This window comes from Bradyrhizobium sp. Ce-3 (assembly GCF_022835695.1).
Lineage (GTDB): Bacteria > Pseudomonadota > Alphaproteobacteria > Rhizobiales > Xanthobacteraceae > Bradyrhizobium.
On sequence record NZ_BQUV01000002.1, the window covers coordinates 721,599 to 776,388 of the forward strand.

General features: G+C 64.2%; 57 protein-coding genes (2 of these 57 only partly in view). 22 read left to right on the top strand and 35 right to left on the bottom strand.

Annotation, left to right across the window (positions count from 1 at the left end):
• The 5 genes from BRSPCE3_RS09815 to cysK form a co-directional block, all read right to left on the bottom strand.
• Positions 1-635, bottom strand: the 5' portion of a protein-coding gene (locus BRSPCE3_RS09815) for a GIN domain-containing protein (protein WP_244065584.1). It extends 283 nt beyond the left edge of the window; the window shows 635 of its 918 coding nt (coding positions 1-635); its start codon is at positions 633-635; its stop codon lies beyond the left edge, outside the window.
• A gap of 18 nt (positions 636-653) precedes the next feature.
• Positions 654-1,226: a DUF1700 domain-containing protein gene (locus BRSPCE3_RS09820; protein ID WP_244065585.1), complete on the bottom strand. Its 573-nt coding sequence runs from the start codon at positions 1,224-1,226 to the stop codon at positions 654-656.
• Entirely contained in the window at positions 1,227-1,550 is a 324-nt protein-coding gene (locus BRSPCE3_RS09825; protein ID WP_244065586.1) for a PadR family transcriptional regulator, read from the bottom strand.
• 308 nt (positions 1,551-1,858) lie between these two features.
• A complete protein-coding gene (locus BRSPCE3_RS09830) occupies positions 1,859-2,098 on the bottom strand; it encodes a BrnA antitoxin family protein (protein WP_244065587.1) in 240 nt (79 codons plus the stop codon).
• A 19-nt stretch (positions 2,099-2,117) separates the two neighbouring features.
• Positions 2,118-3,092: a cysteine synthase A gene (cysK, locus tag BRSPCE3_RS09835; protein ID WP_244065588.1), complete on the bottom strand. Its 975-nt coding sequence runs from the start codon at positions 3,090-3,092 to the stop codon at positions 2,118-2,120.
• Between the two features lie 232 nt (positions 3,093-3,324).
• Between cysK and BRSPCE3_RS09840 the strand changes: the two genes are divergently transcribed.
• Positions 3,325-3,546 (top strand): hypothetical protein, encoded by a 222-nt coding sequence (locus BRSPCE3_RS09840; RefSeq protein WP_244065589.1) that lies wholly within the window; start codon positions 3,325-3,327, stop codon positions 3,544-3,546.
• 10 nt (positions 3,547-3,556) lie between these two features.
• Here BRSPCE3_RS09840 and tgt read toward each other — a convergent pair whose 3' ends face one another.
• Complete coding sequence (tgt, locus tag BRSPCE3_RS09845) at positions 3,557-4,690, bottom strand: tRNA guanosine(34) transglycosylase Tgt (RefSeq protein ID WP_244065590.1); 1,134 nt, start codon at positions 4,688-4,690, stop codon at positions 3,557-3,559.
• A gap of 208 nt (positions 4,691-4,898) precedes the next feature.
• Here tgt and BRSPCE3_RS09850 point away from each other — a divergent pair, with 208 nt between their 5' ends.
• The 6 genes from BRSPCE3_RS09850 to BRSPCE3_RS09875 all read left to right on the top strand — a co-directional run bounded on the left by BRSPCE3_RS09850 (position 4,899) and on the right by BRSPCE3_RS09875 (position 12,500).
• Entirely contained in the window at positions 4,899-6,077 is a 1,179-nt protein-coding gene (locus BRSPCE3_RS09850) for a patatin-like phospholipase family protein (RefSeq protein ID WP_244065591.1), read from the top strand.
• A gap of 97 nt (positions 6,078-6,174) precedes the next feature.
• Positions 6,175-6,924, top strand: a complete 750-nt coding sequence (locus BRSPCE3_RS09855) for a TetR/AcrR family transcriptional regulator (RefSeq protein WP_244065592.1) — start codon at positions 6,175-6,177, stop codon at positions 6,922-6,924.
• Positions 6,925-7,188: 264 nt separating this feature from the next.
• The gene (locus BRSPCE3_RS09860) at positions 7,189-7,809 is read left to right on the top strand and encodes a PepSY domain-containing protein (RefSeq protein WP_244065593.1); all 621 of its coding nucleotides are present in this window, start codon (positions 7,189-7,191) and stop codon (positions 7,807-7,809) included.
• 222 nt (positions 7,810-8,031) lie between these two features.
• A complete protein-coding gene (locus BRSPCE3_RS09865; protein WP_244065594.1) occupies positions 8,032-9,069 on the top strand; it encodes an aspartate-semialdehyde dehydrogenase in 1,038 nt (345 codons plus the stop codon).
• A 371-nt stretch (positions 9,070-9,440) separates the two neighbouring features.
• Positions 9,441-10,802, top strand: coding sequence for a calcium-binding protein (locus BRSPCE3_RS09870; protein ID WP_244065595.1), 1,362 nt, complete (start codon positions 9,441-9,443; stop codon positions 10,800-10,802).
• A gap of 354 nt (positions 10,803-11,156) precedes the next feature.
• Positions 11,157-12,500, top strand: a complete 1,344-nt coding sequence (locus BRSPCE3_RS09875) for a calcium-binding protein (protein WP_244065596.1) — start codon at positions 11,157-11,159, stop codon at positions 12,498-12,500.
• An 87-nt stretch (positions 12,501-12,587) separates the two neighbouring features.
• Here BRSPCE3_RS09875 and queA read toward each other — a convergent pair whose 3' ends face one another.
• From queA to coaD, 5 genes are all read right to left on the bottom strand, one after another.
• On the bottom strand, positions 12,588-13,670 hold the full coding sequence (queA, locus tag BRSPCE3_RS09880; RefSeq protein WP_244065597.1) for a tRNA preQ1(34) S-adenosylmethionine ribosyltransferase-isomerase QueA: 1,083 nt from the start codon (positions 13,668-13,670) through the stop codon (positions 12,588-12,590).
• A 70-nt stretch (positions 13,671-13,740) separates the two neighbouring features.
• On the bottom strand, positions 13,741-14,205 hold the full coding sequence (locus BRSPCE3_RS09885; protein ID WP_244065598.1) for a peptidylprolyl isomerase: 465 nt from the start codon (positions 14,203-14,205) through the stop codon (positions 13,741-13,743).
• Positions 14,181-14,618 carry a TonB C-terminal domain-containing protein gene (locus tag BRSPCE3_RS09890; protein ID WP_244065599.1) on the bottom strand — a complete coding sequence of 146 codons (438 nt, stop codon included), beginning with the start codon at positions 14,616-14,618 and terminating at the stop codon, positions 14,181-14,183. The genes BRSPCE3_RS09885 and BRSPCE3_RS09890 overlap by 25 nt, the downstream gene beginning before the upstream one ends.
• A 6-nt stretch (positions 14,619-14,624) precedes the next feature.
• Positions 14,625-15,188, bottom strand: a complete 564-nt coding sequence (locus tag BRSPCE3_RS09895) for a peptidylprolyl isomerase (RefSeq protein WP_244065600.1) — start codon at positions 15,186-15,188, stop codon at positions 14,625-14,627.
• Positions 15,189-15,233: 45 nt separating this feature from the next.
• The gene (gene coaD, locus BRSPCE3_RS09900) at positions 15,234-15,731 is read right to left on the bottom strand and encodes a pantetheine-phosphate adenylyltransferase (protein WP_244065601.1); all 498 of its coding nucleotides are present in this window, start codon (positions 15,729-15,731) and stop codon (positions 15,234-15,236) included.
• A gap of 268 nt (positions 15,732-15,999) precedes the next feature.
• Here coaD and BRSPCE3_RS09905 point away from each other — a divergent pair, with 268 nt between their 5' ends.
• The 4 genes from BRSPCE3_RS09905 (at position 16,000) to BRSPCE3_RS36145 (ending at position 19,519) form a co-directional block, all read left to right on the top strand.
• Complete coding sequence (locus tag BRSPCE3_RS09905) at positions 16,000-16,257, top strand: hypothetical protein (RefSeq protein ID WP_244065602.1); 258 nt, start codon at positions 16,000-16,002, stop codon at positions 16,255-16,257.
• A 323-nt stretch (positions 16,258-16,580) separates the two neighbouring features.
• Complete coding sequence (locus tag BRSPCE3_RS09910) at positions 16,581-18,434, top strand: potassium transporter Kup (protein WP_244065840.1); 1,854 nt, start codon at positions 16,581-16,583, stop codon at positions 18,432-18,434.
• Positions 18,435-18,548: 114 nt separating this feature from the next.
• The gene (locus BRSPCE3_RS36140; protein ID WP_375709884.1) at positions 18,549-19,220 is read left to right on the top strand and encodes a phosphotransferase family protein; all 672 of its coding nucleotides are present in this window, start codon (positions 18,549-18,551) and stop codon (positions 19,218-19,220) included.
• Complete coding sequence (locus tag BRSPCE3_RS36145; RefSeq protein WP_375709885.1) at positions 19,211-19,519, top strand: phosphotransferase; 309 nt, start codon at positions 19,211-19,213, stop codon at positions 19,517-19,519. The genes BRSPCE3_RS36140 and BRSPCE3_RS36145 overlap by 10 nt, the downstream gene beginning before the upstream one ends.
• A 108-nt stretch (positions 19,520-19,627) precedes the next feature.
• Here the strand turns inward: BRSPCE3_RS36145 and gyrA are convergent, their stop codons facing one another.
• The 4 genes from gyrA to BRSPCE3_RS09935 all read right to left on the bottom strand — a co-directional run bounded on the left by gyrA (position 19,628) and on the right by BRSPCE3_RS09935 (position 23,965).
• On the bottom strand, positions 19,628-22,357 hold the full coding sequence (gene gyrA, locus BRSPCE3_RS09920) for a DNA gyrase subunit A (protein WP_244065603.1): 2,730 nt from the start codon (positions 22,355-22,357) through the stop codon (positions 19,628-19,630).
• A 213-nt stretch (positions 22,358-22,570) separates the two neighbouring features.
• Positions 22,571-22,969, bottom strand: coding sequence for a DUF2306 domain-containing protein (locus BRSPCE3_RS09925; protein WP_244065604.1), 399 nt, complete (start codon positions 22,967-22,969; stop codon positions 22,571-22,573).
• 252 nt (positions 22,970-23,221) lie between these two features.
• Positions 23,222-23,716, bottom strand: a complete 495-nt coding sequence (locus BRSPCE3_RS09930) for a single-stranded DNA-binding protein (protein WP_097672149.1) — start codon at positions 23,714-23,716, stop codon at positions 23,222-23,224.
• Positions 23,717-23,779: 63 nt separating this feature from the next.
• Complete coding sequence (locus BRSPCE3_RS09935; protein WP_244065605.1) at positions 23,780-23,965, bottom strand: hypothetical protein; 186 nt, start codon at positions 23,963-23,965, stop codon at positions 23,780-23,782.
• Positions 23,966-24,166: 201 nt separating this feature from the next.
• Here BRSPCE3_RS09935 and BRSPCE3_RS09940 point away from each other — a divergent pair, with 201 nt between their 5' ends.
• The 4 genes from BRSPCE3_RS09940 (at position 24,167) to uvrA (ending at position 30,132) form a co-directional block, all read left to right on the top strand.
• Positions 24,167-24,910, top strand: coding sequence for an outer membrane protein (locus BRSPCE3_RS09940; RefSeq protein ID WP_244065606.1), 744 nt, complete (start codon positions 24,167-24,169; stop codon positions 24,908-24,910).
• A 246-nt stretch (positions 24,911-25,156) separates the two neighbouring features.
• Positions 25,157-25,912, top strand: a complete 756-nt coding sequence (locus tag BRSPCE3_RS09945; protein WP_244065607.1) for an outer membrane protein — start codon at positions 25,157-25,159, stop codon at positions 25,910-25,912.
• Positions 25,913-26,175: 263 nt separating this feature from the next.
• Positions 26,176-26,805: an outer membrane protein gene (locus BRSPCE3_RS09950; protein WP_375709886.1), complete on the top strand. Its 630-nt coding sequence runs from the start codon at positions 26,176-26,178 to the stop codon at positions 26,803-26,805.
• Between the two features lie 348 nt (positions 26,806-27,153).
• Positions 27,154-30,132 carry an excinuclease ABC subunit UvrA gene (uvrA, locus tag BRSPCE3_RS09955; RefSeq protein ID WP_244065608.1) on the top strand — a complete coding sequence of 993 codons (2,979 nt, stop codon included), beginning with the start codon at positions 27,154-27,156 and terminating at the stop codon, positions 30,130-30,132.
• Positions 30,133-30,135: 3 nt separating this feature from the next.
• Here uvrA and BRSPCE3_RS09960 read toward each other — a convergent pair whose 3' ends face one another.
• From BRSPCE3_RS09960 to BRSPCE3_RS10015, 12 genes are all read right to left on the bottom strand, one after another.
• A complete protein-coding gene (locus BRSPCE3_RS09960) occupies positions 30,136-30,918 on the bottom strand; it encodes a hypothetical protein (RefSeq protein WP_244065609.1) in 783 nt (260 codons plus the stop codon).
• Between the two features lie 6 nt (positions 30,919-30,924).
• Positions 30,925-31,521, bottom strand: a complete 597-nt coding sequence (locus BRSPCE3_RS09965; protein WP_244065610.1) for a hypothetical protein — start codon at positions 31,519-31,521, stop codon at positions 30,925-30,927.
• Positions 31,522-31,747: 226 nt separating this feature from the next.
• Positions 31,748-32,116: a glyoxalase/bleomycin resistance/extradiol dioxygenase family protein gene (locus tag BRSPCE3_RS09970; RefSeq protein ID WP_244065611.1), complete on the bottom strand. Its 369-nt coding sequence runs from the start codon at positions 32,114-32,116 to the stop codon at positions 31,748-31,750.
• Positions 32,117-32,234: 118 nt separating this feature from the next.
• A complete protein-coding gene (locus BRSPCE3_RS09975; RefSeq protein WP_244065612.1) occupies positions 32,235-32,567 on the bottom strand; it encodes a PRC-barrel domain-containing protein in 333 nt (110 codons plus the stop codon).
• Between the two features lie 103 nt (positions 32,568-32,670).
• A complete protein-coding gene (locus BRSPCE3_RS09980) occupies positions 32,671-33,528 on the bottom strand; it encodes an NmrA family NAD(P)-binding protein (RefSeq protein WP_244065613.1) in 858 nt (285 codons plus the stop codon).
• Between the two features lie 65 nt (positions 33,529-33,593).
• On the bottom strand, positions 33,594-34,283 hold the full coding sequence (locus BRSPCE3_RS09985) for an SDR family NAD(P)-dependent oxidoreductase (protein WP_244065614.1): 690 nt from the start codon (positions 34,281-34,283) through the stop codon (positions 33,594-33,596).
• 98 nt (positions 34,284-34,381) lie between these two features.
• Positions 34,382-35,305: a LysR family transcriptional regulator gene (locus BRSPCE3_RS09990; protein ID WP_244065615.1), complete on the bottom strand. Its 924-nt coding sequence runs from the start codon at positions 35,303-35,305 to the stop codon at positions 34,382-34,384.
• Between the two features lie 225 nt (positions 35,306-35,530).
• Positions 35,531-36,469 carry a cytochrome D1 domain-containing protein gene (locus BRSPCE3_RS09995; protein WP_244065842.1) on the bottom strand — a complete coding sequence of 313 codons (939 nt, stop codon included), beginning with the start codon at positions 36,467-36,469 and terminating at the stop codon, positions 35,531-35,533.
• 5 nt (positions 36,470-36,474) lie between these two features.
• A complete protein-coding gene (locus tag BRSPCE3_RS10000; protein ID WP_244065616.1) occupies positions 36,475-37,014 on the bottom strand; it encodes an SRPBCC family protein in 540 nt (179 codons plus the stop codon).
• A 155-nt stretch (positions 37,015-37,169) separates the two neighbouring features.
• On the bottom strand, positions 37,170-39,536 hold the full coding sequence (locus BRSPCE3_RS10005) for a PAN domain-containing protein (RefSeq protein ID WP_244065617.1): 2,367 nt from the start codon (positions 39,534-39,536) through the stop codon (positions 37,170-37,172).
• A 107-nt stretch (positions 39,537-39,643) separates the two neighbouring features.
• Entirely contained in the window at positions 39,644-40,090 is a 447-nt protein-coding gene (locus BRSPCE3_RS10010) for a hypothetical protein (protein ID WP_244065618.1), read from the bottom strand.
• A 113-nt stretch (positions 40,091-40,203) separates the two neighbouring features.
• Entirely contained in the window at positions 40,204-40,968 is a 765-nt protein-coding gene (locus BRSPCE3_RS10015) for an AAA family ATPase (protein ID WP_244065619.1), read from the bottom strand.
• 73 nt (positions 40,969-41,041) lie between these two features.
• Between BRSPCE3_RS10015 and BRSPCE3_RS10020 the strand changes: the two genes are divergently transcribed.
• Positions 41,042-41,365, top strand: a complete 324-nt coding sequence (locus BRSPCE3_RS10020; RefSeq protein WP_244065620.1) for a hypothetical protein — start codon at positions 41,042-41,044, stop codon at positions 41,363-41,365.
• A 290-nt stretch (positions 41,366-41,655) separates the two neighbouring features.
• Here the strand turns inward: BRSPCE3_RS10020 and BRSPCE3_RS10025 are convergent, their stop codons facing one another.
• From BRSPCE3_RS10025 to BRSPCE3_RS10040, 4 genes are all read right to left on the bottom strand, one after another.
• Complete coding sequence (locus BRSPCE3_RS10025) at positions 41,656-42,531, bottom strand: PCC domain-containing protein (protein WP_244065621.1); 876 nt, start codon at positions 42,529-42,531, stop codon at positions 41,656-41,658.
• Positions 42,532-42,535: 4 nt separating this feature from the next.
• Positions 42,536-44,176 (bottom strand): acyl-CoA synthetase, encoded by a 1,641-nt coding sequence (locus tag BRSPCE3_RS10030; RefSeq protein ID WP_244065622.1) that lies wholly within the window; start codon positions 44,174-44,176, stop codon positions 42,536-42,538.
• Between the two features lie 211 nt (positions 44,177-44,387).
• Positions 44,388-44,789 carry an SPW repeat protein gene (locus tag BRSPCE3_RS10035; protein ID WP_244065623.1) on the bottom strand — a complete coding sequence of 134 codons (402 nt, stop codon included), beginning with the start codon at positions 44,787-44,789 and terminating at the stop codon, positions 44,388-44,390.
• Positions 44,790-44,971: 182 nt separating this feature from the next.
• A complete protein-coding gene (locus tag BRSPCE3_RS10040) occupies positions 44,972-45,910 on the bottom strand; it encodes a tetratricopeptide repeat protein (RefSeq protein ID WP_244065624.1) in 939 nt (312 codons plus the stop codon).
• 100 nt (positions 45,911-46,010) lie between these two features.
• On the opposite strand from BRSPCE3_RS10040, the gene BRSPCE3_RS10045 reads away from it, so the two are divergent.
• A complete protein-coding gene (locus BRSPCE3_RS10045) occupies positions 46,011-46,283 on the top strand; it encodes a GNAT family N-acetyltransferase (protein ID WP_244065625.1) in 273 nt (90 codons plus the stop codon).
• 11 nt (positions 46,284-46,294) lie between these two features.
• Here BRSPCE3_RS10045 and BRSPCE3_RS10050 read toward each other — a convergent pair whose 3' ends face one another.
• Positions 46,295-47,086 carry a fumarylacetoacetate hydrolase family protein gene (locus tag BRSPCE3_RS10050; protein ID WP_244065626.1) on the bottom strand — a complete coding sequence of 264 codons (792 nt, stop codon included), beginning with the start codon at positions 47,084-47,086 and terminating at the stop codon, positions 46,295-46,297.
• A gap of 103 nt (positions 47,087-47,189) precedes the next feature.
• The gene (locus BRSPCE3_RS10055) at positions 47,190-47,603 is read right to left on the bottom strand and encodes a DUF3597 domain-containing protein (RefSeq protein WP_244065627.1); all 414 of its coding nucleotides are present in this window, start codon (positions 47,601-47,603) and stop codon (positions 47,190-47,192) included.
• Positions 47,604-47,891: 288 nt separating this feature from the next.
• Here BRSPCE3_RS10055 and BRSPCE3_RS10060 point away from each other — a divergent pair, with 288 nt between their 5' ends.
• The gene (locus BRSPCE3_RS10060; RefSeq protein ID WP_244065628.1) at positions 47,892-48,803 is read left to right on the top strand and encodes a DUF2189 domain-containing protein; all 912 of its coding nucleotides are present in this window, start codon (positions 47,892-47,894) and stop codon (positions 48,801-48,803) included.
• 230 nt (positions 48,804-49,033) lie between these two features.
• Complete coding sequence (locus tag BRSPCE3_RS10065; protein ID WP_244065629.1) at positions 49,034-49,849, top strand: lytic transglycosylase domain-containing protein; 816 nt, start codon at positions 49,034-49,036, stop codon at positions 49,847-49,849.
• Positions 49,850-49,909: 60 nt separating this feature from the next.
• On the opposite strand, the gene BRSPCE3_RS10070 is transcribed toward BRSPCE3_RS10065, so the two are convergent.
• The gene (locus BRSPCE3_RS10070; protein WP_244065630.1) at positions 49,910-50,524 is read right to left on the bottom strand and encodes a DUF3574 domain-containing protein; all 615 of its coding nucleotides are present in this window, start codon (positions 50,522-50,524) and stop codon (positions 49,910-49,912) included.
• A 306-nt stretch (positions 50,525-50,830) separates the two neighbouring features.
• Between BRSPCE3_RS10070 and BRSPCE3_RS10075 the strand changes: the two genes are divergently transcribed.
• Positions 50,831-51,943 carry an AraC family transcriptional regulator gene (locus tag BRSPCE3_RS10075; protein ID WP_244065631.1) on the top strand — a complete coding sequence of 371 codons (1,113 nt, stop codon included), beginning with the start codon at positions 50,831-50,833 and terminating at the stop codon, positions 51,941-51,943.
• Between the two features lie 229 nt (positions 51,944-52,172).
• Here BRSPCE3_RS10075 and BRSPCE3_RS10080 read toward each other — a convergent pair whose 3' ends face one another.
• Complete coding sequence (locus BRSPCE3_RS10080) at positions 52,173-52,586, bottom strand: hypothetical protein (RefSeq protein WP_375709887.1); 414 nt, start codon at positions 52,584-52,586, stop codon at positions 52,173-52,175.
• A 605-nt stretch (positions 52,587-53,191) separates the two neighbouring features.
• Between BRSPCE3_RS10080 and BRSPCE3_RS10085 the strand changes: the two genes are divergently transcribed.
• Together BRSPCE3_RS10085 and trmFO are read left to right on the top strand one after the other, a co-directional pair.
• Positions 53,192-53,344: a DUF1127 domain-containing protein gene (locus tag BRSPCE3_RS10085; RefSeq protein WP_016846063.1), complete on the top strand. Its 153-nt coding sequence runs from the start codon at positions 53,192-53,194 to the stop codon at positions 53,342-53,344.
• A gap of 109 nt (positions 53,345-53,453) precedes the next feature.
• On the top strand, positions 53,454-54,790 hold the 5' portion of the coding sequence (gene trmFO, locus BRSPCE3_RS10090; protein WP_244065632.1) for a methylenetetrahydrofolate--tRNA-(uracil(54)-C(5))-methyltransferase (FADH(2)-oxidizing) TrmFO. The gene runs 97 nt beyond the window's last position; only the first 1,337 of its 1,434 coding nucleotides appear in the window; its start codon is at positions 53,454-53,456; its stop codon lies off the right edge, out of view.

Sequence of the window (54,790 nt, forward strand, 5' to 3'; positions counted from 1 at the left end):
GGCTTGATATCAGCAAGCTTGATATCTGTGCTGCCCGACGTGTTCACGCTGGTCCTTTGCATGACCAGCCGACCGAGGTCGGCTCGTCCGGAGCCGGCGGCACCGAGCGATACCTCCTTGGCTTCGCCGCTTGCCGTCACATCGCCGCTGCCGTGCATGGTGATGTGCAGTGTGTCCTGCTTGATGTCGGAGAGGCTGAGCTCGCCCGAGCCGTTCAACGTCCACGCCGTGACCGCGGGGCCGGACAGCCGGACGGCGAGATCGCTTGCCGGAAAGCAGTCAACCAGGCGGTCCCACTCCACCGTGTCCCATTCGAGCGTGCCGTCGTGCAGGCGCACATGGCCGACCAGGTCGGCATCGCCGCTGACGCTGGCTTGTGGCTTGGGTCCGGGCTGATAATGCACCTGCGCCGGAATCTTGATCTTGACGGCATCGCTGCCCGCCCAGTCGAGATCGACAGTGCGGCGCTCGCCCGCGCCGGTCGTTTTCGCCGATGCGCAGCTTCGCATCGTGCCGGCCCATGATCGGTAGTCGCCGTTCATCCAATCCGTTGCCGAAGTCAGAACCGTGATGACCGCGCACGCCGCCGCAATGCTCAGCGACACCACTGCGATCCCTAAAAGACGCCTGCGCATGACGCATCTCCTGCCTTGTTAAGTCGGGTCCTGTTCTGGCTTGAGCAGCCGGTAGTGCAGCCGGGCATAATTCCCGAGCATCTTCACAGCGCCGTCGAGCGCCAGCAGCAGCAGCGCACCGCCTCCGACGCTGCCGGTGATCAACCCGATACCGGCCACCGCGCGCAGCAGCATCGCGGCGATCGAGGCAAAGTGCCCGACCTTCACGAGGCTCAGCAGCAATCCGATCCCGACGATGCCGAGCGCGACGAGAACGAGGCCGATCACCAGCATGACAAGGGTCACGGCGAACATCAGTGGCAGCAGGAACAGAATGTCGACGGTGGCCAATCCCCCGAGCGCGAGCAGAGCGGCGGCGGAGTTGCCCAGACTGCGATGGTTTTCCCAGTGACGCAGCCCGGTTTCGGCGCGCAGCTCGCGGGCCAATCGCCTTGGGTCACCGAGCGCTGCTGCCACATCGGCCTCGCTTCGCCCGGAGGCCTCGGCTTCGTCGAAATAGGACATGTAGTCGGCGAGGATGTCGTCGATCTCCCGCACCGGAAGTCCGGCGAGCCCGTCCCTGAGAATGGTCAAGAAGGCGACGCGGTTCATTCAGCGTTCTCCCAGCAGCTGGTTGACGGCATCCGTGAATGTCCGCCACTCGCGCTTCTGCGCTGCGAAGGCAGCGCGGCCGGCCGGGGTGAGCCGGTAATATTTGCGCGGCGGACCGCTGTTCGACTCGGCAAGGCGCGTCTCGACCAGCCCGTCGTCCTGCATGCGCCGCATGAGGGGATAGATCGTTCCCTCTCCCATGCCGACGCCGGCCGCAAGCGCGCTGGCGATCTCGTAGGCATAGCTTTCACCGCGCGCCAACAGCGCCAGCACGCACAATTCGAGCGCGCCTTTCTTGAGCTGGACTTGGTTCTGTTCGGGCATGGCAAGCCGCGCGGTCGGACCGTTCAGAGAGAATATATTACAAGGTACCTTTCATTGCAAGGTACATGTTTATGAAAGGTAGGTCACGGCGATCGCAAGCACCGCGTCTGAAGGTGGCGAGCGTCCGGATTTAGCCCATTGTGCTATTTTATCGTCGCTGCAAACCGCGAACGCGATCGATACACAGCAGGCTTCGGCATGCGTCCCGGCGGATTTTCCACGCGGGACATCGATGGATGCCGGCAAAGGCTTTTACTTTGAACGAGCGTCCCGGGAGTCTCCCCGGGGGCTCCCTCCTCCTGGAAGCGTTACTTCCCGGCGGCCTTGCGCAGCGCCGCGTTGATGCGATCCTGCCAGCCGGGACCGCCCGCCTGGAAATATTCCAGCACGTCCTGATCGATCCGCAGCGTGATCTGCTCGCGGACGCCGGGGACGGCGACCGTCTTCGGCGCTGCCTCCGCGACCTTGGTGGTGGCGCGCTTGAACGCCGCCTCGGCTTCGCTGCGGGCATCGTTCAGGGTTCGCGGTCGCCTCGGCTGATCGGCCATGTCATCGATTCCTGTGTCTTCAAATTCCTTCAAACAACGCCGTCGACAAATAGCGCTCCGAGAACGACGGCACAATCGCCAGGATGGTCTTGCCCGCAGCTTCCGGCCGCTTGCCGATCTGCAAGGCGGCCGCGATCGCCGCGCCTGACGAAATGCCGCCGGGAATTCCTTCGGTGCGCGCCAGCGCGCGCGACGTCTCGATCGCGGTCGCGCTGTTCACCTTGACGATCTCGTCGATCACGGAGCGGTCGAGGATGTCAGGGATGAAGCCTGCGCCGATGCCCTGGATCTTGTGCGGCGTGTGCTGGCCGCCCGACAGCACGGGGCTCTCTTCCGGCTCCACTGCGACAACTCGCAACGACGGCTTGCGCGGCTTCAGCACCTGGCCGACGCCGGTGATGGTGCCGCCGGTGCCGACGCCGGCGACGAAATAGTCGATGTTGCCGCCGGTGTCGTTCCAGATCTCCTCCGCCGTGGTGCGGCGATGGATTTCCGGATTGGCGAGGTTCTTGAACTGCTGCGGCATGACCGCGTTGGGCGTCGTGCGCACCAGTTCTTCCGCGGTCGCAATCGAGCCCTTCATGCCCTGCGCCGCCGGGGTCAGCACGATCTCGGCGCCGAGGAAGGCCAGCATCCGCCGCCGCTCGATCGACATAGATTCCGGCATCACGAGCTTGAGCCGATAGCCGCGCGACGCCGCGACATAGGCGAGCGCAATGCCGGTGTTGCCCGAGGTCGGCTCGATCAGCACGGTGTCGGCGTTGATGATCCCGGCCTTCTCCATCGCCACGATCATCGCGGCGCCGATGCGGTCCTTCACGCTGGCCGCCGGATTGAAGTATTCCAGCTTGGCCAGGATCGTCGCGTTGACGCCGCTCGCCTGCGGCAGTCGGCGCAGCCGCACGATCGGCGTGGAGCCGATCGCGTCGACGATGGAGTCAAAGACGCGTCCGCGTCCGGGTTGCACTGCACTCGTTGTCGACGGCGCGTCCATCAAGCGGCTCCTTGCTGCGGGATGTGCTGGAAATATGGGGTCTTCTCTCATTAGAAGCAGCGCATCATAACGCGCAAGTGAGAAACCGGCGCGGCGCGAATTCGTTGCATCGCAAAATCAGAACCCGCACAAATAACGTAAAAGCTACGCATTTGTGTTGCGACAAGGTCAAACAAATGGGTCTATATAGACTTTCGTCAGGTGCAGCTCAGAACGCAAAGGGAGGCGCACAATGCCGGCACTTGCTGAAGTTCTGTCGACCGCAGCGTCCAGGCCCGATCCGCGCGGCAGCGATCTGCCGACCTGTCCAGTGTGTGCGGACTCCATGGTGGCGGCCGAAGCCTCCGCGTATCTGTTCGACAATCTGATCAGCTATCTCTGGACCTGCGACAATTGCGGTTACGGGTTCGTGACCAAGCACTCGGTGAAACCAATCCCGATCGTGTGCAACTGATCACCCAGGCTCACCTCGGAGCTATGTCCCCGCGCGCCCAACCGGCGCGCGTTTTCGTTCTGAAATCCTCGAACCTGCCGTTGGCGACCGCATCGCGGATGCCCCGCATCAGCTCCTGGTAATAGGCGACGTTGATTTCGGACAGCAGCATTGCCCCAAGTGTCTCGCCGGCACGCACCAGGTGATGCAGATAGGCGCGCGAATAGTCGCGTGCGGCCGGCCACGAACTCTCTTCATCGAGTGGACGCGGATCGTCGATGTGCCGGGCGTTGCGCAAATTGATCTGCCCGAACCGGGTGAACGCCATGCCGTGGCGGCCGTTCCGTGTCGGCATCACACAGTCGAACATGTCGACGCCACGCGCCACCGCCTCCAGAATGTCCTCCGGCGTGCCGACGCCCATCAGATAGCGCGGCCGATCGGACGGCAGCGACGGCGCGGTCTCCTCGATCATCGACAGCATCACGGCCTGCGGCTCGCCGACCGCCAGCCCGCCGATCGCGTAACCGTGAAAGCCGATCTCGGTCAGCCCGCGCGCGCTGACGTGCCGGAGCTCGGGGACATCGCCGCCCTGCACGATGCCGAACAGCATGTAGCCGTCCCGCGCCGCCTCGAAGGCGCGCTTGGAGCGCTCGGCCCAGCGCAGCGAGAGCTGCATCGCGCGCTCGATGTCGGCGCGCTCGGCCGGCAGCCGCACGCATTCGTCCATCTGCATTGCGATGTCGGAGCCGAGCAGAAGCTGCACCTCGATCGAGCGCTCCGGCGACAGCTCGACCTTGGCGCCGTCGATATGCGAACGGAAGGTCACGGCCTTCTCGGTCACCCTGCGCAGCTCCGAGAGCGACATCACCTGGAAGCCGCCGGAGTCGGTCAGCATCGGGCCGCCCCAGCCGGTGAAGCGCTGCAGGCCGCCGAGCCCGGCAATGCGCTCGGCGCCCGGCCGCAGCATCAGGTGATAGGTGTTGCCGAGCACGATATCGGCGCCGGCATCGCGTACCTCGCGCCAATGCATGCCTTTCATCGCGCCCGCGGTACCGACCGGCATGAACGCGGGCGTCCGCACGACGCCGTGCGGCGTGGTCAGGCGCCCGGTGCGGGCAGCGCCGTCGGTTGCCAGCAGCTCGAAATGATTGGGAACGGTCATGCGGCTGCTTATTGCGTGTCACTGAAGCCCAATCAACCCGTCGCATAACGGCGCACACGCGGCATCGTGAACGCCGGTGACCGGACCAAGGCTTGCCCTGGAACCGGCCTTCCGTTAAACAAAACGAAACCGTATCGTTTTATGTCAGGAATAAGGCGACGGACCCTGCCGCCGCGACCTCAATCCGCGCGAAACCCGACTGAGCGAGATGTTTTCACCCCACAGCGCCCGGCCTGACGGCGTCCGCCATCGGACGACAGCCGCGCGCGCAATCCGGCCAGTCGCCCTGCTGTGTGCCCTCGCCTTCGCGCTGGCGGCCTGCAGCTCGCTGCCGCGGACGCCCTACACGGCCGCCGACGCCGCCAATTCGCGGGTGCTCGATCTCGATGGGCTGCGCCGCTATGCCGACGAGCCGGCGTCGAAATTCCGCCTGGAGAAGGATACCGTCGCCCCGATCAAGACCTATCTCGCCCTCTCCGGCGGCGGCGCCGACGGCGCCTATGGCGTGGGCGTTCTCAATGGCTGGACCGCGGCCGGCAATCGCCCGAGCTTTTCGGTGGTCTCCGGCGTCAGCACCGGCGGCCTCATTGCGCCCTTCGCGTTCCTCGGCTCGCGCTACGACGACACTCTGAAGGAGGTCTATACCTCAGGCATCGCCGAGAGCCTGCTGCAGGACCCGAGCCTGATGCGGGTGCTGTTCGGCTCCGGCCTGTTCGGCAACAAGCGGCTGCGCGAACTGGTGGCGCGTTACGTCGGCCCGGAGATCATGAGCGAGGTGGCGCGCGAAAACGCCAAGGGCCGCAAGCTGCTGATCGTCACCACCGATCTCGACACCCAGCGCACGGTGATCTGGGACATGGGGCGGATCGCCGCGGTCGGCACACCGGAAGCGCTGCAGCTGTTTCGCGACGTGATGGCGGCCTCCGCCTCGATCCCGCTGGTGTTTCCGCCGATCATGATCGACGCCGAGGGCCAGGGCCGCCGCTTCCAGGAGATGCATGTCGACGGCGGCGTGACGGCGCCGGTGCTGACGCTGCCCGACGCGCTGCTGTTCCGCGAGCGCGGCTGGCCCGCCAACAGCCGCATGAACATCTACATCCTCGTCAACAAGAAGCTCGAAGGCAATTTCGAGCTGGTGTCGAACTCGACGATCGACGTCGCCTCGCGCAGCATTTCCGCGATCACCCAGGCGCAGACCCGCTCCGTGATCCTCTCGACCTATGATTTCGCCCGCCGCAACCGGCTGGGCTTCCATCTGTCCTACATCGAACGAGATTATCCAGCGCCGGAGACCCAGGGCTTCGACACCGGTTACATGCGCGCGCTCTACCGGTACGGCTACGAGAAGGCCGCCGCGGGGCAGGCCTGGACCGCGACGCCGCCCTGAGCGGCCCCCGCCTCCGGTACCGCCGAATGGACGAATCCGCAGCGGGCGGGTTATAGACCGGACGAACCCGTCCGACGCACAACGAGATGAATGGGCAATGGGATTGACGGCAACCAAGGCCAAGGCGGCCAAGCAGCCGGCCAAGCGCGGCGTGACCAAGTCACGCGGCGGCCGGCCGACCCGGGACGCTGCGATCGAGCGCGACCAGCGGCTGATCGAGGTCGCCACCCGCCTGTTCCTCGAGCGCGGCTTCGACGCGACGTCGATCGACGCGGTGGCCGAGGCCGCCCGGGTCAGCAAGCCCACCGTCTACGCACAGTATGGCGACAAGCGCGGCCTGTTCGCCGCGGTGCTCCGGCGTGAGATTGCCCGCTGGCTCGCCCCGCTCGCCGCCGCGGCGGCGGAAGCGCAGGCCGGCGGCAGCTGCGATGGTTCAGTCGAGGAACGGCTGATCGAGCTCGGGCGTCAGCTCCTGGTGCTGAACTGCAGCGCCGACTCCATTGCCTTCAGCCGGATCCTGACCGCGCAGGCGATCAATTTCCCCGAGGTCGCCAAGCTTGCCGTCGACGAAGGCTGGTCGAAAGCGGTGTCGACGACGGCGGATTTCTTCGATCATCTGGCCGACAACGGCGCCCTCGACCTCGAGGACACCACGATCGCGGCCGAGACCTTCCTCAACATGGTGGTCGGCCATACCCATCGGATGGCGACATTCGGGATTCCGATCGACATGAAGACCGCCGAGACCCGGATGGAGGTCTCGATCCGGCTGTTTCTCGCCGGCGCCGTCGGGCCGCAGGATCGCCTTCGTGATGCTGCAAAGACGCGCCGCCGGCCGGCCCGCTGACGCCTTTTTTTAGGATCGTTTCGTTGTCTTACACGTTGCCGTGATGAGTCTTGAAAAAACAGAACGAAACCGTATTGTTTAGTTGCAAAGAGGCGCGGAACCCGGATCAGCCCCCCAAGGGGTTTGGCGCCACCTTGTAACTTCGATCGTCACGACGGAGCTGCCGCCATCGCTCCGCCTGAACGTTCGGCGGCCGACCTCTGACTTACGAAGGTCGGCCGCATTTTCTCCGCTGGGCGGCGGTTCGACGCGACGGATGCGACCATGACGACGGGACGATTACACGCACTGCGGCACTGGGCATTCGGAGCGCGATTGCTTGCGACCGCGCTGATCGCCCTGCCCTTCGCGACACCGGCCCATGCGATCACGAGCTCGGCAGCCGCGGCGCTCAACCCGCCGCAGGACAGCGACAGCGCGCTCGACATGCATACGGTTCGCCGTGAGCTCGACAGCTTCCAGGCCGCCCAGATCTCGCTGCGCAAGGCGATGGCGATTGCCGAGGCGCTGCATTCCGGCGCAATCACCGCCGACATCAGCTTCGACGGCGCGACGGAGCCCGCGGTCTATCGGGTCAAGACCATGCAGCAGGGCCGCATCTGGCAGCATGCCATCGACGCCTCGACCGGGGCAGTAATCGGTGGCGAGGCCCCCTCGCCGCTGGCAACCCTCGGCGCCGAGGACCGCGACAACCTCGCGGTGCTCAAGGCGCTCCGGCATCGCCTGGCCGACGCGGTGCGCGTCGCCGAGCACACGACCTCGGGAAAGGCCATCAGCGGCGGCTTGATGCGCGAAGGCGGCAAGCTCAGTTTCGTCATCGTCGTGCTGACCGGCAGCGATCTGAAAGAGGTGATCCTCGAGCCACCCGGCGTGCGCAGACGCTGACAGCGTAGCGGGTACTGCCAAAAGCCGTTGACGGACGCCGATCTCTGTCGCATAAGTCCGCACCATGATCACCGCGACCAAACGCACCAGCAAAACCACCAAGCCCTCTGGGGCCTCGGGAGGCGTGCGCGCGTAGTCGGTCGTACAGCATCATCTCTACCCGAAGCCCCGCCTGATGAAGGTCCGGGGCTTTTTTGTTGCCTGCGTCATGCTCAAATTCGAATGGAGGACAAAGTGAGTAACGATCCCGTCGTCGCGATTGTCGGCGTCACCGGCGCTGTCGGCGCTGAATTCATCGCCACCATGGACAAGCGCGGCTTCCGCGTCGGCAAGCTGAAGGCGCTGGCGAGCGCCCGCTCGGCCGGCAAGACCGTCAGCTTCCGCGGCAAGCCGGTGGTGATCGAGGAGCTGACCGAGCGCGCCTTCGAGGGCGTCGACATCGCGCTGTTCTCGGCCGGCAGCGGCATCTCGAAGAAGTTCGCGCCGCTTGCCGTGAAGTCCGGCGCCGTCGTGGTCGACAATTCCTCGGCGTTCCGGATGGACCCGAACGTGCCGCTGGTGATCCCCGAGATCAACGCCAACCGCATCCGCGATCACAAGGGCATCATCGCCAACCCGAACTGCGCCGCCATCACCGCACTGGTGCCGCTGTGGCCGATCCACCAGAAGAACCGCATCAAGCGCGTCATCATCTCGACCTACCAGGCCGCGAGCGGCGCGGGAGCCGCCGCGATGGAGGAGCTCGTCGAATCCACCCGCGCCAATCTCAACGGACAGGTCTTTACCCCGAAGGTGATGCCGCACCCCTACGCCTTCAACCTGTTCAACCACAACACGGCGATCGATCCGGAGACCGGTTACAACGACGAAGAGACCAAGGTCATCAAGGAGACCCACAAGATCTTCGAGGACGAGAAGATCGCGGTCGGCGTCACCTGCGTGCGGGTGCCGGTGCTGCGCGCGCATTGCGAGGCGATCACCTTCGAATGCGAGAAGCCGATCACCGAGGACCAGGTGCGCGCGATCATGGCGCAGGCGCCGGGCGTCAAGATCGTCGACGATCGCGTCAAGAACTACTTCCCGATGCCGATCGACGCCTCCGGCCAGGACGACGTGCTGGTCGGCCGCATCCGCAAGGACCTCAGCGACCCCTCAGGCCACTCGATCTCGATGTTCGTCGCGGCCGATCAACTGCTCAAGGGCGCCGCACTCAACGCGGTGCAGATCGCCGAGCTCTTGCCCGAACGCGCGATGGCGTAACGGAAGCTGGAATGCGGGGCCTGCCCCCACCAGAACTACATCGTTGACGCCGGCCGGGATTGATCCCGGCCGATGCGGGCCGCCCCGCCCTTCGAACAGCCGACACGGATAGGCGACCGTCACACCAACTTCAATTGACTCCACCAGGCGAGCTTGCTCGAATGGGCTTGCGTACGACCGGCCGGTGTTACCTGCTTCACACTTGCGGCGTGCGGGCGCTGCTAAATTTTTCGCCGGTGAATTGCCTGCCTGCTGCTGGCTTTGTCCTGCCCGACGTTCGGTCGGCCCATCCCAACTGAACTGTCGTTAATTGGACCGGATATTTTAAGAAGCCTCATTCGCGGACAAGGCATTGTTTCGGAGGTTTCAGGATGACGACATTTGTGGCCAATACCGAAGCCGTCAGCTTCCCAACCCTGTTTGCCGTGTTCCTCGAGACGAATGTGCTCGATCTAATCGGTGCGTTTACGAACGAAAGCGCATCCGGCTTCACTTACACGACAGATACTGGCTACACGATCACGGTGAGCGGAAGCGGTTTCAGCTATACGAACTACGTACTCGCCCAGATCCCCGCGTCAGGGACCGTTACCGGGCTCACAGTGGTCCACAACGGAGTGACCGATTTCACCGTAACGAATACTTCGGTCGCAATCGACTTCACCACTTGGTACACGATCACCACAAACTCGCTAGGAATACCGACGGGTGGATCCGTTCATATTCCTGGCCCCGCGCTGATCGATGCCTTCTTTGCAGGCAATGACCAGATCACGGGGTCTACCCTCAATGACTCGCTCTCAGGCGGCGCTGGCAATGACGTCATTCTCGGCGGCAGCGGAAACGACAGTATCGACGGCGGGAGCGGAAACGACTCCATCGACGGCGGGGCCGGAAACAATCTTCTTTACGGAGGCGATGGCAACGACTTGGTCAGTGGAGGATCAGGCAACGACGTGCTTGTCCTCGGAAACGGCAATGACACGGGCTACGCCGGAAATGGCAATAACTACATCTACGCCGGTGCCGGCGACGATGTGCTGGTTGGCGGAAGCGGGCTCGACGTCTTGCTCGGGGAAGATGGCAATGATTCCATCTACGGCGGCGCAGGCTTCAACTATCTATTCGGTGGATCCGGCAACGACGTTCTGGTCGGCGCAGGAGGCTCCGGTGCGAGCGACGTCAACGTCATGTTCGGCGGCGATGGCGCGGATTATCTCTACGGTGGGGCTGGCACCAATTACTTCTACGGCGGCGCCGGCGTCGACACCATGTATGGCGGATCGGGCCTGAATATCTTCGTCTCCTCGGGCGAGACCGACGGCAACGTCATCTACGGCGGTTCGGGCCAGAACTATGTCTACGGCTCCGACGGCGGAGATACGGTCACGGGCGGCAGCGGCGTCGATGTCTTCCTGATGGGCTCCGGGGCCGACGTTATCAACGGCGGCGGCGGCGTCGACTATGCCTGGGGCGGCGGCGGCTCGGACATTTTCGCGATCACCGATGCGGCTCCCGAGGTCATGGTGATCGAGGACTTCAATGCGGGTGGCGTCAACGACGTTCTGAATTTTGCTGGCACGTCACTGCATTCGTTTGCTGACGTGCAGGCAGTCTCGTTCTACTCGCCGGGCATCAACACGACGATCGTCACCGACGCGGCCGGCAATGCGGCCTGGCTGATCGGCGTCGCTCCCTCGCAACTCGATGCGAGCATGTTCACGTTTACGTAGGCCGTGGACTCATCGGCGGACGCACGGCGAGCGCAAGCGGCTTTTGAAGGGCAGTTGCGTGTTGCCGGATACCACGATCTGAACGGCCTTTGATGCAGCGATCCAGCCCGGGCGACCCAATGCCCTGGCTGGCAAGCCACGTATCGCCCGCGCTGTCTCCGCAGACCTGACCAGCTTCAACCGCTGCGTGCGCGATCGCTTTTCGTGCGCTGGTTGAGAAATGTAAGGTTGTGACAAAACCGAAACTAGACTGCAAATTGACAGTCAGTCGACTGGTATTCAAACTCAGCTCTCCTGGACTCGGACGAGATTCGAGTTCCTTTCCCAAAAGAGCATTGCATCGGGGTGTTCACGATGACGACGTTTACCGCCGCCAACCAAGCCATCAACTTCGCGACCCTGTTCTCCGTCTTCGTACCCGCGAACCAAAACGACTATGTTGCGGGTTTTTTGAACCAAACCGGTGGAGGATTCGTTTGGGCGAACGTGGGTACTCAATACGCAGCTTTTGTGTCCGGAAGCGGCTTCACCTACACGGATGTTAACAATTATGGCGTCTACTTTGCCGCAGCATCTGGCACTGTCACATCGATGCAGACATCGCACAACGGTGCGGTAGATTTTGATATATCGAATACATCAGTCGCGGTCGACTTCAGCTCTTGGTACACTATCAGCCCGACGCAAGCGGAGCCATACGCGACGACCGTTCATATTCCAAACGACGCGCTGCTATCTCTGTTTTTCTCGGGTGACGACAACATTACCGGTTCTACCCTGGGCGACACTCTCTCGGGCGGAGCCGGCAACGACACCATGGACGGCGGCGGCGGCGACGACATCGTCGACGGCGGCACCGGAAACAACCTGCTCTACGGCGGCGATGGCAACGACCTGGTCAGCGGCGGCGTGGGTAACGACGTGCTCGTGTTGGGCAACGGCAACGACACCGGCTACAGCGGCAACGGAAACAACTACATCTACGCCGGCGCGGGCAACGATCTGCTGGTTGGCGGCACCGGCCTCGACGTCCTGCTCGGGGAAGACGGCAATGATTCCATCTATGGCGGCGCCGGCTTCAACTATCTGTTTGGCGGATCGGGCAACGACATTCTGATCGGCTCGGGAGGCACCTCTGCCAGCGACGTCAACGTGATGTTTGGTGGCGACGGCGCGGATTATCTCTACGGCGGACAAGGCACCAACTACTTCTATGGCGGTGCCGGCGTCGACACCATGTATGGCGGATCCGGTCTGAATATCTTCATCTCCTCGGGCGAGACCGACGGCAACGTCATCTACGGCGGATCGGGCCAGAACTATGTCTACGGCTCCAACGCCGGAGATACGGTCACCGGCGGAAGCGGCGTCGATGTCTTCCTGATGGGCTTCGGCAACGACGTCATCAACGGTGGCGGCGGTGTCGACTATGTCTGGGGCAGCGGCGGCTCGGATACGTTCGTGATCACCGATGCCGCATCCGAGACCATGGTGATCGAGGACTTCAATACGGGTGGCGCCAAAGACCTGCTGAATTTTGCCGGAACGTCGCTGCACTCATTCGCGGATGTCCAGGCCGCCTCGTTCTACTCGGCGGGCATCAACACGACCATCATTACCGACGCGGCCGGCAACGCAGCCTGGCTGATCGGCGTGGCCCCCGCGCAGCTCGATGCGAGCATGTTCACGTTTACCTGAGCCGCCGAAGGGGCTGAGCCATCGGTCGGGCTCTTCCGCTCCAGGACACCACAGCAGTGATGGGCAGACGATGCCCATCCTGCAACTTTATTGGCCTGACTTCCCGCGAAACAGCAGGCACGCGTCGCCGTACGAATAGAACCGGTAGCCGTCCTTGATCGCGTGAGCGTAGGCGCGCTGCATGGTCTCAAGGCCGGAGAAGGCCGAGACCAGCATGAACAGCGTCGAGCGCGGCAGATGGAAGTTCGTCAGCAGGATATCGACGGCGCGGAAGCGATAGCCCGGCGTGATGAAGATCGAGGTTTCGGCCGCAAACGGCTGGATGGTGCCGTCGGCATTGGCGGCGCTTTCGAGCAGCCGCATCGAGGTGGTGCCGATCGCGACGATCCGGCCGCCCCTTGCGCGCGCTGCGTTCAACGCCGCCGCGGTCTTGGCGGTAATGCAGCCCCATTCGGCGTGCATCTTGTGTTCCGAGGTTTCGTCCACCTTCACCGGGAGGAACGTCCCCGCCCCGACATGTAGCGTCAGCCGGTGCAGCGCGACGCCGCGGCCCTTCAGCGTGGCCTCCAGCGCCGGCGTAAAATGCAGCCCGGCCGTCGGTGCTGCGACCGCGCCTTCATTGGCGGCGAACATGGTCTGGTAGTCGCTGACGTCCTTCTCGTCGGGCGTGCGCTTGGAGGCGATGTAAGGCGGCAGCGGCGTGGCGCCGACATCGGCGATGGCCTGGTCGAGCACCGGACCATGAAACGAGAATGACAGCGTCACCTCGCCCTCCTGGCCCTTGGCCTCGACCTCCGCGTCGAGGTTGCCGAGCAGGCAGACCTTGCCTTCGTTGCCGAAGCGGATGGTGTCGCCCGGCGCAAGCTTCTTCGCCGGCTTGACCAGCGCCTGCCAGCGCGAGCCGTCGAGCCGCTTGATCAGCGTCGCCTCGATCTTCGGCTCGGTCTCGCGCCCGATCCGCCGCCCCTTCAGCTGGGCCGCGATCACCTTGGTGTCGTTGACGACGATCTGGTCGCCCGGCTCCAGCCAGTGCGGCAGATCGGCAATCGTCGCATCGCGCAGCACGCCGTCCGGATGCACGACCAGCATCCGCGCGGAATCGCGCGGGCTCGCGGGGCGAAGCGCGATGCTCTCGGGCGGTAGTTCGAAATCGAAGAGATCGGTGCGCATGGCGCGATCGTTACTTCACGTTGTCATTCCGGGGCCACACCAGGCGTGTCCCCGGAATGACGGCAGTAGCTTACGCCGCGTCGACGGCCATGTGCGCCTTGACGATCTTGTCCGGATCCTTCACCGGCTCGCCGCGCTTGATCTTGTCGACGTTCTCCATGCCCTCGGTGACCTTGCCCCAGACCGTGTACTGGCCGTTGAGGAAGGAGGCGTCGTCGAAGCAGATGAAGAACTGGCTGTCGCCGGAATCCGGGTTGGCGGCGCGGGCCATCGAGGCGGTGCCGCGGACATGCGGCTCCTTGTTGAACTCGGCCTTCAGCTTCTTGCCGGAGCCGCCCATGCCGGTGCCCTGCGGGCAGCCGGTCTGCGCCATGAAACCGTCGATCACGCGGTGGAACACGATGCCGTCGTAGAAGCCTTCGCGCACCAGCTCCTTGATCCGCGCGACATGGCCGGGCGCGAGATCCGGGCGCATCTCGATCGTGACCGGGCCCTGGGTGGTTTCGAGGATCAGAGTATTTTCGGTAGCAGCCATGCTCGCTTCTCCTGGCTTCGGGGTGGATACTTCTTATTCCTGAACGGGATCGCGAATGGGCGGCCAGCCACTGCGCCGCCCAGGCTCTCAGTAAATGGCAACGGCGTGCAGCGTTGCAACGTCTCCATCACCGCGACCCGGTATGCGATCCGGTCATTGTCGGTCGCCTCCTGCGATTCATAGCTGATCCTGGGATGTCCGAGGATCGCGCCCTCGCGGTTGAAGCTGACGATGACGGTGATGTCGATCGGGCCGGCCTTGTCCGCCGGCGGCGGCCGCCAGCAGCGGTGGATGGCAAGAACAACGTCCCTGATCGTATTGAGTTGCTCCGGCTCGGCCTGCGCCGATCCGGTCAGCGCGAGGCCGATCAGCGGCGCGGCGAACCAGGCGAGTGGTCTGCTGCGCGCCGCCATCGCGGATCACTTGATGTCGGATGCGACCTGCACCTTCACCATCTTGTCGGGATCGGTGACGGCGCCGCCCGGCGAGCCCGCAGACGCCTTCTTCAGCTTGTCGACCACGTCCATGCCCGACACCACCTCGCCGATCACGGTGTACTGGCCGTTCAGGCTCGATCCGTCGGCGAACATGATGAAGAACTGCGAATTGGCGCTGTCGACGCTGTCGCCGCGCCGAGCCATGCCGACGATGCCGCGCTTGAACGGGACCTGCGAGAACTCCTGCTTCAGGTTCGGATATTTCGAGCCGCCGGTGCCGTTGAAGTTCTGGCCGTCGCCGGTCTGCGCCATGAAGCCGTCCATCACGCGATGGAACGGCACGTTGTTGTAGAAGCCCTCGCGCGCCAGCTGCTTGATGCGCTCGGCATGCTGGGGTGCGATGTCGGTCCGCAGCTTGATGACGATGCGGCCCTTGGTGGTGTCGATCACGATCGCATTGGCCTTGTCGAGACCGGCGGGCAGCGGCTGCGCGACCGCGGGCATGACGCAGAGCAGCGCGGCAACGAATGCGAGAATGCGGATCATGGAAACTCCGGATCTTGACGTTCGGGATGTGACGGGCGGCCGGGATCAGCCGGCGAACTTGGCCTTCAGGCTAGCGGCGACTGATGACGGCACGAATGCAGAGAAGTCGCCGCCCATCTGGGCGATTTGGCGCACCAGTGTGGCGGTGATCGGGCGGACCGCGACCGACGCCGGAACGAACACGGTATGCACCTCGGGCGCCATCGCCTCGTTCATGCCGGCGAGCTGCATCTCGTAGTCGAGATCGGTGCCGTCGCGCAGACCGCGAATCATCAGCGTGGCCTTGGCCGCGCGCGCCGCCGCGACCGTGAGGTTGTCATAGGTCGAGGCCTCGAAGGCGCAGCCCGCTTTCTGGGCGATCGGGTCGAACACCTCGTGGACCATGGCCAGCCGTTCCTCGGTGGAGAACAGCGGCTTCTTGCCGGGGTGGACGCCGATGGCGACGATCAGGCGGTCGCAGAGGAAGACCGCCTGTCTCACCACGTCCAGATGGCCGTTGGTGACGGGATCGAAGGAGCCGGGATAGAGCGCGATACGGGACATGGTCCCTCCTAACCCGCCCGGCTCTCCCCGGCAAGCCGCCCGGGTTCCCTCGACCGCGCGAAATAAATTCCCCCTGGTCCAGTGAACGAGTCCTGGGATGCCAGCGTCTACGTGGGTGAATGTTTCGTCGGCCGCTGGCGGACGAAACAAAACCGGCCCGCGATGAAACCATTTTTGGCCCTGGCGAAGACACCAGGAAACTTGCGGCCGGTAGACATTGGACAACGAAACGACGGGCCCGGGCGGGCCCGATCATATGGGGACCGTCATGATCAAGGCACTTTCCGCTATCGCTGTTGCCGCGTTCATTGCCGCCGCGCTCACCGTGCTGCCGGGCTTTGCGCCGCAGGTCGAAGCCTCCACCCCGCAGCCGCTGGCCAAGGCCGACCGTCTCGACATCCACCCTGTCGGCGCGAACTGCTCGCAGCAGGCCTGGCCGAATTTCGAGGCCTCCTGCCTGCGCAGCGCCGGCAACAAGACCGTGGTTCGTGAAGCTCGCCTCGTCACCGCCGATCGCACCCCGTAGGTGAGGACCCGTAGGTGAGGCTGGCACTGGTCCAGGTGCAGACCACGAATCCCGACCTGGATGGGCGTTGCCCATCGAGGCAACCCGAAGCGATCGCCCTGCCGCGCCAGTGCGATCGGACCGGAAACCGGCCCGTCAGCTCGGTGTAAGCTCGGTACGTCACACAAATCCCAATGGTAATTTGCGACGTCCCGTCGCAGACTATCGTCTAAGGCGCCCGGCCGGATGATCCGTCGGGCGCAAGCCATCGGGGGATTGCCGTGACCAGTACGCCCGCCATCGTGTCCTCCGGCCACCCTCCGAGCAGTCCGATCCCGGTCGCGGTGACGCTCGGCGCCCTGGGTGTCGTCTATGGCGACATCGGCACCAGCCCCCTCTATGCCCTGAAGGAAGCCGCCAAGGCCGCCACCCATGGCGGTCCGCTCACCGAAAGCGCAGTGCTCGGCGTGGTCTCGCTGATCCTGTGGGCGCTGATCCTCATCATCTCGGTCAAATACGCGATGCTGATCCTGCGCGCGGACAACCGCGGCGAAGGCGGCATCGTCGCCCTGCTGGCATTGCTCTCGGCACGCAACGCGGCGCCCGGCACCTGGCGCGCCCATCTTCTCGTGGTCGGCCTGATCGGTGCCGCCCTGCTCTATGGCGACGGCGCCATCACGCCGGCGATCTCGGTGCTGTCGGCGATCGAGGGCCTCAAGGTCGACGCCCCTTCGCTGGCGCCGGCGGTGGTGCCGCTCACCGTCGTCATCCTGATCGGCCTGTTCATGATGCAGAAACAGGGCACCGGATTCATCGGCAAGATCTTCGGCCCCGTCATGCTGTTCTGGTTCGCCGTGCTCGCGGCGCTCGGCATTCACGGCATCGTCAAGGCGCCCGGCGTGCTGGTTGCGCTGAGCCCGTTCTATGCATTCAATTTTCTGATCCATCAGGACTTCCACGTCAGCTTCGCCATCCTCGGCGCCGCCTTCCTGGCGGTCACCGGCGGTGAGGCGATGTACGCCGACATGGGGCATTTCGGCCGCTTTCCGATCCGGCTTGCCTGGTTCGCCGTCTGCCTGCCGGCGCTGGTGCTGAACTATTTCGGCCAGGCCGCGCTGTTGATCACCGACCCGACCGCGGTCGACAACCCGTTCTTCCAGCTCTCGCCGGATTGGGCGCATTACCCGCTGGTCCTGCTCGCGACAATCGCCACCGTGATCGCCTCGCAAGCCATCATCTCCGGCGTGTTCTCGCTGACCCAGCAGTCGATCCAGCTCGGCTTCCTGCCGCGCATGCATATCCAGCACACCACGAGTGACGCGATCGGCCAGATCTACGTGCCGCTGGTGAACTGGCTGCTCGCGGCAGGCACCCTCGGCGCCGTGCTCGCCTTCGGCACCTCCGATGCACTCGCCGGCGCCTACGGCATCGCGGTGTCGCTGCTGATGGCGATCACCACGCTGCTTGCGGCGCTGGTCGCGATCCAGTGGGGCTATTCGCCGATCCTCGTGATCGCAGTGAACGGCTTCTTCTTCGTCATCGACGCGATCTTCTTCGCGGCGAACACCGAAAAGCTGTTCGAGGGCGGCTGGTTCCCGCTGTTGCTTGCCGCTGCGGTGGCATTCCTGATGCTGACCTGGCGCAGCGGCGTGAAGCTGGTGGAAAAGGCACGCGCCAAGCTGCGCCAGCCGGAAGAGGACCTGATCGAGACCGCGGTCAACAAGTGCAGCGCGCGGCTGCCGGGCACGGCGGTGTTCCTCGCCTCGGCCCCCAATGGCGTGCCGCTCGCGCTGACCCAGTTCGTCAAGCACAACCACGTGCTGCACCAGCGCGTGCTGCTGGTCACCGTGCAGATCGAGGAGCGGCCGCGGATTCTCGACGAGGAACGCGTCGACGTGATCGAGATCAGCCCGGGTATCACGCGGATCATCCTGCACTACGGCTTCATGCAGTACCCGACGATCTATGATGGGCTGCAGCTCGCCTGCCGGCAGGGCAAGCTGCCCGGCATCGACCTTTCCGACGTGACCTATTACATCGGCCGCGAGACCATCATCCCGCGCGAGGACGTTCCGGGCATGTGGGTGTGGCGGGAATCGCTGTTCGCCTTCCTGCAACGCAACGCCGAGCGGTCGGCGGCGTTCTTCGGCGTGCCGACCGGCCAGGTCGTGGAGTTCGGCACCGAGATCGAGATTTGATCGAGCGACCCACGTAGCCCGGATGCAGCGAAGCGTAATCCCGGACAGACTATCCGCGGTGAGACCTCCCCGGATTTCGCTTCGCTGCATCCGGGCTACAGGTGATCTCCGGGAATGTCAGACGATCCGCCCCTTCAGCTGAAGCCGCGGCTGGCGATCTCGATCGACCAGGCGCAAGCGATCGTCAGCCGCGCCGCGGCGGGCGCACGGGTGCGCGACGTCATCGAGCTGCGCGGCGGCGAGATCAGCACGATCCTCGAGATCGCGCTGGTCGACGCGCCGAACTGCATCCTCAAGGTCTACCCCGCAGAGCTGCATTGGAAGATGGCGAAGGAGGTCCATGTCCTCGGGCTGCTGCGCGACGTCGATATCCCCGTCCCGCGCATTCTGCTCGCCGACGACACAAACTCGGTGATCGATCTCAGCTTCGTGCTGATGCGCAAGCTCGACGGCGTCGAGCTCAGCCGGCGCGATCCGGAGCTCAGCGAGCAGGAGCAGCTTGCGATCTTCGCCGAGATCGGCGCGGCGCTGCGCAGGATCAACGACGTCCCGCTCGACAGTTTTGGCTATATCGGCCCGAACGGGGTCTGGACGCCGCACCCAACCGACCGCGCCTACATGTCCGCGCAGTTCGAGCGGAAGCTGACTGAGTTCTGTTCACGCGGCGGCGACGCCGCACTGGCCGAGCGGCTCCGGGCCGGCATCGCCGCCCGCGCCACCTGCTCGACGCCGCCGAGGCGCCCCGCCTCTGCCACTACGATCTCCATGCCGGCAATGTGCTGGTGACGCCGGACGGCACGCCGCAACTCTGCGGCATCGTCGATTTCGAGAATGCCACCGCCGGCGATCCGCTGATGGATATCGCCAAGGCGCTCTACTATTTCACGCCGAAGGATGCCGCGCGCCGCGCCGGCCTGCTCGCCGGTTACGGCGCGCTCGACCGCCCCGACCGGGAGGCCACGATGGCGCTCTACCGGTTGGCCGCCACGCTTGAGCTGTGGTGCTGGTTTGCCCAGATCGGGAAGATGGACGCGCTGTCTCCGATCACCAGGGAGCTGGAGAGCGCCGCGAATACCCTTGCGTAGCCCGGATGAAGCAAAGCGCAATCCGGGGCAAGTGACACCGCACCGCGAGAATCCCGGATTTCGCTTCGCTTCATCCGGGCTACGGGAAATCAAATCGCAACGGCGGCGCTAGCCGCCGTTGCCGTTCTCGCCGTTTTCCTCTTCCGGAATGTGCTCGACCGAGACCACGTGCTCGTCCTCGGCGGTGTCGAACACGATCACGCCCTGGGTCGAGCGGCCGGCGACGCGGATGTCGGCCACCGGGCAGCGGATCAGCTGGCCCTTGTCGGTGACCAGCATGATCTGGTCGGCGTCCTCGACCGGGAACGAGGCCACCAGATTGCCGTTGCGGTTGTTGACGCTCATCGCGACGATGCCCTTACCGCCGCGGCCGGTGGTGCGGTACTCGTAGGACGATGTCCGCTTGCCGAAGCCGTTGACCGAGACGGTCAGCACCACCTGCTCGGCGGCGGACAGCTCGGCGTAGCGCTCCTGCGAGAGCTGGATCGTGTCGTTCGCCGTCTCCTCGCCCTCGGCATCCGTGGGTTCCTCGACGGTCGCCTCGCCGGCCACTGCGCGGCGCATCTTCAGGTAGGCCGAGCGCTCGTCCGACGTGGTCTCGACATGGCGCAGGATCGCCAGCGAGATCAGCTTGTCGGCCTCGGCGAGCGCAATGCCGCGCACGCCCATCGAGGTGCGGCCGGTGAAGACGCGCACGTCGGTGACCGGGAAGCGGATGCACTGCCCGCCGGCGGCGGTGAGCAGCACGTCGTCGCGCTCGGTGCAGATCTGCACGTCGACGATCGCCTCGCCTTCCCCGAGCTTCATGGCGATGATGCCGGAACGGCGGACGTCGACGAAATCGGACAGCTTGTTGCGGCGAACGGTGCCGCTGGTGGTCGCGAACATCACGTCGAGATTGCTCCAGGAGGATTCATCCTCCGGCAGCGGCATGATCGTGGTGATGCGCTCGCCCTGCTCCAGCGGCAGGATGTTGATCAGCGCCTTGCCGCGCGCGTTGGGAGCTGCCATCGGCAGCCGCCAGACCTTCTCCTTGTAGACCTGGCCGCGCGACGAGAAGAACAGCACCGGGGTGTGCGTGGAGGCCACGAACAGCCGCGAGACGAAATCCTCGTCGCGGGTCTGCATGCCGGCGCGGCCCTTGCCGCCGCGGCGCTGCGCCCGGTAGGTCGACAACGGCACGCGCTTGACGTAGCCGGCGTGCGACACGGTGACGACCATATCCTCGCGCTGGATCAGGTCCTCATCCTCGACCTCGCCCTCCTGCTCGATGATCACGGTCTTGCGCGCCGTGGCGAACTGCTGCTTCACCTCGGCGAGCTCGGTCTTGACGATACCCTGCACGCGGGCACGCGAGCGCAGGATGTCGAGATAGTCGGCGATCTCGGCCGCGAGCTTGTCGAGCTCCTCGGAAATCTCGTCGCGCCCGAGTGCGGTCAGGCGCTGCAGCCGGAGATCGAGAATGGCCCTCGCCTGCTCCATCGACAGCCGCAGCGTGCCGTCCTCGTTGATGCGATGCCGGGGATCGTCGATCAGCGTGATCATCGCCTCGACGTCGCGCGCCGGCCAGTCGCGCGACATCAGGGATTCGCGCGCGGTGTTCGGATCCGGCGAGGTGCGGATGACGCGGATCATCTCATCGATGTTGGCGACTGCGATCGCAAGGCCGACCAGGATGTGGGCGCGATCACGGGCCTTGCCGAGCAGGAACTTGGTCCGCCGGGTCACCACCTGCTCGCGGAACGCGACGAAGATGGTGAGCAGGTCCTTCAGATTCATGGTCTGCGGACGGCCGGAATCCAGCGCCAGCATATTGGCCGGGAAGTTGGTCTGCAGCGGCGTGAACCGGTAGAGCTGGTTGAGCACCACGTCGGGCACCGCTTCGCGCTTCAGCTCGATGACGACGCGATAGCCGTCACGATCGGACTCGTCGCGCAGGTCGCCGATGCCTTCGATCTTCTTCTCTTTGACGAGATCGGCGATGCGCTCGACCATCGTCGCCTTGTTCACCTGATAGGGAATCTCGGTGATGACGATCGCTTCGCGATCCTTCCTGATCGTCTCGATCGTCACCTTGCCGCGCATCACGATCGAGCCGCGGCCGAGATGGTAGGCCGAGCGGATGCCCTGGCGGCCCAGGATGACGCCGCCGGTCGGGAAATCCGGCCCGGGGATGATGTCGATCAGTTCGTCGATGGTCAGCGCCGGATTGTCGATCAGCGCCACGCAGGCGTCGACGACCTCGCCGAGATTGTGCGGCGGGATATTGGTCGCCATGCCGACCGCGATGCCGCCGGCGCCGTTGACCAGCAGGTTCGGGAACCGAGCCGGCAGAACCGTCGGCTCTTTCTCGGAGTTGTCGTAGTTCGGCTGGAAATCGACGGTTTCCATGTCGATGTCGGCCAGCACGGCGAGCGCCGCCTTGGTCAGCCGCGCTTCCGTATATCGATAGGCCGCCGGCGGATCGCCGTCGACCGAACCGAAATTGCCCTGGCCGTCGATCAGGGGCACGCGCAGCGAGAAATCCTGCGCCATGCGGACCATCGCGTCGTAAATCGACTGGTCGCCATGTGGGTGATATTTACCGATCACGTCGCCGACGACGCGCGCGGACTTCACGTATTTCTTGTCCGGGGTGTGTCCCTGCTCGTGCATCGAATAGAGGATGCGCCGGTGCACCGGCTTGAGCCCGTCGCGCGCATCGGGCAGCGCACGCGACACGATCACGCTCATCGCGTAATCGAGGTAGGACTTCTTCATCTCGTCGAGGATGGAAACGGGACGAATATCTGAGGGCACCGGCGGCTCGCCGGGCTTGTCGTCTTCAGGTTCGGACAAAGGGGAAATCCGGTCAGTTTTACTGGGGAATCATATAGCCCATCGGGGGTCTGATAACCACCCTTGCGCGGCTCCGGCAAGCCGTTTTTCCCTTCGTTTTTTCATGGACTTACTGGCGACATTGCAGCCTTGTGACGGGCCCGCTCCGGGGAGCGCTTGCCGGGCTGCGGAGACCAGCTGGAACCGGCCCTCGCGGCGCCTGCAATCGCGCCTTTACTGGCCGAAAATCACCGCATGCATGATCCGGCCGGGCATGAAGGTGAACAGCCCGGCAATGACCAGCGCGCCGAAGAAGATGCCGATCATCGTAAACTTGTGGCGGCGGACATTGTGGCTCCGCGCCGCGGTCACGCCGAGCACCAGCATGATCAGCGAGAAGATCGACAGCAGATGGATCGGGCTCCACGGGCCCACCAGCTTGATCTGATGGATCCAGAACGAGCTCCCGGCGACCACCAGCATCAGGATCACCCAGATCCAGCCCAGCGTCCGGTGCGGCAGCGTGCCCTTGGGCGCGGCGAGCTGGATGGAGCCGAGCACGAAGGCGGCCATTGCCGCGAAGGCGTGCAGCGGAATCGCTGGCGCAGCGTCGAGCAATGGCGCGAGGCTCATGATGGCAGCCCTCGAGTGAAGCTCACGGCCAGACATCGCCGCCGCGGGCCAATGTAAATACCATTCACATTGGTCTGTGTCAAAGTCTGGGGAACCGGCGCCGCGCATTCATCGATAGTGAAATACAAGCAGATGGATAGAAGCTTATCCTGATAATCCACAGCAGGATGGGATGCCCGCGCATCATCGCGCCGCACCGCGAAATGGATCTTCACGGAACGGCGCCTGAATGCCGGAAAGCGCGAAGCTCGCTCAGAACGGGATGTCGTCGTCCATGTCGCTGTTGCGGCTGCCGCCGCCGGCGGCGACCGCACGGCGCGGCGCCGAGCTGACCGGACCGGACGAGCCGAAATCGCTGCCGCCGCCATCATCGGCGAAGCTGCCGCCTCCGCCGCCCCGACCGTCGAGCATGGTGAGGTTGGAGTTGAAGCCCTGCAGCACGACCTCGGTCGAGTACTTCTCGACGCCGCTCTGGTCGGTCCATTTGCGGGTCTGCAGCTGACCCTCGATGTACACCTTGGCGCCCTTCTTCAGGTACTGCTCGGCGACCTTGCACAGGCCCTCGTTGAAGATCACGACGCGGTGCCACTCGGTCTTTTCCTTGCGCTCGCCGGTGCCCTTGTCGCGCCAGGTTTCCGAGGTGGCGATGGAAAGGTTCGCGATCGGACGGCCGTCCTGCGTCCGCCGGATTTCCGGATCCTTGCCGAGGTTTCCAACCAGGATCACCTTGTTCACGCTTCCTGCCATCGCATCATCTCCACTCAAAAACCGGGCGTCCGGACATCGGCCGCCGCTCTCAACCTTCGCCACTTACTTTGCAGGCGTCGTGGAAGACCCTATACGCCGGCGCCGGCTCGCCGCCTTTGCCACCGCGCGGTTATCCACGATATTCGAGATATAGCATTGCGGCCGGCAATGTTCCAGTTTTGTTCGCCACAACCAGCCGTAGCAGCGCTTGATCGCGATCGAGCGCCGGCGGATTTCGGGCGCGGCCATCGTCCGGCTCAAGAACCCCAGAAAATTTCAAATCAAATCAATGCCTTGCAATAGCCGCACTTCTTCCGCGAGTGTGGCTTTTGGGAGACGGCGTTTCCGGTTGAATCGGCGTATAGCTGTCAACCATGGCGCGGGCGCTCGCGTCTGAGATCGTGCTTCGGGACAATTTTGGAAGCCGATCGGGGAGCTGGGAGATTGATGATGAAGAAGCTTTTGCTGGCTACGGTTGCTCTGATTGCGTTTGCCGCACCGGCCGCGGCCGCCGACCTCGCTGCGCGCCCCTACACCAAGGCGCCGCCGATGATCGCCGCCGTCTACGACTGGAGCGGCTTCTACATCGGCGCCAACGGCGGCTGGGGCTCGAGCCACAATTGCTGGGATCAGGTCCCGGGCGGCATCTTCATCGGATCGGATGGTTGCCATGATGCGACCGGCGGCGTCGCCGGCGGCCAGATCGGCTATCGCTGGCAGTCGGGCACCTGGGTGTTCGGCCTCGAAGCGCAGGGCGACTGGGCTGACCTGAAGGGCAGCAACAACAGCGCGATCTTCCCGGGCATCTTCAACAACCAGACCAAGATCGACGCCTTCGGCCTGTTCACCGGCCAGATCGGCTACGCCGTCAACAACGTGCTGCTCTACGCCAAGGGCGGTGCGGCGCTGACCGACAACCGCTTCAACACCTACTTCACGCCGACCGGCACCCTCGCCGCCAGCGCGAGCGACACCCGCTGGGGCGGCACGATCGGCGCCGGCATCGAATTCGGCTTCGCGCCGAACTGGACCGCCGGTATCGAGTACGACCACCTGTTCATGCAGGACAAGACCTACAACCTCACCACCCCGACCGGCGTGCTGTTCAGCAGCGTTCGCGACCGCCAGGACGTCGACCTCGTCACCGTCCGCGTGAACTACAAGTGGGGTGGCCCGGTCGTTGCGCGCTACTGATCGCGCGACGCAGATGTGATCCAGACGAAAGGCCGGCCTTGCGCCGGCCTTTTTGTTTGCCGGCCCCGCGACAGGCCGGACCACGGTGCCGCACGGCCCCGCGAATCAAACATGGTTAAATCTTAATAAATCGTAAAATACGTAATAAAATCAAAATGTTATCAGTGTTGCGCGGGCGCTACGCCCGATGTGCAACCTGCAATGGTAGCCTGTCCCGCAGTGATCGAATCGAAGCGGGATGGATCCATGAAACAGCTTCTTTGTGCCGCCGGCCTCGCCGCGCTCAGCGTTTCGTCCGTATCGGCGGCTGACCTCGCCGCACAGGCCCCCAGGCCGGCGCCGGTTGTCGCGCCCGTCACCAGCTGGAACGGCTTCTATCTGGGCGCCCAGGGCGGCGGCGGCTGGGGCACCAGCGACGAGACCTATCTCGGCGCACCGAACGACGCGGCGTTCATCGGCACGCAAAGCTACAACACCAGCGGCGGCTTCATCGGCGGCGTGATCGGCTACAATGTCCAGGCCGGCCCCGTGGTGTTCGGCATCGAAGGCGACTACCACTGGGCCTCCGTCGCCGGCCGTTCGGGCGTGATCAATGTCGGGCCGCCTGACGTGCTCGACACCTACTACACCGAGCTGCGCAGCTTCGGCGACATCAAGGGCCGGCTCGGTTACGCCGACGGTCCGACATTGTGGTTCGTCAATGGCGGTGCCGCGGTCGGCGATATCCTGCATCGCTACAGCGCAGGCCTCGCGCCGCCATCGGTCTCGGCCAGCGATACGCGCTGGGGCTGGACCGCCGGCGCCGGCGTCGAATACATGTTCGCCGCGAACTGGTCGGCCAAGCTCGAGTACAACTACATCGATCTCGGCAAGGTCGCGCCGATCCAGTACACGCCGGCCATCAACGATCGCTCGGAGTGGCGGGACACCTTCCACACCGTCAAGCTCGGCATCAATTACCACTTCAACGCGGCAAGCCCCGTCGTGTCGGCGAAATACTGAGCCGGCCGCCGCTCGCACGGCGTGCGCGTTCGCATCGAAAACAAGAGCCGGCCTCGCGCCGGCTTTCTTGTTGCGCGCCTACGCGGCTCACCGGACCTTTTCCGTGCATTGTGGTTTCCCGGTTACACAACTTCCGGGATTTCTATGTAGAAACACATGATCGTCGCGCAACAATGCCGTGACGCTCCCTTCAGAGGTTCGAAGGGACAGAAAATGGGACTGGGACTTTGAAAATCAGGAATGTTTTGCTGGCGTCGGCCGGCATGTTTGCCCTCAGCGCTTTTGCACCGGCCATGGCCGCCGATATGGCGGCTCGCGCCCCCTACGTGAAGGCTCCGCCGCCGGTCGCGATCTACAACTGGACCGGCTTCTACATCGGCGGCTTCGGTGGCTATGCCAGCGAGGACTCCGGCAACCCGAAGATGGAAGGCGGCTTCGGCGGCGGCACCATCGGCTACAACTGGCAGGCCGGCAACATCGTGTACGGCCTCGAGGCTGACGGAGCCTGGGCTGACGTCAATGCGTCGGCTACCGCTTTCGGCATCACCGCGACGAGCAAGATCGACTCGCTCGGCACGGTCCGCGGCCGCCTCGGCTTCGCCGTCGACAAGGTGCTGTTCTACGGCACCGGCGGCTACGCCTGGGCCGACAACAAGCTCACCCTCAGCGCGGGCGGCGTGAGCGTCTCGCAGAGCAACTTCCACTCCGGCTGGACGGTCGGCGCCGGCATCGAGGCGTTCATCGCGCCGCAGTGGTCGATCAAGGGCGAGTACCTGTATCGCAGCCTCGGCGGCGAGACCTACTTCGGCGTTCCCTCCGCCGACATCAACCTGCACACCGTGCAGTTCGGCGTGAACTATCACTTCGGCGGCCCGATCGTCGCCAAGTACTAAGCGAAAAACAGACCCCAGGGTCTCGGAAAGGCCGGCCTCGCGCCGGCCTTTTTTGCGTCAGAGCTTTTTCGAGCGAAGTGGATCCCGGTTCGCGTAAAGAAAACGCGTCAAACCAGAATCCAGAGCCCCATTCTGATCCCATCGGAACGGGAAAGGCTCTGCCGGAGCCCGGCCCTGCTGACGCCTGCTGCCAACAAGCAAACTATCCGTTGATGGACGTCATTCAGCACTGGAAATTGTCGGCCGTTCTTCCTACGTTCCAGTCTTCACACCCATCGGCGCAAGGTCCCGGCTTGACCGGCGATGCGCGCCCAAAAGGCGCCCGCTCATGCGCCCGGAATTGTCGCTATGGATGAAGTGCTCAAGGCGAAGCGCCAACACAACGCGGGCTCCTCGTCGCGTGCCATCACGATCCGCGGCGCGCGCGAACACAATCTGAAGAACATCGACGTCGAGATTCCGCGCGACAAGCTCGTGGTGTTCACCGGCCTGTCCGGCTCCGGCAAATCCTCGCTCGCATTCGACACCATCTATGCCGAAGGCCAGCGCCGCTACGTCGAATCGCTGTCGGCCTATGCGCGGCAGTTCCTCGAGATGATGCAGAAGCCGGACGTCGACCAGATCGACGGCCTGTCGCCGGCGATCTCGATCGAGCAGAAGACCACATCGAAGAACCCGCGCTCCACCGTCGGCACCGTCACCGAGATCTACGACTACATGCGCCTGTTGTGGGCCCGCGTCGGCGTGCCCTATTCGCCGGCCACCGGGCTGCCGATCGAGAGCCAGATCGTCTCGCAGATGGTCGACCGCGTGCTGGCGCTCCCCGAGGGCACCCGGCTCTATCTGCTGGCACCGGTCGTGCGCGGCCGCAAGGGCGAGTACAAGAAGGAGCTCGCCGAATACCTCAAGAAGGGTTTTCAGCGCGTCAAGATCGACGGCACGTTCTACGAGCTGTCCGAGGCCCCTAGCCTCGACAAGAAATTCCCGCACGACATCGACGTCGTGGTCGACCGCATCGTGGTGCGGCCCGACCTCGCGCAGCGCCTCGCCGAGAGTTTCGAGACCGCGCTGAAGCTCGCCGAGGGCCTCGCCGTGATCGAATATGCCGACGCGCCCGCGGCGGCCGCAGCCGACGACAAGAAGAAGACCGCGAAGATCCATGACAAGAGCGGACCCGAGCGCATCCTGTTCTCGGAAAAGTTCGCCTGCCCGGTGTCCGGATTCACGATCCCCGAGATCGAGCCGCGCCTGTTCTCGTTCAACAATCCCTACGGCGCCTGCCCGGCCTGCGGCGGCCTCGGCGTCGAGCAGCATATCGACGAGGACCTCGTCATCCCCGACAAGGAGCTGACGCTCGGCAAGGGCGCGATCGCGCCCTGGGCGAAATCGTCCTCGCCTTACTACATCCAGACCCTGACCGCGCTCGGCAAGCACTACAAGTTCACGCTCAACACCAAGTGGAAGGACCTGCCGAAGAAGGTGCAGAACGCGCTGCTGCACGGCTCCGGCGACGACGAGATCAAGTTCTCCTATGAGGACGGCGTCCGCTCCTACGACACCAAGAAGCCGTTCGAGGGCGTCATCACCAACATCAACCGGCGCTACCGCGAGACCGAGAGCGAGTGGGCGCGCGAGGAGCTCGGCAAGTATTTCTCCGACGTGCCCTGCGCCGGCTGCAACGGCTACCGGCTGAAGCCCGAGGCGCTGTGCGTCAAGATCGGGGCTAAGCATATCGGCGAGATCTCCGAGCTCTCGGTGAAGCGCGCCGGCGAATGGTTCGAGACGGTGCCGGAGGCGCTGAACGCGCAGCAGAACGAGATCGCCGCGCGCATCCTGAAGGAGATCCGCGAGCGCCTGACCTTCCTGCTCGACGTCGGCCTCAACTACCTGACACTGTCGCGCTCCTCCGGCACGCTGTCCGGCGGCGAGAGCCAGCGCATCCGCCTCGCCTCGCAGATCGGCTCGGGCCTGACCGGCGTGCTCTACGTGCTGGACGAGCCCTCCATCGGCCTGCACCAGCGCGACAATGCGCGCCTGCTCGACACGCTGAAGCGACTCCGCGACCTCGGCAATACCGTGGTCGTGGTGGAGCATGACGAGGACGCGATCCGCTTGGCCGACTACGTGCTCGATATCGGTCCCGGCGCCGGCATGCATGGCGGCCACATCGTCGCCGAAGGCACGCCCGACCAGATCATGCGCAACCCGAAATCGCTGACCGGCAAGTATCTCACCGGTGAGCTTTCGGTCCCGGTGCCGGATCGTCGCCCGCCGAACCACCGGCGCACCATCAAGGTGATCAACGCCCGCGGCAACAATCTGAAGAACGTCTCGGCCGAGATTCCGCTCGGCCTGTTCACCTGCGTCACCGGCGTCTCCGGCGGCGGCAAGTCGACCTTGCTGATCGACACGCTCTACAAGTCGATCGCCCGCAAGCTGAACAACGCCAGCGAAGGCGCGGCCCCGCACGACCGCATCGAGGGCCTCGAGCACATCGACAAGATCATCGACATCGACCAGTCGCCGATCGGCCGCACGCCGCGCTCCAACCCCGCGACCTATACCGGCGCGTTCACGCCGATCCGCGAATGGTTCGCCGGCCTGCCGGAGGCCAAGGCGCGCGGCTACGAGCCCGGGCGGTTCTCCTTCAACGTCAAGGGCGGCCGCTGCGAGGCCTGCCAGGGCGACGGCGTCATCAAGATCGAGATGCACTTCCTGCCCGACGTCTACGTCACCTGCGACACCTGCAAGGGCAAGCGCTACAACCGCGAGACGCTGGAGGTGCTGTTCAAGGGCAAGAGCATCGCCGACGTGCTCGACATGACGGTCGAGGAAGCCGCCGAGTTCTTCAAGGCGGTGCCGCGCGTGCGCGAGACCTTCCAGACCCTGCACCGGGTCGGGCTCGACTACATCCATGTCGGCCAGCAGGCGACGACGCTGTCGGGCGGCGAAGCCCAGCGCGTCAAGCTCGCCAAGGAATTGTCAAAGCGCGCCACCGGCCGCACGCTCTACATCCTGGACGAGCCGACCACTGGCCTGCACTTCCACGACGTGGCCAAACTGCTCGAGGTGCTGCACGAGCTGGTCGCCCAGGGCAACACGGTGGTGGTGATCGAGCACAATCTCGAGGTCATCAAGACCGCCGACTGGGTGATCGACCTCGGCCCCGAAGGCGGCGACGGCGGCGGCGAGATCGTCGCCTGGGGCCCGCCCGAAGACATCGTCAAGGCCCCGCGCAGCTACACCGGCAAGTTTTTGGCCCCGGTGCTGAAGAAGGCGAACAGCAAGCCGCGGAAGAGTGGCACCGCGAGCGAGGCGGCGGAGTGAGGCTTACTGGAGAAGGAGCTTGCCTGCGAGTTGCTCTCTTACTCGTCGCGAGCCTAGATCAGTCAGACGATATTTGTCGCCAACAAGTACGATCTGCCTAAGATCGCTCGCAAGGAGCTTCTTGATTGAATCAGAAATTGACGAGGCAGGTCGTTTTGCGAACTTGCCGAGCTGTGCCCGCGAAAACCCTTGTTCTCCACCAAAATGAAGTAGCACAAGTATTTCCTCATCAGCAGTAAGATCGGTTCTCTGCACCAAAATTACGTCCTCAAATACTCCTACACACGGCACATCAAACTGAAGCAACTCCCTAATTGCCTTTGCTACTCTCTCGCGGTCGCCATTCCAAAATATCCGCAAGATTTCATTCATTACCCATCGCACAGCTTCGATGATGAACTTTGAATCCATGTGGTTCGCCTGATACGATGGCGAGATATGAACAGCACCGCGCTGGCTCCGAAACTTGTAGATGTTTCGCAAGATCCGAGTGATGTGCAACGCGTCATGACGTGGAATGATTAGATGATTGAGCTTGTCATCTTCCACATATTTTAGGCAATCAGCGAAATCCTTCGTATGACTGAGATTATTTGAATCTCGGTGATAGAGAATTCGCGCTGCGATTTCCGCGAACTGTCCACCATCGAGTTCGGCAGGCTCCCAGTCTCGCTGTATGAAGCGTCTTTCAGCGGAGATAAATTCATCAAGCAATTGCGTTGCTAACAAATGATCTAGCGGCGGGCTCAGCGCCGCTAGCATTGTGCGCTTTTCGATCAACCCCATCGACGATCAGGCCGTAGCTGGTGCTTTTGCCTCAGCGATTAAGGTCTGCGCTTTGCGAATCCCCTCATCGGTCAAAAACCAAACTGCTGGAGTTTTGGTAGGGTCTTCTCCCACCAGTGACGGCGAGGTGATCTTCAGCCTGCCTAAGTCTCGTGAGACATTGCTACTCGTGATCGTCTTTGCTTGACGAAAATGAGTGTTAAATATCTTAACGATCTGGCCTGTGCTGAGTTCAGAAGCTTGGCTCACCTCTTTCACCACGTACAGCAGCCAAACGGCCTTATCTGCCGTCGACCACTGCTGTGTCGGCGTAGCAAATTTCGCAGGATCATTGCGAAAGTCTATCGCGTTGGCGCCATTACTCTCTGTCGCGGCGGATGGAGATCGAGGTCGTCGCGGAATCTTCCGCTTCCTAGCTTCATCAAATAGCGGCAGCGGTGGCGGCGCCGCCTTCGACTGGCTTGCTGTATACTCACCTTCCACAATATTGAGACTTGGCGAGAGCATGCCAGAAATCTGATCGCCAATGCTCTTGCCAATGACGGATGCGTCTTCGCGATTGCCTTCAATTTCCAGTTCAAAGCCCTGCAGCTTGAGTTTCATACGGAACTTCGACACGTCGGCACCACCTGCTGATCGAGTGAATCATTCCTCCCTAACACGCGCCGCGTGAATTTCAAGAACAGATAGTGAACTTTCCACAACAAAGCATGAGTGGATTGGCCAGCCAATCCGCTCACGTGATGCCGGCATAACGGACAGTAGCTCCGTCCTCTCATCCCGCGCGCTTCGCGCGGACCCGTTGCTTTCAAACGCCCTACCGGTTGTCTCAGCTCCCACGAAAAGTAGCGATCTGCCAGACATTCGCCCAGGCATCCCGGATCGTCGCTCGTCTGTCGCCATAGGGCGTATCCGCAGGTGCCTCGATCGATGCAGCGCCGGCCGCGATCGCCCGCCGATAGGTCCCGTCCGCATCAGGAACGTAGACGTAGAGAAAGGCCGGCATCGCCTCGCGGACGCCTCCGCCGTCGCTGATCAGGATGATGGAGTCTCCGATCCGCATTTCCGTCGGCGCATCGGAGCGGACTTCGCCCGTCGCATCGAAGACGTCTCGCAGGAATCCGGCCAGACCGGTGCGATCGCGCGTGACAATTCGCGGGATGACGGAAGGCCAGCCGGCGGGCTTGTATTGCGTCATGTGCCTGACTTGGTAGCCCGCATGAGCGAAGCGATATGCGGGGCTTACCGACCGAACAAGTTGACTGGTCCCGCATGTCGCTTCGCTCATGCGGGCTACAGCAGGCCTCACCTTCGCGCTACACCGCCCAATAGTTCGGGTGGGTGTACGACCGCGAGCGGTCGCCCCAGTCGAATTCGTCGCCGTCGAATTCGGACGGACCGGACCGCAGATCCTCCAGCGTCACCTCGGCCTCGAAGGCCTGGCGCGCGGGATCGAAGCGCAGCGCGGTCCATCTGACGGGATAGTGGTGGTGGCTGCTGAGCACGCCGCCGGTCTTGATGACGGCATAGGCCACCATGCCGCTCACCTTGTCGAGCATCAGCCGCTCGACCGAACCGAGCTTCGTGCCGTCGCGTCCGAACACGCAGACATGCTCGACGCGGTCGCTGGGCACCAAGGTATGATGCATGGCATCCTCCCTGTGTTTGCCGGGTAGTATACGCCTGTCACTCCGATCAGCCAACGGGCCGCGCTGCGCGCGACCCGTTCGGCCAGCCCCCGGCTTTCCGACTTCAGCCTGCCAACAGCTTCGTGACGACGTCATCGATCCCGACGCGCCCCTGCCGCGCGATCGTCCCCGGCTGCCCGAACGCGATCCAGCCTTCGTTGAAGCCGTCGAGCATTTGCATGCGCGGCAGCGGATTGGTCATGCCCTGACTGCGGAAGATCTGCTCCCAGTCCGCGCGCGGCACGGGGTCGGCGCGCACCGGTTTGCCGATCGCCCTGGCGAAGGCGGCGGCAATCATGTTCGGGCTGACGCCGCCGGCCGCGAGCTCGACGATGCGCGGGCCGTCCCAGCTCTCCGTCAACAACCCTGCCACCGTGGCGCCGACATCCTCGGTCGCGATCATCGGCACCGGCCTGTCGAGCGGCTGGAGATAGCTCTGGATCACCCCGGTGTCTCGTGCGGCTGCGACATCCAGCGCGGCGTTCTGCATGAACCAGGCGGCGCGCAGGAAGGTGGTCGGCAAGCCGGGCGTCGCCAGCGCCTGTTCGAGCAGCCCGAGCTGGTTCAGCAGGTTCGGCCGCCTTGCCTCGGCGCCGATGGTGGAGAGCGCGACCACACGGCCCGGCCGCGCTTCGTCCAGCGCTTGCCGCAGTGTCGCGAGCTTCGCCTTGGTCTCGTGGAAATCCGGCGACGGATCGAAGTTTGACGGCAGCATCACGAAAGCGGCCGCGCATCCCCCGAACGCCCGCGCCAGCCCGGCAGCATCGTCAAGATCGGCAATGGCGATCTCGCAGCCCCGTTCCTGCCACGGCTTGCCCTTCGCGGCGTCGCGCACCACCACCCGCAACGGCTCGCCCCTCGCCAGCAACGCGCGCGCCGCCGCGCCGCCGACCTTGCCGGTCGCGCCCATGATCGCATACATCAGATGTCTCCGTTACTTCCTGGAAAATGTGCGCGGCGCCCAACCGGCCGGCCGTGCGGGCGCAATCACCATGGCAAGGTCTTGCCGTGGCGATCGATGAATCGCAGTCCCGGCCGGCCCGCCTGGGCCTCGACCGACGTGACGACGTGCGGAATGCTTTCCTCGATCGACAGCGGCGCGTTCGCGGTGCCCATCTCAGTGCGTACCCAGCCGGGCGCGACCAGCAGCAGCACGCGGCTATCGCCGGGATGGCGCCGGGAGAAGCAGGTCATCAACATGTTGAGCGCCGCCTTGCTGGAGCTGTACAGCTCCCAGCTCCCGCGATTGTGGGCGATGCTGCCGAGCTCCGACGACATCACCGCGATGACGCCGTTGTGCGCGACCTGCTCCTCGAACAATTCAACCACGCGCATCGGGCTCAGCGCGTTGGTCAGCATCATCGCGACAAAATCCGCTTCGTGAACGTCGCGTGGCGTGCTGTCGCGCGCCAGGCAGATGCCAGCGTTGACGAACAGCGTGTCCAGCATCTGGCCGGCGAGCCGTCGCTTCAGCGCGACGACCGAACCCATGTCGAGGATATCAGCGGTTACGATGGCGACGCTGCCGGGAAACCGGGCCGCGATGCGCTCAAGCTCCGCCGATGGCGACCGCACCGTCGCAACGACGCGGGTGCCGCGCGCGCAGTATTCCTCGGCGAGCGCAAGCCCCAGCCCACGCGAGGCTCCAACAATCAAGACCGTCTTTTGCGTCGTCATGGCGGGCGCCGTTCACGTCGTTGATCCGATACCCGCAACCTCGCATGCCCACACTCATGATCAAAACGAGTTTCTGTCAGTGCAATGATGATTAGGCATCACGAATGATCGTTCGCCGACCGGTTCGTGATCACCTTGGAAACGAAGTCGACGAAGGCCCGAACCTTCGCCGGCTGGTGGCTGCGCGAAGGGTACAGCGCATAGAACGGAAACGTTTCGCCGGGCCAGTCCGGAAACAGGTCGACCAAGCGGCCGGAATCCAGCAGCGGCTGGAGACCGATCGCCAGCACTTGCGCGATCCCGGTGCCGGCGAGGCATTCGTTGATCATGGTGCCGCCATCGGTCAGATGGAGGCGTCCCGTGCTTGCCACAGGCAGCACCTTGCGGCCGTTGCGAAACTCCCAGTCGAACAGCCGCCGCGAGAGTGGATCAAAGAACTGGATGCAGTGATGCGCGGACAGTTCGGACGGGTGCTTGGGCCGCCCATGCTTGCGCAGATAGCCGGGCGACGCCAGGGTGAGGACCCGTGTGTCCATGAGTTTCCGCGCGATTGCGCTATTTCCGGTGGGTTCTCCGAACCGCATCGCGAGGTCGATGCCGTCGGTCACGAGGTCGCCGACATGCTCTCGCGTGATCAGCTCCAGCGTCAATTCAGGGTGCGCGCGGAGAAAGCCACCGAGCTTCCCCGAGAGTTGGCTGCGCAGGAAATACGCATCGATATCGACGCGCAGCCGCCCCCGGACTATCCCCGCGGCCCCGGAAGCCGAAACCGCCGCCTCCTCGATTCCGACCAGCAAGGGGGCGACCTGCTCGTAGAACAGCCGGCCCTCGTCGGTCAGCACCATCGACCGCGTGGTCCGGTCGAGCAAGCGCACGCCGACACGATCTTCGAGGCGGGCAATCGCCCGGCTGACGCCCGACGAGGTCATCCCCAACGCATCGGCGGCCCGCGCAAAGCTGCGCGCCTGCACCACCGCCGCCAGCACGGAGAGTCCTGAAAGCAGACGGCTGTCGAACGACATTGCGGCACTCCTGATTGGTCATCAGGAATGATGAGGGATCGATGCCGTGACCGCAAGCGGCGGACGCTATCATCATTTCGGAATGATAGAAATATACTGCTGAGTTGCCCGACGCGTCAAGTCGCTTTTCCGCATGCCGGCGCCATCCCGGCTACTGTGCATGGGGTTGTTTTCGATATTTTGGGACGCGTACCCTGGCTTCATCACCCCGCGCGCCGGGCGTCCCTACTCCGTCCGCCTCAGAAACGCCCCGAACGCCCGCGGGCCGTCGCCGACCTTGACCTCGCCGATCACCTTCAGCTCGGCGGCATCGATCACGCTGAGCGTGTTGCTCTCCCAGTTCGCGACCAGGATGCGCTTGCCGTCGGCGGTGGCTTCGATGCCTTCGGGGTAGTCGCCGACCGTGATCCGGCTCACGGGCTGGAGGGTCGCAAGGTCGAACACGGTGACCTTGCCGTCATACTGGTCGGTGACGAAGCCGCGGCCCTGCGCCAGCGCCACCGCATAGGGGCGCAGCCCGACATGGACGCGGCCGATCTCGCGCGCGGTGGCGATATCGATCACCGAGACGTCGTTGGAGCCGACATTGGCGGTGTAGGCGCGCTTGCCCTCGGCATCGACGGTGACGCCGAACGGGCGGGTGCCGACCTTGACGACCGCCCTGCGCTCACGGGCCGAAACGTCGGTGATCGACACGCTGTCGTCATCGCGGTCGGCCGACAGCAGCAGGAGCCCGTCCGGCGTCAGCGCGAGCCCGGACGGCGATGCGCCGACGGCAAAACTGCCGACGACGCGCTGCTCTTTGGCGTCGATCACCCGCACCGCGGCGGCGTACCAGTCGGCGACATAGACCGTGGCGCCGTCGGGAGCGACCGCGATGCCGAGCGGCCCGCCGCCGACATCGATCCGGCCGGCCACCTTGCGCGTCGAGGCGTCGACCACCGTGACCGCCTTGGCATCCGGGCTCGTCACATAGGCGAAGCGGCCGTCATTGCTGACGGCAACGCCGGCGGGCTTGCCGCCGATCGCGATCGTCGCCACCGGCTTTGCGGTCGCGAGATCGACCACCGTGAGGTCGTCGGAGAGCTGGTTGGTGACGAACGCCTCCTCGGCACGCGCGCCGCCGAGGCCGGCGAGCAGCGCAGCCAGCACGATCGTCCGCAGCATGCTCAGGTCCCGCTCTCGATCTTCTTCTTCAGCGCTTCCAGCCCGGCCTTGTAGAGCCCGCTCACCGCCTTCACCGCGGCCTCATCGCTCAGCTCCGGCGGCGGATCGTTGTTCGGGAAGCCGCGATAGAACGCGCCGGCCCATTCCAGCTTCGACTTGCCGTCGGGCGCCGGCGACACCGTCAGCGTCGACGAGTAATTGGTGACCGGCAGCACCTTCACGTCGACCGCCGTGATCCGGTAGGAATAGCTCATCATCTCGGGCTCGTATTTGTAGAGCTCCTCGTCGACGGTGGCGCCCGGCGCCAAGGTCAGCCGCCGCGTGGCGCCGATCTCGTTGCCCTTCTCACCCTCGGTCTTGCTGACGCCGGCGAGCCAGCTCATGTCCTGGAAATTACCGATCACCGCCCACACCTTGGCCTGCGGCGCATCGATCTCGATGGATTCCCGCACCTTCTGGCGGGTCGGCCCGTGGGCCCAGGCGGCCCCCAATACAGCCAATGCCGCCACCACGACGCCAGCTTTCGCGATCGTCCGCCTCATCCTTGTCTCTCCCGATCTCTGTCGGCCACACGCCGCCTGGCGCGTGCCGCAGTTTATGGTTCGGGTTTTAGACCGGATCGGAGACCGGCATCTTGCACCAGAGCGAAGTCACAGCCGCCGGCTTCCCCGGGAGGCAAGCCGCCGCGGTCCTCCCGTCAATGACAGGCGTCTTGCTGCATGATGCCGGAATCGACGTTCGGAACGTTCTTCCAGCGGTTCGACACCATCCTGAACAGGCTGCAGGACTTGTCGGCCTTCGAGAATGAGAAGGCAATGCAGCTGTCCGGCGTGCAGTTCTGCTCGCATTGCGCGACGGATTGAACCGGGAGGCGTTTGAGGACGTCGCCGGCCAGCGAATTCCCGGAGAACGGGCAAAGATGCTTCCCATCCGGCGAGAAGCCCGGATGAACCTGATCGGCGCGGATACTGGTGTCCGAACGTGCGTCGAACCGGAGCGGGCTGAGGGTCTTCTTCTGGAAGCACAGCCCGTTCCATCGATCGTAGCTGAAGCCAACGCACGCGCTGTTGGCACGGCAGGCGGCGAGGCATCCGGCAGCGTCCGTCCTTTCGAAGATCGCATCGCCCTTCGCGTCGAGAAAATCGCCACCCCTGACGTCAGAGTTCGCGTTCAGACTGAACGTGCGCAGCTGCTCGGCGCGCTGGCGTGCCACCTCGGCATTTTGAGCCGCCTCCAGCCGGCCATTGGCCTCCTGCAGCAGCGGGCAGGACGTCGCCCGGCAGCGGTCCACGAAGCTGCGCAGCTTGGCAACATCGGTTCCTGCGCCGTCCAGGTCCTTGCGATCCTGGTCGGCGTGTGCGCGCGCCTCGGCGGCTTGCAACCGGCTGGTCGTCTCGCCCGCCAGCGCACAGGACGAAGCACCGCATTGCTGGAGGAAGGCACGGAGCTTGGCGGGATCGTTGCCTGCCGCATCCAGCGCGACGCGCTGACGCCGGGCCTCCTCCGCCTTGGCCAATCGAGCGTTCTCCTCAGCCTTGGCCAACCGAGCATTCGCCTCCGCCGCCACAGGACAGGACGTCACGGCACATTGCTGGACGAAGGCGCGCAGCTTGCCGGGATCGCTCCCAGCCGCGTCGAGCGCGGTCCGGGCCGCGGCAAGGGTCACAAGGCGCGCCTGCTCCTGGGCCCGCGCCAGCCGGCTGCGTGCTTCCTGGACCAGCGTGCACCCGGGCGCGGCCTCGCAGCGGCCGATAAAGCCTTGCAGCCTGGCGACGTCGCTCCCGGCGGCGTCGAGATCCGCCTGCAACGCCTCCAGCCCCGGACCGAGATGGCTGCGCCAGGCGAAGAACGCGAGGCCCAGGCAGGCAAGCACGCCCAGGATGACCAGCGGCTGCGACGCCAGGCTCCGGATGCTGCTCTTCGGGACCTGAGGGGCCGGCTTGGGTGGCTCCGTGACGGGCTCCGGGGACGGCTCGACCTTCTCCTTGCTCCGGATCGCTTCGACCTGCGCCTTCGCCAGCGCTGCCGTCGGACTTTGCGCAAATCGCTCGATGAAGCGTTCGAGCTCCGGGATGTCGGTCGATGATTTCAGGCGCTCCCATTGCAGCCACGCCAGCCGCCGGTTGACATGCTCCGCCACGGCCGATTGCGGATGCTCGAGCAGATGCCCTTCCAGCGCCTCCTCGTCATAGCCATCGATCTTCTTCGTCAGGATCGCCCGCGCCAGAGCAACGAATGTTCCGTTGGGGAACTGCCTGAGAAAATCCTCGAAGACGTTCGCCGGTTGGTCTTCCTTGATGCCACGCCAATACAGATGCTCGCTGACCAGCGGATCCGGCTGCCCCCACGGGCTGCCCCCGCCGCCTGCGTCAGCGCGCGGTGCATAGGCGCAGTTGGGAAAGAACTCTGCTCGCGTGATGTCGCTGACATGTTCGGTGAAGCGGCTAAGCTTCGGAATCGGCGCCTGCCCCTTCAGCCGTTTCTGCGTCAACCGGACGATTTCATCCTTCAGATCGAGCCAGGAAAAACGTTTGACGTCCGCCTTCGTCAGAATGCCGTCCTTGAGGACGCGCAGGAACGTCCCCGTGAACAGCGTGAACTTGTCGTCGCGCTTGGCCAGCGCCACGCCGTGCCGCCCGGAGGCGGCAAACACCGCAATCCCGCTGCCGGCCTCGATGACCGCATCCGAAAGCCGCTTGTTGACGATGGCCTCGGCGCCGCCGGCGTCCATCTGTTCGGACTCGCCCATCGCAGAGCCGGAATAGCAGGCGTCCAGCACGAAATAGACCCGCTTGTCCTGCGCCAGCCTGGCGACGTCGTGGATCAGCAGCGCGATCTCGAGCAGGGTGGCGCGCAGCGTGCGGTCGCTGGTGCGGAGCAGAACCCGGTAATCGTCGCTGCGCAGGCCGAGATCGCCATGCCCGCAATAGTACACAATGACGTCGTCGAACGTGTTGCGGATGAAAGCAATGATCTTGTCGACCGTCTCGCTGAACGAAAGCGGCTGATCGTAGAGATCGAGCGTCGTTGTCTCAAAGCCGGACACAATCGCCGGATCGCTCATCACCCGCTTGAACTCGCTGGCGGAGTTCAGGAAGCGCTCGTTGTTCAGATCAGCATGATGATCGTAGGTCGAGGCACCGAACAGAACCACACCGAGCTTCCGCATGGTCAGCTCCCGTGCTTGGTCTCGGCCTTGGTCCTTGCTTTGGCCTTGGCCTTGGCTGTGCTTCCCTTTTTCTTCGACCGCGGCTTGGCGAGCGCCGCCTTCACGCCGGATTCGCTGGCGTCGGCCCGGATCCGGGTCCGCTCACCCTCGTCATCGACGACCGCATCCTTCCGGTACTTTGCCAGGATTTGAAACAGGCCGGTCGCCAGCGTCGCGAGCGACGTCGCCGAGCCCAGGATCTGGTTGGCGATTTCGAGACTGACCAAAAGCGTGCTTCCGATGTCCATGTGCTCAGACGACGCGGACTTCAGCGCCAGCGCGGAGGCCGGCATGCCCTGAGATCGCAGCACTTCTTCCAGTTCCTGGGCAAGAAAGCCGGCTTCGGCACTATCCTCTGTCACAAATGATAGTTTCATCTCCGCCCCCGGACGGATGTGCAATGCACTCATCGTACAACCCTATCGCGAGACACGCAACAGTAGCACACTCTCATCCGAGCATCTGTGATCGAGCACACAACGGTGCGGCACCACTCACGGTCCGCGCGCAAGCGCCGGCCGCCTCACTCCGCGAGCGCCGCGTCGACGAATCCCTTCGGATCGTCGCAGAATTCGCGCATCAGCCGGTAGTGATCGGTGTCCTTCAGGCTCACCGGTTCCAATCCATATTTGGTCAGCCGCAGCAGCGTTGCGTCCGGATAGGCCATCAGCACCGGCGAATGCGTCGCCATGATCACCTGGCAATGGCCGGTGCCGTTCATCCGGTGCAACAGCTTGAGGAATTCGATCTGCCGCGATGGCGACAGCGCGGATTCCGGCTCGTCGAAAATGAAGATGCCCTGCCGCTGGCAACGCTCGTTGAAGAAGCGCAAAAAGCCCTCGCCGTGGGAATAGGACAGGAAGCTCGGTGGCGCGTCTCCGACATCCAGCGCGGCCTCGTCGACATAGCGCGCCACCGAGAAGAAGCTCTCGGCGCGGAAGAACCAGCCATTGGTGATTTTGGGCAGCCAGCTGGCACGAAGCGCCGCTGCCAGCGAGCCGCCCATTTTCTCCACCGCACGGCCGTGGTCGACCGCACGGTAGCCCTTGCCGCCCCCGGCGTCGTCGTAGCCGGCCATCACGGCGATGCCTTCCAACAGCGTCGACTTGCCGGTGCCGTTCTCGCCGACGATGATGGTGATCGCCTTCTCGAAGCCGAGTTCGAATTCGTCGCGCAGCAGCGGCAGCACGAACGGATAGGCATCATGGTTGGGAACGCGCTCGGGATCGAGCCAGACGCGCTTGAGATACGGCGCAGGCATATTGATCGGACGGTTTCGTCTGGCCATTCGTGCGGATCCGGGAAACAACGGCGGGGTGTCAGGCTTATGACTAGAGCCCGCAATAATCCTAGATGTCCCCATGACCAGCAAGGCCTACGCTCTTTTCCGCGAGGCGATCCTTACCGAGCAGCAGGTGGTCTGCCGCTATGACGGCCGGCCGCGCGAGCTCTGCCCGCATATCATCGGCCACAACAAGAGCGGCGAAGAGCTCGTACTGGCCTGGCAGTTCGCCGGCGAGAGCTCCGGCAAGCTGCCGCAATGGCGCTGCCTGCGGCTCGCCCATGTCAGCGACTTCAGCCTGCGCAAGGGCCGCTGGCACGAGGGCGGTTCGCACCGCGCCGAGCAGACCTGCGTCAGCGCGATCGACCTCGACATCAACATCCATGTGCGCAAGCGGCGGTAAGCGGCCCGTAGCGTCGCGAGAAAGAGACGCTGCGTCCCTAACTTCAACTGTCATCGCCCGGCCTGTGCGCAATTGCGCACGTGGACCGGGCGATCCAGTACGCCGCGGCCTCTCGGCTCAAACACCGGCGTCTCTGGAATACTGGATCACCTGCTTTCGCGGGTGATGACATCGCGTGGTGTGGCAGCTTGAATCGCACCCCACCTCCATCGTCGTCCCGGCGGAGGATGTGGCGCGATTGTCGACTCTGGCTTTCGCCAGGACGACGATGGGGATAGGCCACGCGCCCCCTATGGCTGCTCCACCTCTTCCAGCACTTCCAGCACCAGCTCCATCGTCATCAAGACTGGGTTGTCGCCGCGCACCAGCCGTCCCTCGGCGATGCCGCCGAGATAGTCGACCAACGCGATGTCGAGGCTGGCGCGCACCCGACGGTTGGCATCTGGCGCAATCTGCCCTGCCGTCACCGCAAGCTCGGTCGCGAACGGCACCACGCTGTGGCCGTCGGTCAAGACGGCGCCGATGGTCGAGCCGACGCCGCCATGCAGCCGCGCCCGCAGGATGCCGTGCTGGCGGCAAAAGCCTTCCAGCGCGCAGGCAAAATCCTGGTTCGGCCGCAGCCGCAGCGCGAAGGCATGGCTGGTGGTCTTCGCGCCATGCGGCGCGCTTGCGACCGGACCGAACAATTTGAAGTTGGTCTCGCTGTCGGGCTCGGCCACAAACGTCGCGCCGTCAAGCCCGAACGCGCTGACCGCGAACGGCTCGGCGACGATGGTCTCATCCGGCAGCATGTGCCCGCCGTTGAAACGGCCGTCGGCCTCGGTCCACAGGCCATGGCAATGAAAGAACGGCGCGCCGTCGCGCTCGCCGAAGGTCAGCGCCGCGAGCTTGAGCCGGGTCACGCCGTCGGGACGGAACGTGTCGCTGTAGAACGCGGCGTTGAGGCCGTCCTTCGACAGCGCCGGCATCACATAGGCGAACGGCCCGAGCGCGCCGCCTGTGACGTTCAACACGCCACCGGAAAAGCCCTCCGCCGCAAAGCCGCGGCGAACCGCTTCGAGCAAGGGAATGCCGGCTTCAAGCGCGAACGAAAAGGCGCGGCCGCGCGCGGCGACCCATTGGATGCGCTCGGAGATGGGAGCGCCAGGCTGGGCGATGCTGCGCATCGCCTCACGCGCCCGTCGATTTGGCGATCACCTCGAGCAACCCGCGCGCCTCGAGTTCGTCGCGGATCAGCCGCTTCGGCACCTTGCCGTAGCCGGACTTCGGCAGCGCCTCCCAGAAGAAGAAGCGCTTCGGCATCTTGTAGCGCGGCACCTTTGGCGCGAGGTACGCCGCAAGCTCCGCTTCCGCAACCGCGTCCACCCCCTCGCGCGCGACGCAGACGGCGACACCGACCTCGCCCCAGAACGGATCGGGCACCCCCAGCACGGCGACCTCGCCGACCGCAGGATGCGTCAACAGTTTCTCCTCGATCTCGCGCGGATAGATGTTCGAGCCGCCGGAGATGTACATGTCGGAGGCACGGCCGGTGATGTAGACGAAGCCCTCCTCGTCCATGTGGCCGAGATCGCCGGTACGGAACCAGCCGTCGCGAAACGCCTTCGCGTTGGCGTCGGGATTGTCGTAATAGCCGGCGAACACGCCGGGCCCGATCACGCAGATCTCGCCGGTCTCGTGCGCCTTCAACTCGCGCCCGTCATCGCCCTGGATCGAGACCTGCATGCCAGTGCGTTCAAAGCCGCAGGTACCGATCCGCGCGTGCGGCCCATCCTCGGGATCGTGCAGGCCGGGCGGCAGCACGGTGATGTTGCCGGTGACCTCACCGAGGCCGAAATACTGCACCAGCACACCGCCGAGCTTGCGCAGGGCCGCCTTCTGGTCCTCGCGATACATCGGCGCGCCCGCATAGATGATGTAGCGCAGCGAGGCATGGTCGTGCTGGTCGGCGGCGGGATGCTCGACCATCATCTTCAGGATGGTCGGCACCGTGAACATGTTGCTGACGCGGTGCTTGGCGATCAGGCGGAAGGCCTCGGCGATGTCGAACTTCTCCGACGGCAGCAGGATGGTCGGCACGCCCCGCGCGGTCTGCACCAGCTGGTGCACGCCGGCGCCATGCGACAGCGGCGCCACCACCAGCGAGGCGTCGTGTTCGGTGGTGCCGGGCATCAGGTCGGCGAGATGATTGGTGATCACAAAGGCCATCTGGCCGTGCGTCAGCACCGCGGCCTTGGAGCGGCCGGTGGTGCCGGAGGTGAAGAAGAACCAGCAGGGATCGTCGTAGTCGACGGCGACGTTCTCGACATCGGCGCCGGCGTGTTTGGCGATGACATCACCAACGGTCGCCTCGCCGAACGTGCCCTCCTCGCCGATCCGCCAGGTGAATTCGAGCGCCGGATTGGCCGCCGCCTTGGCGTGCTCGGGAAAATCGGCATGGCACAGAAACGCCTTGGCGCCCGAGGCGGCCGCCAGATAGGCGACCTCGTCCGGCATCAGCCGGAAATTGGTCGGCACCCAGACCGCGCCGAGCCGGAATGCCGCGAACATCGACCAGAACATCTCATCGCAGTTCTTGGAATGCACCAGGATGCGGTCGCCCTTGCCGATGCCGCGCGCGGCCAGCGCCGCCGCCAGCGCCGAGACGTTCTGGTCGATATGGCGCCAGGACCAGGCCTTCTCGTTCCAGACGAAGCCGGGACGATCGCCGTGTCGGCGGGCGTTCTGGGTCAGGATGTAGGCGAGGTTCATCACCCGGCGTGATACCCGCGCGATCCCGCCGCGCGGCGCGGTCGCAGCCGTCCCGCTCATCGCCGCCACGCCGATACGCACAACAGACAGGGCATGGTCAGGACGGTCATCGGGTGTTTCCTCGGTCAGAACCGGGCGTCTTCGCGCGCCGCAAGGGATTGGGACCACCCGGTTTATCGCCAAGCAGCTCGCCTCGGCAAGGCCCGCCAGGCGCGGCGCGATGATACCGCGCACCGGTGGCGGCCGGCCCGTTGGAGCTGGCCCGAAACCGCTACTGCGGATGCTTGGCGAGTTCCTGCTCGCTCAGGTTCCAGTCCTGCCAGAGCTGCAGCGCGCCGATCATGGCAACCAGCGCGCCGAGCAGGATGTGCCAGAGCTGCAGCGTCTGGTCTTCCGAATAGCCGAAGATATTGGGCGACGCGATCAGCCAGAGGCCGAGCAGAATGCTCGCCACCTCCTCCCAGCGATGCAGCGCGACGTATTCGAGTTGGGCAAGACCCAGCACCAGCATGCCGACCACGAAGCTGTTGAGCACCAGATGGCTGCGCTCGATATCGACGATGTCGCTGACCTGCATCGGAAACCAGGGCGAGACCATGATCAGCACGCCGAGCAGCATGCCGAGCCAGTCCTCCCACGGGCGGTGGATCCTGAAGAAGCGATTGTCCGACACGACGAACCTCCTTGCTACAAGGGGCATACGTCAGCGGCCGGTCCCGTCACTCCCTACCAAACGTCCAGCGGGCCGCATCAGGGGCGTATGTCTGGCCTCAAGCCTAATCGAACTGGATCGGCCCGCAAGGCCCGATCGGTGTGTGTGCGATGCGGCAGGCCGGACCGCCGCGGCGTCGCACGTCAGCCACCGAGCCGCGCCAAGGCCGCCTTGGCGGACTGTAGATCGGGCTGCAGTTCGAGCGCCTTGCGCAAATCGGCTGCCGCGCCCCTCTTGTCGCCGAGCCGCAGCTTGGCCTGGCCGCGGTTGTTCCAGGAATAGACGTCGGCGGGATCATACTGCAGCGCCTTGTCGTAGTCGGCGACCCCACCCTTGTTGTCGCCCTGAAACAGCCGGATCATGCCGCGGTTGCGCCAGCCGCGCGCATCGGTCGGCGCCAGCTTCACCGCCTCGCCGTAGTCGGCGGCGGCGCGGTCGAGTTGCTCGGCATCGCGATAGACATTGCCGCGGTTGATGTAGGCGAGCACGTTGGGCTCGAGCTTGATCTCGGTGGTGAAGTCGGCGATCGCATGCGCCGCGTCGCGCTTGCGGTAGTAGACGAAGCCGCGATTGCCATAGGCCACAGAGAGCTGCGGATTGTACTTGATGGCGAGGCTGAGATCGGCCAGCGCGCGGTCGAGGTCGCCCTTGTTGATCCAGACATCGCCCCGGTTGTTGTAGGCCAGCGCGAAGCCGGGATCGATCCGGAGCGCCTCGTCGTAGTCGGCGATGGCATGATCGAGATCGTTCTTGAAGGCATAGACCCGGCCGCGGTTGGTGTAGGCGCAGGCAAAGGCGGGGTCGAGCTTGATCGCCTCGTTGAGGTCGGCGAGCGCGGCATCGAGCTCGCGCTTTTCGGTCAGTCCGTGGCCTCGGTTGCAATAGGCCCCGGCCAGCCGCTTGCCGGTCTCGGTCTTGCCGTCGATCACCGTGGTGCAGGCGCTCACCCGGTCGCCGGGCGCCGTCGTCTTGCCGATGCAGGCCTGCCAGCTCGGATCGTCGGCGGCAGCCGCTTTCGGGGGATTTGGCAGGGTCAGGGCGGCGCCGAGCAATGCGGCGGTCAGGCAGGCCAGAATGCGCATATCGTCAATCCACAAATGCCAATTTGCGGGTTGGTCGCGGCTTTGCACCGCTGGGTTCACGCGCTTAGATCAGGACAAGTGAATCAATCGGGATCTTGCGATGGCTACCGTCCGCGACAACAAGGCCGAGAGGCGCTTCGAACTCGACACCGAAGGCGGTCTGGCCTTTGCAAACTACCGGCAGACGCCCTCGGCCGTGATCATTACCCATACCGAGACGCCGCGTGCCCTGCGCGGCCGCGGCATCGCCTCGGAGCTGGTCAGGGGCGCGCTGGAGCTGATCCGCGCCGACGGTCACAAGGTGATCGCCGGCTGCGGCTTCGTGGTGGACTACCTCAACAAGCATCCGGAATACGCGGATCTTGCAGGATAGCGCCGCGCTCGTCAGACGATCTTGATCGACATGTCGGGCAGGCCCTCGAGCTTGCAGAGCAGCACGTCGCCCTTGACGACCGGTCCGACATTCTCCGGCGTGCCGGAATAGATGATGTCGCCGGCCTTCAGCTCGAACGCCTCGGAGAGCTTGGCGATCTGCTCGGCGACGCTCCAGATCATGTTCTTCAGATCCGAGCTCTGCCGCACCGTGCCGTTGACCGCGAGCGAGATCGCGCCTTGCGTGAAGTGGCCGGTCTTGTCAGCCGGATGGATCGGCCCGAGCACCGCGGCGTGGTCAAAACTCTTGCCGATCTCCCACGGCTTCTTCTCCGCCGCCATGCCGTTCTGCAGATCGCGCCGCGTCATGTCGAGCCCGAGCGCGTAGCCGTAGACGTGCTCGAGCGCCTTGTCGGCGGCAATGTTGCTGCCGCCGGATTTCAGCGCGGCGACCAGCTCGACCTCATGGTGATAGTTCTTGGTCAGCGACGGATAGGGATGGTCGGCGACCGTGCCGACCGCGACATTCTGGATCGCATCGGTCGGCTTCTGGAAGAAGAACGGCGGCTCGCGGGTCGGATCGGAGCCGCGCTCGATCGCATGCGCCGCGTAGTTGCGGCCGATGCAGTAGATGCGGCGGACCTGAAACACCTCGCTGGCGCCGACGATCGGGATCGTCACCGCCGGTACCGGAAACATCGCCTTCGGGGCGGTCTCGGCGTGAACCGGAGCGGATTGCGCGGCGGCGCCGGCCAGCGCGAGGGCACCGGTCGCAAGCATGGTCCGGCGATCGAGATCAGTCATGAGCGTTCTCCTTTTTTGTTGGCCGATCTATAGATGGTCGCCGGTCCATAAAAAAGGGCCCGCGCTGGCGCGGGCCCTTTCCGTGTCCGGGATGATGATCCCGTCAGTGCTTGATATCGGGGGGCAGCTTGCCGCCATTGGCCGCGAGCTTGCTCATCACCTGCTTGTGCAGCCAGATGTTCATGCTGGCGGAATCGTTGGTGTCGCCGGTGTAGCCGAGCTCCTTGGCGAGCTCCTTGCGCGCCGACAGGCTGGAGTCGATGTCGAGCGCCTTCATCAGGTCGACGATCGAGGTCCGCCACTCGAGCTTCTCGCCCTTGGCGGCCACCGCCTTGTCGAGAATCGGGGCGACGTCGACGGACTGGGCGGGCGCCGCACCAGCCGGCACCGCAGCAGGAGACGACGATGCACTGCCGGATCCACCGGCGGGAGCTGCGCTTGTGGCCGTTCCGCCGGCGGGCGCGGCACTGGCGCTGCTGCCGAAGATCGCGCCCATGATTTTTCCGAAAATGCTCATCGTTCGCTCCCTAGAGAGTTGAGATGTGAAGGCCACACGGCAATGCGCCGGCTGACCGAGGTCGCAGTTCAAGTGTATCGCCCCCTCCATAGCTTGCCAATGCGACATTCACTTAAGCGTGAGTGCTTTTGACGCGGTTTGGGAGTACCCTCATTGCACAGTTCGCGACACGGCCAGTTCCCTGCTCTGTCTTTCGCGTCTGGCTTGCTCGTGATCGCTTCGAGAGACGGTACGTTTGTGCCCGTGCGCCGGGCGCAGAATGCGCCCGCCCAGAGGGAGACAACGACCATGGCCACGCCATACCAAGGCAATGTCACATCGATGACGCAGAGCGGACAAGGCACCGCGTCTGCGCCCGTCATCCGCACCATCGGCCTGTCCGATTTGCATCAAGCGCTGCGTCTCGGCTGGGAAGACTTCAAGGCGGTGCCAAGCCACGCCATCATCCTGTGTTTGATATATCCGGTGCTCGGCATCGTGCTGGCGCGCACCGTGCACGGCTATTCCGTGCTGCCCCTGCTATTTCCGCTGGCCGCGGGCTTCGCCCTGCTCGGCCCGTTCGCCGCCATCGGCCTTTACGAGATGAGCCGCCGCCGCGAGGACGGCGGTGAGGCATCCGCATGGGACGCCATTCAGGTATTCCGCTCGCCGTCGTTCGGCGCGATGCTCGGGGTCGGAACGCTGCTGTTCGCACTGTTCGTGACCTGGATCGCCACCGCGCAGGCGATCTACACGGCGGTGTTCGGCTACGAGACCGCAGCCAACATTCCCGATTTCGCCGAGCGCGTGCTGACCACCCAGCAAGGCTGGTGGCTGATCGTGGTCGGCTGCAGCGTCGGCTTCCTGTTCGCGCTCGTCGCGCTTTGCATTAGCGTGGTGGCCTTCCCCATGATGCTCGACCGCCAGGCAAGCGCCGGCGAAGCGATGGTGACATCGATGCGCGCCGTAGCGCAGAACCCGGTGCCGATGGCGGCCTGGGGCCTGATCGTCGCGGCGCTGCTGGTGCTGGGCTCCATCCCGTTCTTCCTCGGGCTTGCCGTGGTGATCCCACTGCTCGGTCACGCCACCTGGCATCTCTATCGCGAGGTCATCGTCAAGGATCCGAACGCCCGGCCGGTGATCCCCGAGCCGCGCGAGCGCAAGCCGGCCGCGGACTTCCCGGCGAACCTGTTTCCGTGGCGGCGCAGCGATCGCGGATAGGCCGCCGAACCTGAATGCGTAAACGTGAAAGCAACCGCCGGCCGATATATTCGGCCGGCGGTTTGTCGTTCCGGATTGTCAAATGGGTGTGAAATTGGCGTGGCATTTGCAGCGCTAGCTGAGATTAATGGCTCGATCACGAGCCTTGTTTTGGCCGCTGTTGCCGCGAACATACCCGCCGGGTTTCGCGACCAATCGATGATAGCGCAGACTCCGGAGTGAATTGCCTGATGACCTCGCAGCTTTCCATTCGCACACTCGCCGTCGGCGCGTGGCTCTTGACCTCCACAGTGTCGGCGCTGGCCGCCCAATGCGGCACCGGCACGTTCGAGTCCTGGCTCGACGACTTCAAGAAGGAGGCTGCGACGAAGGGCATCTCGCAGAACGCGATCCAGGCCGGGTTGACCGGCGTCACACAGGACAAGGCGATCCTGGCGCGCGACCATTCGCAGCAGGTGTTCAGCCAGACGTTCGAGCAGTTCTCGGGCCGCATGGTGCCGCCACGGCTCAACCGCGGCTCCGACATGATGAAGCGCTACGGCTCCGTGCTGTCGCGAATCGAGGAGGCTTACGGCGTGCCGGGGGAAATCCTGGTCGCGATCTGGGGTCTGGAGACCGACTTCGGCGTCAACACCGGCAAGTTTCCGACCCTGCGCTCGCTGGCGACACTGGCCTATGATTGCCGCCGCTCCGACATGTTCAAGGCCGAGTTGATGGACGCGCTGCGCATCGTCGAGCGCGGCGATCTCGCACCGCAGGAGATGCGCGGCGCCTGGGCCGGCGAGATCGGGCAGACCCAATTCATGCCGTCCTCCTACATCAAGTTCGCGGTCGACTTCGACGGCAACGGCAAGCGCGACCTCCTGCACAACGTGCCCGACGTGCTGGCGTCGACGGCGAACTTCCTGAAGAGCTACGGCTGGAAGCAAGGCAAGGGCTGGGAGCCCGGCAGCGAGAACTTTGCCGTGATCCAGCAGTGGAACAAGAGCGAGGTGTACGCCAAGACGATCGGCTACTTCGCGACCCAACTCGCCAAGGCGCCGTAAGGTCCGCCGGAGGGCCGACTGCCGCAGGCAATCGGCCTTTTCCGCAGTTGCAGCGACCGGTCAGAACGATGCGCAAGTGGTCGAGAGCGTGAGGCCAACCGACTGCTGATGAAAGCGCTGCCTGTACGCGGTGCTGATCTGCGTCAAGCGTGCCAAGGTCTCCGGCGTCTCGGCAGCGATGATGCGCACGACAAAGGACTGCTCGTGTGTGATCCGGCCGGTGTCCGGGTCGCGCCACTGGCCGGAGGCCCTGAGCTGGGTCAATCCATCTGGAAAGCGCGGTGTCACTTCCCTCTGAAGGAAGTCCGACCACTGGGCGTCCGATACGCGGCCACGTCCGGCGATACGACGTCCAAACAGCAGTTCGGCCTGCATCATCGACTTGCCATTGATCAACTGGCAGGACGTTGCTGCACCTTCGGCGGTGGATGTGTCAGTTCCCGCAACGAGGACAAGCCACGCCGCAGCCAGGATCAGTGCGCGCATGAAGTTCGAACCGTGAGCTTTGCGGCCGGCAACGTCTTGGGTTTTAGCATCTTGGGCCTTGCGGTCCGGAACACGATCCAAGGCAAATAGTACCATTCCGAGAAACACGGCAAGTACGCCGATGACACCCATGGCAAGCTTGACGTCGCCGGGCGCGATTTCGACACGCAAAAGCAGTGGTAAGATCACTTCCTATCCTTCTGCGAGCGGGCCGATCTTGCGCGATGGGCTCTAGCGACTTGCCCGCCCGCCGGCTTGGACAGGCGCGACAACGCATTGGATGAAAACGACGCATTGGACGAAAACGACCTGGCGGGCCGGTATTTGAAGATTTGCATACGTTTCGGCCGATGGGACGTGCGGTCCACCTCGGACTGCAATTGCCGCAGGGCGAACCACGGATGGAACATACCTGGGGCGCTTTGACACAGCCGAGCCATTGGCTAGAAGCCCCTGCGTCGCGTGCGGTTTTTGCCGCCGAACCGGGTCGCCTTGGTGAACCAGACGCGGCATTTCGGCGACACCTGTTGCGACAGCCTGAGTTTCCCGATGACCCCGACCGCCGACGACGTTGCACTTTCCCGGTTTTCCCTGGACGATTTTGCCGAGCAGGACCGCATGGCCGCATGGCGTGATCTGTACGGCCGGCTGGTGCTGAATGCCGACCTCACGCCACTGCCGGATCATTCCTTGCGCGCGGACGTGACCGTGCGGATGCTGCCCGGGCTGTCCATCACGTCGGCCAGCATGTCGGCGTTTCGCTACGAGCGGGGTCCCGAACAGTTGGCGGATGGCAACGACGGGCTTGTTCTGGTGATGGGTTCGCACGATGCCGTGATGGTGCAACGTGGACGCGAGGTCACGTGGAGCGCCGGCGACGCGCTGTTGGTCAGCTCGGCGGATCCGGCCGCGATGATCTGCCCCGCGCCGGCGAAGATCCTGTGCCTTCACGTTCCACGGCCGGCGCTGGCGCCGCTGGTGAGCCGCGTCGATGCCTCCGTGATGCAGCCTATTGCGCGCTCCACCGAAGCGCTCAGATTGTTGGTGAACTATGTCGGGGCGCTGCAGAAGGATTATGCGCTTGCGCCTCAGCTACGGCACCACGTGGCCTCGCATGTCCACGATCTGATCGCCGTGGCGCTCGGCGCAACGAGAGATGCCGCGGCTCTTGCCGATGGGCGGGGCGTCCGCGCAGCACAGCTGCGTGCCATCAAAGCCGATATCATCGACCATCTCAACCGCTGTAGTCTCACGATTGCGGCCGTTGCGCGGCGGCACTCCGTCACCCCGCGCCAAGTGCAACGGCTGTTTGAAGTCGACGGGACGACATTTTCAGAATTCGTGCTTGGGCGCCGTCTCGCACGCGCGCATCGATTGCTCGTCAATCCGCGCTACGCCGATCTGCCCGTGAGCACGGTCGCCTTCGAGGTCGGTTTCGGCGACGTGTCCTATTTCAACCGCACCTTTCGCCGGCAATACGGAGCGCCGCCCTCGGACGTGCGTGAAGCGGCGCGAAGAGGGCTGATCATCGGCACGCCATCCGGAACACCCGAAGGGCATTCGAGCGGGGCGCCCGCGCGGCGCAATGGCGCCCGCCCGCCGGAATAGGCGAATTACATTGAGCGCCTGTCGCGGGCCAGACCGCGCGCTTTTGGGCTATTTCGCCGCCCAACTCGCCAAGGCACCAAAGAGCGAAGCACGTAACCGGCCACTTCAACAGGTTTCGAAGCGTGATTTCGAACAGTGGTTTTCTGATTCAATCCGAACCGATCACGTGCCACGCAAACCAAAGGGCCGATTGCCCCAGGCAATCGGCCCTTATCGCTGTGGTCAAAGCTTACTTCGCCATGCTGGCTTCGGCAGCCTTGCTGAGGTGCGCGCCGCAAGCGCCCCACTTGTTGTTCAGCATCGCGTCCTGGGCGAGCGAGACTTCCTTCTCCGCCGCGAATTTGACCTCATTGTCCGCCATAGCTTCGACTGCAGCTTCGGTCTTGCCCAGATTGGCACCGCTGCAACCAAGGCCCGCATGATGATGGTGCGCGGCCTGCGCGGGAGCGACAGCGTAAGCAACGGCAGCGACGGTAGCTGCTGCGATCAATGTCTTAATCATGGGATGATCCATCTCTTGTTCTTGGACAGATCCCAGCGTGATTGCGGAATCTGCAAAACGATTATTCGCTTGTTCCCGGCACCGTTCAGAATGAAATTCGCGCGATACAAATGTGATGAGCGCTGCGCGCGGATCGCGCATGCGTTGCATAGTGTTTTGATTACAAGGCAGTAAGGAAGCAGCGCGGGAATAGCTTTGTTTGACGCGTTCACTTCAATCGAAGCGCACTTCCGATAACCAGCAGAGCATTCCGCGCGGCATGCGGTCCGCGACGTAAATCCATTCCGGCACAGGATCGAATTACCTCTTGGGTCAATGCGACTGATTGACGCTATGCCGGTCGGCAGGTCTTGGTCGTCATAAAGTGAATGGATAATCATTTTAATGGCGGTCGCGTGCATGCGAATCACGCATGGAACACGTCGCCGTGATCCCTCCCGCAACGGGGAGCTGGAGCTTGAACAAACGGTCCGTAATTACCACATATGGGACGTGATTACGCTTGCTGAAATTCTAATAACCAGCTGATTCCAGTAATATTTTCCCGTATCATCAGGTATTGGCGGAACTTCCGTCTGCATGGCAGCTCTCTAGGCGCGAAACGGTTAACCGGAACTTACCCCGGCTATGCATTCTGAGCTTAGCTGCATCGCAACATCGGAACTACTGCGTTGCACCATATCATCTATATTCACTTCAACGATGAGGCTTTGGAAAAGCTGAATCTGAACTACTAGGAGACTACCATGTTGCTCTCGCTCATCCGCATGATCCAGGCTTTCCGGGATTATCAGCGCAATGTCAGCGAACTGTCCCAGCTCAGCGATCGTGAACTGGCCGATATCGGCCTCGACCGCTCGGACATTCCTCGCGTTGCCGCCGGCACCTACAACGGCTAATCGGCCGCAAGCCTCTGACGAACGGATAACGCCCGCTTCCACAGCGGGCGTTGTCGTTTTTGGCGCGGTTTCAGATGCATACGGGATCAAAACGCGCTAACGCTGCGCGATGACACCGCATCAATCCTCTTCCCAACCCGTGCACATCGTGGGCGCGGGGCTCGCCGGCTCGGAAGCCGCCTGGCAGGTCGCCAATGCCGGCGTCCGCGCCGTCCTGCACGAAATGCGCCCGCAGCGGATGACCGAGGCGCACCGGACCGACGGCTGCGCCGAACTGGTCTGCTCGAATTCGTTCCGCTCCGACGATGCCGCCAACAACGCGGTCGGGCTGCTGCACGCCGAGATGCGCCGGCTGGGCTCCCTGATCATGCGCTCGGCCGATGCCAACCAGGTGCCCGCCGGCGGCGCGCTGGCGGTCGACCGCGACGGCTTTTCCGCCGCCGTCACCAAGGCGCTCAACGAACATCCGCTGATCGAGATCAGCCGCGAGGAAGTCGCAGGGCTCCCGCCGGCCGACTGGAGCAACGTCATCGTCGCCACCGGTCCCCTCACCTCGGCGCCGCTGGCCGACGCGATCAGGCAGCTCACCGACGAGAGCGCGCTGGCGTTCTTCGACGCGATCGCGCCGATCGTGCACAAGGATTCCATCGACATGTCGGTGGCGTGGTTTCAGTCGCGCTACGACAAGGTCGGGCCCGGCGGCACCGGCGCCGACTACATCAATTGCCCGATGACCAAGGAGCAATATGACGGCTTCGTCGCCGCGCTGCTCGACGGCGAGAAGGTCGACTTCAAGGATTGGGAGACCAACACGCCCTATTTCGACGGCTGCCTGCCGGTCGAAGTGATGGCCGAACGCGGTCACGAGACGCTGCGCCACGGGCCGATGAAGCCGGTCGGCTTGACCAATCCGCACAATCCGACCGTCAAGCCCTATGCAATCGTCCAGCTGCGCCAGGACAACAAGCTCGGCACGCTCTACAACATCGTCGGCTTCCAGACCAAGCTGAAGCACGGCGCGCAGCAGCGCGTGTTCCGCACCATCCCGGGCCTCGAGAATGCGGAGTTTGCCCGCCTCGGCGGCCTGCATCGCAACACCTTCCTGAACTCGCCGAAGCTGCTCGACGGGCAGTTGCGCCTGCGCGCGCAGCCGCGGCTGCGCTTCGCCGGCCAGATGACGGGCTGCGAAGGCTACGTCGAGTCGGCCAGCGTCGGCCTGATCGCCGGCCTCTGCGCCGCCGCCGACATGCGCGGCGCCTCGCTCGCGACACCACCGGCCACGACCGCGCTCGGCGCGCTGCTCGGCCACATCACCGGCGGCCATATCGAGACGATCGAGCCTGGCTCGCGCTCGTTCCAGCCGATGAACGTCAATTTCGGTCTGTTCCCGCCGCTGGCGAGCCCGCCGACTAAGAAGCCGGACGGCTCGCGGCTGCGCGGCAATGA

Excerpts from the sequence above, each read along its gene's own strand:
- BRSPCE3_RS09820 (WP_244065585.1), bottom strand. The coding sequence starts at position 1,226 with ATGAACCGCGTCGCCTTCTTGACCATTCTCAGGGACGGGCTCGCCGGA.
- BRSPCE3_RS09825 (WP_244065586.1), bottom strand. The coding sequence starts at position 1,550 with ATGCCCGAACAGAACCAAGTCCAGCTCAAGAAAGGCGCGCTCGAATTG.
- BRSPCE3_RS09830 (WP_244065587.1), bottom strand. The coding sequence starts at position 2,098 with ATGGCCGATCAGCCGAGGCGACCGCGAACCCTGAACGATGCCCGCAGC.
- cysK (WP_244065588.1), bottom strand. The coding sequence starts at position 3,092 with ATGGACGCGCCGTCGACAACGAGTGCAGTGCAACCCGGACGCGGACGC.
- BRSPCE3_RS09840 (WP_244065589.1), top strand. The coding sequence starts at position 3,325 with ATGCCGGCACTTGCTGAAGTTCTGTCGACCGCAGCGTCCAGGCCCGAT.
- tgt (WP_244065590.1), bottom strand. The coding sequence starts at position 4,690 with ATGACCGTTCCCAATCATTTCGAGCTGCTGGCAACCGACGGCGCTGCC.
- BRSPCE3_RS09850 (WP_244065591.1), top strand. The coding sequence starts at position 4,899 with ATGTTTTCACCCCACAGCGCCCGGCCTGACGGCGTCCGCCATCGGACG.
- BRSPCE3_RS09855 (WP_244065592.1), top strand. The coding sequence starts at position 6,175 with ATGGGATTGACGGCAACCAAGGCCAAGGCGGCCAAGCAGCCGGCCAAG.
- BRSPCE3_RS09860 (WP_244065593.1), top strand. The coding sequence starts at position 7,189 with ATGACGACGGGACGATTACACGCACTGCGGCACTGGGCATTCGGAGCG.
- BRSPCE3_RS09865 (WP_244065594.1), top strand. The coding sequence starts at position 8,032 with ATGGAGGACAAAGTGAGTAACGATCCCGTCGTCGCGATTGTCGGCGTC.
- BRSPCE3_RS09870 (WP_244065595.1), top strand. The coding sequence starts at position 9,441 with ATGACGACATTTGTGGCCAATACCGAAGCCGTCAGCTTCCCAACCCTG.
- BRSPCE3_RS09875 (WP_244065596.1), top strand. The coding sequence starts at position 11,157 with ATGACGACGTTTACCGCCGCCAACCAAGCCATCAACTTCGCGACCCTG.
- queA (WP_244065597.1), bottom strand. The coding sequence starts at position 13,670 with ATGCGCACCGATCTCTTCGATTTCGAACTACCGCCCGAGAGCATCGCG.
- BRSPCE3_RS09885 (WP_244065598.1), bottom strand. The coding sequence starts at position 14,205 with ATGGCTGCTACCGAAAATACTCTGATCCTCGAAACCACCCAGGGCCCG.
- BRSPCE3_RS09890 (WP_244065599.1), bottom strand. The coding sequence starts at position 14,618 with ATGGCGGCGCGCAGCAGACCACTCGCCTGGTTCGCCGCGCCGCTGATC.
- BRSPCE3_RS09895 (WP_244065600.1), bottom strand. The coding sequence starts at position 15,188 with ATGATCCGCATTCTCGCATTCGTTGCCGCGCTGCTCTGCGTCATGCCC.
- coaD (WP_244065601.1), bottom strand. The coding sequence starts at position 15,731 with ATGTCCCGTATCGCGCTCTATCCCGGCTCCTTCGATCCCGTCACCAAC.
- BRSPCE3_RS09905 (WP_244065602.1), top strand. The coding sequence starts at position 16,000 with ATGATCAAGGCACTTTCCGCTATCGCTGTTGCCGCGTTCATTGCCGCC.
- BRSPCE3_RS36140 (WP_375709884.1), top strand. The coding sequence starts at position 18,549 with ATGTCAGACGATCCGCCCCTTCAGCTGAAGCCGCGGCTGGCGATCTCG.
- BRSPCE3_RS09925 (WP_244065604.1), bottom strand. The coding sequence starts at position 22,969 with ATGAGCCTCGCGCCATTGCTCGACGCTGCGCCAGCGATTCCGCTGCAC.
- BRSPCE3_RS09930 (WP_097672149.1), bottom strand. The coding sequence starts at position 23,716 with ATGGCAGGAAGCGTGAACAAGGTGATCCTGGTTGGAAACCTCGGCAAG.
- BRSPCE3_RS09935 (WP_244065605.1), bottom strand. The coding sequence starts at position 23,965 with ATGGCCGCGCCCGAAATCCGCCGGCGCTCGATCGCGATCAAGCGCTGC.
- BRSPCE3_RS09940 (WP_244065606.1), top strand. The coding sequence starts at position 24,167 with ATGAAGAAGCTTTTGCTGGCTACGGTTGCTCTGATTGCGTTTGCCGCA.
- BRSPCE3_RS09945 (WP_244065607.1), top strand. The coding sequence starts at position 25,157 with ATGAAACAGCTTCTTTGTGCCGCCGGCCTCGCCGCGCTCAGCGTTTCG.
- BRSPCE3_RS09950 (WP_375709886.1), top strand. The coding sequence starts at position 26,176 with ATGTTTGCCCTCAGCGCTTTTGCACCGGCCATGGCCGCCGATATGGCG.
- uvrA (WP_244065608.1), top strand. The coding sequence starts at position 27,154 with ATGGATGAAGTGCTCAAGGCGAAGCGCCAACACAACGCGGGCTCCTCG.
- BRSPCE3_RS09960 (WP_244065609.1), bottom strand. The coding sequence starts at position 30,918 with ATGGGGTTGATCGAAAAGCGCACAATGCTAGCGGCGCTGAGCCCGCCG.
- BRSPCE3_RS09965 (WP_244065610.1), bottom strand. The coding sequence starts at position 31,521 with ATGAAACTCAAGCTGCAGGGCTTTGAACTGGAAATTGAAGGCAATCGC.
- BRSPCE3_RS09970 (WP_244065611.1), bottom strand. The coding sequence starts at position 32,116 with ATGACGCAATACAAGCCCGCCGGCTGGCCTTCCGTCATCCCGCGAATT.
- BRSPCE3_RS09975 (WP_244065612.1), bottom strand. The coding sequence starts at position 32,567 with ATGCATCATACCTTGGTGCCCAGCGACCGCGTCGAGCATGTCTGCGTG.
- BRSPCE3_RS09980 (WP_244065613.1), bottom strand. The coding sequence starts at position 33,528 with ATGTATGCGATCATGGGCGCGACCGGCAAGGTCGGCGGCGCGGCGGCG.
- BRSPCE3_RS09985 (WP_244065614.1), bottom strand. The coding sequence starts at position 34,283 with ATGACGACGCAAAAGACGGTCTTGATTGTTGGAGCCTCGCGTGGGCTG.
- BRSPCE3_RS09990 (WP_244065615.1), bottom strand. The coding sequence starts at position 35,305 with ATGTCGTTCGACAGCCGTCTGCTTTCAGGACTCTCCGTGCTGGCGGCG.
- BRSPCE3_RS10000 (WP_244065616.1), bottom strand. The coding sequence starts at position 37,014 with ATGAGGCGGACGATCGCGAAAGCTGGCGTCGTGGTGGCGGCATTGGCT.
- BRSPCE3_RS10005 (WP_244065617.1), bottom strand. The coding sequence starts at position 39,536 with ATGAGCGATCCGGCGATTGTGTCCGGCTTTGAGACAACGACGCTCGAT.
- BRSPCE3_RS10010 (WP_244065618.1), bottom strand. The coding sequence starts at position 40,090 with ATGAGTGCATTGCACATCCGTCCGGGGGCGGAGATGAAACTATCATTT.
- BRSPCE3_RS10015 (WP_244065619.1), bottom strand. The coding sequence starts at position 40,968 with ATGGCCAGACGAAACCGTCCGATCAATATGCCTGCGCCGTATCTCAAG.
- BRSPCE3_RS10020 (WP_244065620.1), top strand. The coding sequence starts at position 41,042 with ATGACCAGCAAGGCCTACGCTCTTTTCCGCGAGGCGATCCTTACCGAG.
- BRSPCE3_RS10025 (WP_244065621.1), bottom strand. The coding sequence starts at position 42,531 with ATGCGCAGCATCGCCCAGCCTGGCGCTCCCATCTCCGAGCGCATCCAA.
- BRSPCE3_RS10030 (WP_244065622.1), bottom strand. The coding sequence starts at position 44,176 with ATGAGCGGGACGGCTGCGACCGCGCCGCGCGGCGGGATCGCGCGGGTA.
- BRSPCE3_RS10040 (WP_244065624.1), bottom strand. The coding sequence starts at position 45,910 with ATGCGCATTCTGGCCTGCCTGACCGCCGCATTGCTCGGCGCCGCCCTG.
- BRSPCE3_RS10045 (WP_244065625.1), top strand. The coding sequence starts at position 46,011 with ATGGCTACCGTCCGCGACAACAAGGCCGAGAGGCGCTTCGAACTCGAC.
- BRSPCE3_RS10050 (WP_244065626.1), bottom strand. The coding sequence starts at position 47,086 with ATGACTGATCTCGATCGCCGGACCATGCTTGCGACCGGTGCCCTCGCG.
- BRSPCE3_RS10055 (WP_244065627.1), bottom strand. The coding sequence starts at position 47,603 with ATGAGCATTTTCGGAAAAATCATGGGCGCGATCTTCGGCAGCAGCGCC.
- BRSPCE3_RS10060 (WP_244065628.1), top strand. The coding sequence starts at position 47,892 with ATGGCCACGCCATACCAAGGCAATGTCACATCGATGACGCAGAGCGGA.
- BRSPCE3_RS10065 (WP_244065629.1), top strand. The coding sequence starts at position 49,034 with ATGACCTCGCAGCTTTCCATTCGCACACTCGCCGTCGGCGCGTGGCTC.
- BRSPCE3_RS10080 (WP_375709887.1), bottom strand. The coding sequence starts at position 52,586 with ATGCGCGATCCGCGCGCAGCGCTCATCACATTTGTATCGCGCGAATTT.
- BRSPCE3_RS10085 (WP_016846063.1), top strand. The coding sequence starts at position 53,192 with ATGTTGCTCTCGCTCATCCGCATGATCCAGGCTTTCCGGGATTATCAG.